The sequence below is a fragment of the Ruegeria sp. AM1 genome, from assembly GCF_056540745.1.
Genome location: NZ_JBQFXH010000013.1, coordinates 1 through 54,310 on the forward strand (window position 1 = coordinate 1; position 54,310 = coordinate 54,310).

The window sequence follows — 54,310 nt, forward strand, 5'->3', positions numbered from 1 at the left end:
ACGCGCCATCTGGGCGTCGGTCAGCCAAAACAGATCAGACATGTTCACCGCTCGTTTTTCGAACCGTGAATCACGCAACCTCGCAGAAATCAATGGGTCCTGACCCTAGCAACACTGTTGGAATAACCAACCGCCATCGAGAAACTGTGTGATCATGAAAGCCGGCAGCGTTTGCCAAGTGTCGTTTTTTTTGTTCAATTTGCGGGCATGGAGTTTCTCGAGGTTAGTCATAACACCCTTCTTGTTGCCATGTCTTGCTTGGTGGCATTGGTCGCGGGGTTCACTGGCTTGTCTTTGACACGCGAACTTGGTTCAAAACCTGACTTCGAGAAGAAGGCACTGATCACTCTGGCGGCAATCGCGCTTGGCGGTGGGATATGGGCGATGCACTTCGTTGCCATGCTTGGGCTGCAAATGCCGATCCTGTTTTACTACGATGCAGCGATTACGCTGATCTCAGCCCTTACGGCAATCCTCATCGTCGGTGCTGCGCTGATCATCCTGCATTTCACGCATCGCAACCGTTTCACGGTCTCCTTGGCGGGGGGCATTGTTGGTGTAGGCGTCCTTGCCATGCACTACATCGGGATGGCCGGGCTTCAGTTATGCCGCGCGGTCTACACGCCTATGGGTGTCGTTGGGTCTTCCCTGGTGGCAGTTTTGCTCTGCATTCTGGCCTTTGGCATCGCCTATGGACAAAGGACCAACCGGAACATTTTTCTCGGCACGTTGTGTTTTGCTGTCGCGGTGGCGAGCGTCCATTTTCTGGCCATGGCCGGGACCGAATTTGTAGCGATTTCGGATGGTGCCGAGTTTGGCCCATTGATGAGTAATGAAACGCTTGCCCTTGGGGTCATCTTTTTCAGTTTTGTTATGTTCGGGGCCTGCCTTTGGGTCGGTGTAACATATCTGCCCCGCCCGGCAGACGACCCTGTGCCGCCTCAGGACAATGATTTGCCCGAGACCGAAGCGCGGCTTTTGCAAGTCCCCTGCGAGCGTGATGGCGGCAAGGTCTTCGTGTCAGCCAAGGATGTTGTCTTTGTCCGGGCGGATGCACATTACACGCAGGTCTACACGCAGGACGAGCGGTTGTTTTGTGTGTGGTCTGTGACGGAAGCTACGAAACGGCTTGGCCCACTGGGTTTCCTGCAAACGCATCGTAGCTATTTGGTAAATCCCGGGCATGTCGTCCGGTTTGAGCGGACGAAAGACAGCGGCAAATGCGTGTTTGGGGGACCTGAGACTCCTCCCGCGCCAGTGAGCCGTTCTAAGTTAAAGACAATACAGGACGCTTTGGGTTCGCAGGTCGGCGCAATTCGTGCGACCTGAGGCGCATTTCGTGCAAAATGCCTGTTTTTCGTTGATTTTCTGAAGCCTCGGCATTCGGGTGTATGCACTCCTACCCTCCAGCAAGTTGCATCGCTTCAGGGAGGAGAGCCGATGATACCAGCGGCATTTGAGTATTACAGACCCAAAGATATGGCAGGCGTTCTGTCTATTCTGGAAGAACATGGCGACGATGCGCGCGTTATGGCGGGCGGTCATAGTCTGATCCCGATGATGAAGCTGCGGATGGCAAATGTGCCGCACCTGATCGACCTGCAGGATGTGGGCGGTATGTCTGACATTGCCATAACAGCCGAGAGCATCCGCATCGGCGCAATGGTTACGCAACACGACATTATCGATAGTGACGCGCTTGCCAACGCTGCACCCATCATGCGTGAAGCGGCGTTGCAGATCGCGGACCCGCAGGTGCGCTACATGGGCACGGTTGGCGGCAATGTGGCAAACGGTGATCCGGGCAATGATATGCCGGGTCTGATGCAGTGCCTCGATGCGACCTTTACGGTGATCGGCGCTGATGGCGAACGGGACATTCTTGCGCGTGAATTCTACGAAGCCGCGTACATGACCGCGCGTGAGGATGAAGAGGTTCTGACCGCTGTCACGATCCCAACTCCCAAGGGCGGTTATGCCTACGAAAAGCAAAAGCGCAAGATCGGGGATTACGCGACCGCCGCAGCTGCCGTGCAAATTATGAAAGATGGCGGCTCTTGCGTGTCGGCATCAATTGCGATGACCAACCTCAGCGATACGCCAATCTATTCCGACGCTGCTGGCGCGTCACTGGTCGGCACTTCCGTCGATGACGCCGCGATCAAAGCCGCCATAGCCGCAATGCTGGGCGATATCGACCCGACCGAGGACAACCGCGGCCCCGTCGCATTCAAAAACCATGTCGCCGGTGTGATCCTGCGCCGCGCGATCAAGCGCGCCTGGTCACGAGCGTAAGAGGTACCAACATGTCGAAAAAACAACACTGCACCATCACCGTGAACGGCAAAGAAGAGGAGTTCCTCGCCGAGCCGCGCGAATTGCTGATCTACACGCTGCGCGAGCGGCTGAATATCACAGGTCCTCACATTGGCTGCGAAACCTCGCATTGTGGGGCCTGCACCGTCACGATTGACGGGAAATCGGTGAAAGCCTGCACCATGTTCGTCGCACAAGCCGACGGCAAGGAGATCACCACCATCGAAGGCATTGGCGGGCCCGATGATCTGCACCCGCTGCAAAACGCGTTCAAGGAACATCACGGGCTTCAGTGCGGCTATTGCACACCGGGGATGATCACACGTGCGACCAAACTGCTGGAAGAGAACCCCAACCCGACCGAAGAAGAAATCCGCTTTGGCATGGCTGGCAATATCTGTCGCTGCACCGGGTACCAGAACATTGTGAAGTCTATCCAGGCCGCAGCCGCCGAGATGTCAGCCGCGAAGGAGGCCGCAGAATGAAAGACGAAGTAGCAAGCCGCGAAGATCGCGTCGCCAACCTCAAAGGCATGGGATGCTCGCGCAAGCGGGTTGAAGATGCACGCTTCACCCAAGGCAAAGGCAACTATGTCGATGACGTCAAGCTCGACGGGATGATTTTTGGTGACTTTGTGCGCTCGCCGTACGCACACGCGTGGATCAAAAACATCGATACGGCTGCAGCGCTTGAGGTGCCGGGCGTTTTGGCTGTCCTAACCGCCGCCGACCTAGAACCGCTGGGACTGCATTGGATGCCGACGCTTGCGGGCGACAAACAGATGGTTCTGGCTGACGGAAAAGTGCTTTTCCAGGGCCAGGAGGTCGCCTTCGTCGTGGCCGAAGATCGCTATGCTGCCGCTGATGGGATTGAGGCGGTCGAGGTCGAATACGAAGAACTTGAAGTGCTTGTAGACCCGTTCAAAGCGATGGAATCCGATGTGGTCCTGCGCGAAGACTTGGTTGCTGAAGACGGGTCTTTACCCGATGGTGCACATGGCCCGCGCAAGCATCACAATCACATTTTCACATGGGAAGCAGGCGACAAAGAGCCAACCGAAGAGGTGATCGCCAATGCCGAAGTGGTCGCCGAAGAAAGCATGTACTACCACCGCACCCACCCGTGCCCACTCGAAACCTGCGGCTGTGTGGCTTCGATGGACAAGGTCAACGGCAAGCTGACGCTTTGGGGCACGTTCCAAGCGCCGCACGCCATTCGGACAGTTGTGTCTCTGATTTCTGGAATTGAGGAACACAATATCCGGGTCATTTCGCCCGATATCGGTGGCGGTTTTGGTAATAAGGTCGGGGCCTACCCGGGCTATGTCTGCTCGGTCGTCGCCTCTATCGTGACAGGCAAACCGGTCAAGTGGATCGAGGACCGGATGGACAATCTGATGACGACTGCCTTTGCACGCGACTACTGGATGAAAGGCCGGATTTCCGCGACCAAAGAGGGCAAGATCACGGGCCTCCACTGCCACGTCACTGCAGACCATGGCGGGTTCGATGCCTGCGCAGACCCAACAAAGTTCCCGGCCGGTTTCATGAACATCTGCACGGGATCCTATGACATCCCCACCGCCTTCCTTGAGGTTGATGGCGTCTACACCAACAAGGCCCCCGGCGGCGTCAGCTATCGCTGTTCGTTCCGTGTGACGGAGGCCGTGTATTTCATCGAGCGGATGATCGAAGTCCTCGCGATTGAGTTGAACATGGACGCAGCAGAGCTGCGCCGTATCAACTTTATCAAGAAGGAACAGTTCCCGTACACGGCGGCGCTTGGTTGGGAATATGACAGCGGCGATTATCACACCGCCTGGGACAAGGCGCTGAAAGCCGTCGATTACGAAGGGCTGCGTAAAGAACAGGCCAAACGGGTAGAGGCGTTCAAACGCGGCGAAACGCGGTCGCTGATGGGCATCGGCCTCAGCTTTTTCACCGAAATCGTGGGCGCTGGCCCGGTTAAGAATTGCGATATCCTTGGCCTCGGCATGTTCGATAGCTGTGAAATCCGCATTCACCCCACAGGGTCTGCGATTGCGCGGCTCGGTACCATCTCTCAGGGGCAGGGTCACGCGACGACATTCGCGCAGATTCTCGCGTCCGAGATTGGTCTGCCTGCGGACAGCATCACCATCGAAGAAGGCGATACCGACACCGCACCCTACGGGCTGGGTACTTATGGTTCCCGTTCAACCCCGGTTGCGGGGGCGGCAACGGCGATGGCTGGCCGGAAAATCCGCGCCAAGGCGCAGATGATCGCGGCCTATCTGCTGGAGGTCCACGACGACGACGTCGAATTCGATGTGGACCGGTTCGTCGTCAAAGGCGCGCCCGAGCGGTTCAAGACGATGAAGGAAATCGCCTTTGCCGCCTACAACCAGGCCATCCCGGGGATCGAGCCGGGTCTGGAAGCGGTCAGCTACTACGACCCGCCCAACATGACCTATCCGTTTGGGGCCTATGTTTGTGTCATGGACATCGACGTTGACACGGGCGTGACCGACATCCGCCGCTTCTATGCGCTGGATGATTGCGGAACACGGATCAACCCGATGGTTATCGAAGGTCAGGTGCATGGCGGTTTGACCGAAGCGCTGGCCGTCGCACTGGGGCAAGAGATTGCCTATGACGACATGGGCAACGTGAAGACCGGCACGCTGATGGACTTCTTCCTGCCGACGGCATGGGAGGTTCCGAATTACGAGACGGACTTCACCGTGACACCTTCACCGCACCACCCAATCGGGGCGAAAGGTGTGGGCGAAAGCCCGCATGTGGGCGGTGTGCCCTGCTTCTCCAACGCGGTGCAGGACGCGTTCCGAGCCTTTGGGAACCGGCACACCAACATGCCCCATGATCACTGGCGGATCTGGAAAACCGCCAATGAACTTGGCTTGCACGGCTAGGGCATAACAGTGGGGCGCGCGGTTTCTCCCCCGCGCGCGCCAACCACGGAGACTTCGATGACTTGGAATACCCTTCAAACTGCGCTGGTGGCGCATAACTATGTCGCGTCTGACGATCTGTCGGTGGCGCTGCATCTGGCCTTGTCGCTGGAACGCCCGCTTTTGCTGGAAGGGGCGGCTGGCGTTGGCAAGACCGAAATCGCCCGTACCCTGAGTTTGACACAAAACACCAAGCTGATCCGATTGCAGTGCTATGAGGGGCTGGACGCGTCACAAGCCATTTACGAATGGAATTACCAGCGCCAATTGCTGACCATCCGGTCGGCGGCAGAGGATGGCGAGACCGGCAAAGTCGTGGAGGACCGGATATTTTCCCGCGATTTCCTGTTGGAACGCCCACTTTTGGCGGCGATCACTCAGGACGCGCCACCCGTCCTTTTGATCGATGAAATTGACCGCGCGGATGAGGAATTTGAGGCATATTTGCTTGAGGTTCTGTCGGATTATCAAGTGTCTGTGCCTGAGCTTGGAACGATCAAAGCCAGCTGCAAACCCATCGTCATCCTAACATCCAACGGCACCCGCGACCTGTCAGACGCGTTGCGACGCCGCTGCCTTTACGCCTATGTCGATTACCCCGACCGCACGACGGAGCTGACGATCCTCAAAGCACGCTGCCCTGAAGTTGAGGCGCATTTAGCCGCTCAGATCATTGGTTTCGTGCAAACGCTGCGTGAGGAAGAGTTGGAAAAGGCCCCCGGCATCGCCGAGATGCTGGATTTTGCCGCAGCCCTCATGGGGCTTGGCATTGCCGATCTGACCGATGATCCGGCTGTACTGCAATCGGCGCTTACCACACTACTCAAAACCCAAAGCGATCAGGCGCAGATCACCTCTGATGTCGCAGCACGTATCGCAGGGAGGGCTGCATGAGCCGTGTTACGCGCTTTGCGTCCCGCGACCCGGGGCCAGCCGCGCGGGTTGTGGGGTTCATCGCGCATCTGCGCGACAACGGGTTGCGTTTAGGCGTGGCGGAGGCGGACCTTGGCCTGACCGCGTTGACCCATGTGAACGCTGCCGCCCCCGACGAGTGTCGTCGCGTGTTGCGCGCCATTTGCACTGGCTGCAAGGAAGAGGCCGAGCGGTTCGACGCGCTCTTTGACAGCTATTGGATGGACGCAGGGCGGGTTAAGAACCGCATCATCCCCAAGCCGCAAGCGACCTTGACCGATGATGTCCACAGCTCTCGCGATGGTCAGGGCGAGGATGCGAGTGCCAGTGGGACATCGATGACGCCAGATACTGAGGATGGCGAGGCGGATAGCGACGGCACGGGCAAACTGATCGCGACGGAGCAACGCAACCTCAGCCGCCGTGACCTGCGTGATCTGGTCCGCGCAGAAGAGATAGCCGAGGCTGAGGCTGTTGCACGACGCATGGGGGCGGCGCTCCGCGACAAACGCTCCCGCCGCCGTATCGCGGCCCGCAAGGGCGACCGGCTGCATTTTCGCAAGACGATCCGACGTAGCCTGTCTACGGGCGGCGAACCCTTGCGCCTTCTCCGCAAACGTCGGCCAGACCGTACCCGCAAAATCGTGGCGCTGTGCGATGTGTCCGGATCCATGAGCGTTTATGCGCAGGTTTTTCTGGCGTTCGTTGCGGGGCTCATGCGCGTCGATAAAGACGCCGACGCCTACCTGTTTCACACCCGCCTTGTGCGGATCACCGAGGCATTGCGCGACAAAGACGCGATGCGCGCCATTGGACGGATGTCCTTGATGGCAGACGGGTTTGGGGGCGGGTCCAAAATCGGGCCATCGCTGCAACGCTTTGCGGACACGTATGCAAAACGGTTCGTGGACGGACGCTCCGTTGTGCTGATCCTGTCAGATGGGTGCGACACTGAACCGGCCGACCACCTCGCTGCCGCTTTGACCAAACTCAAGAAACGCGGTTGCAGGATTGTCTGGCTCAACCCGCTGAAAGGGTGGCGGGACTATGCACCTGTGGCGGGTAGTATGGCCGCCGCATTGCCCCACCTTGATCTGTTCCAAGCGGCCAACACACTGGACGATCTGACGGCTCTGGAACCTGAATTGGTGGCGCTATGAGCCCAGCAGAGATCCTTGATACCGATCTGGCAAATGCCGCACAGCACATGCGCACGCGACAAGTGCCTTTCGCCTTTGCTACAATCGTGCGCACGGCTGGTGCGACAGCCGCCAAACCGGGGGCCAAGGCGCTGCTGAGTGCCGACGGCACCATTGTGCACGGCTGGCTCGGCGGCGGATGTACGCGCGGCGCGGTGAAACGCGCGGCAATTGAGGCGCTGCAAAGTGGCGCGCCGCAACTTATCTCGGTCGCACCAGAAGACTTGCTTGCTGAAAAAGGTATTGCCCCCGGTGACACCGTTGATGGCACGCACTTTGCTCGCAATGGTTGCCCCTCGCGTGGCACCGTCGACATCTTTATCGAACCTTGCCTGCCCATGCCTGCGCTGGTGGTCATGGGCACATCACCGGTCGCGCATGCGCTCAGCACGCTTGCCCCGCAGTTTCACTGGTCGGTCTCATCTGCTGTTGCGCAGGATGAAGACGCAGCACAGAAATTCGTTGTGATTGCTACGCAGGGTCAGGGCGATCTTGATGCGTTGAAGTCCGCGCTATCAGCGGACGCTGCCTATGTGGCTTTCGTCGGCAGCGGTCGGAAATTTGCGACACTTGCCGAAAAACTTCACGACGCCGGGATCGGTCCAGACAAAACCCAGACCGTTCACGCACCCGCAGGGTTGGATCTGGGCGCTGTCACACCAGAAGAAATCGCGCTCTCGGTCCTTGCGCAGTTGCTACAGGTGCGTCGTGCAGAGGCGGCAATTGCAAATGGGTAGTGTCGCCGCAATTCTCTTGGCCGCTGGTCTGTCGCGTCGCATGGGTGTGCAAAACAAGCTGTTATTGCCAGTGGCAGGCAAACCCATGGTGCGTCATTTGGCAGAGACTTACCTACCTGTTCTGACAAAACCGCTAACAGTTGTCACCGGACATGACGCTGACGCGGTGTGCGGTGCACTTGCGGGATTATCGATTGAATTCGCCCATAATGAAGACTTTGCAGCAGGCCAGCCCGGTTCTGTGGCAGCCGGTCTTACTGCAGCGCCGGATGCAGATCTGTTGCTCATTGGCTTGACAGATCAACCGCGCCTCTCCTCAGAAAACCTGATGCAACTTGTGCAATGGCACGGCGCGAATGATCCCAAGAAGATCACCGTACCAAAACGCGGCATCAATCGTGGTAATCCTATCGCTATCCCGCGTGCCTTGCGCCCGCGTCTGACCGAAAACCCCGAACGCCAGGGCTGCATGCGTCTAACCCGTGACGAACCGAACCTTGTGCAATTCGCCCCGCTTGCTGCTGATGGCTTCTATGCGGATGTCGACACACCGGACGACTACGCAGCCCTCACTCAAATAGAAACGGAGACCGCAGAGTGATGCCTATGATCAAACGGCTGAAAGCCCTCTGCAAGAAGCTGAAGATGACGCGCGAGCAGGCCGACAATATCCGATTTCCCTGTTGCTAAGAAAAGGACACCAGAAACATGGAACTGAGTGACGAAATCACCATCAACGCCCCAAAAGACCAAGTTTATGCAGCCTTGAATGATCCGGAGGTGCTGAAACAATGCATTCCGGGCTGTGAAGAGCTGATCAAGCATTCTGACACGGAACTGGAAGCAAAGGTTGTGCTGAAAGTTGGCCCGGTTAAAGCAAAGTTTGGAGGTAACGTTATCTTGGACCAAAGCGGCGCACCGGATGCGTTTTCGCTGACCGGTCAGGGCAATGGCGGTGCGGCAGGTCACGCAAAAGGTGGCGCTGATGTCACCCTTACAGCGGATGGCGACACAACAATCCTGCGCTATAAGGCGAAAGCGGAAATCGGCGGGAAGCTGGCCCAATTGGGTAGCCGCCTGATCCAAAGTACTGCAAAGAAGCTGGCAGCCAAGTTCTTCAAATCCTTTGCAGATGTCGTCAATGAAGACGTCGCAGCCTGAGGCTGGCATCTATGCAGAGCGTGTGGCTGACATCGTTGACGTGGCCACACGCCTGCTTCAGGGCGATGGGCAGTTTGCTTTAGTCACGTCTCTTTCGATCGAGGGTGGGGCTGCGCGCGAAGTCGGCTCACTTGCCATTGTGGAACCCGATGGAACGATGACGGGATATCTGTCCAACGGGTGTATCGACCGGGACATTCAGCATCGCGCGCTGATGGCATTGCAGGCCAAGCACAGGGAAGTTGTCCGCTACGGCGAAGGTTCGCGTTATCTTGACCTGAAACTCCCCTGCGGCGGGGCGCTTGAACTTTTGATTGATCCTGCACCGGACCGCGACCAGCTGTTGAAAGCAAAGCAGGACTTTGATGCGCGCAGGCAAGCGACGCTCCGCTTTATCGGCGGCCAGTCTAACGAAAAGAACTACAGCTTTACCTATGAACCACGCGTGCGGCTTTGCTTGGCAGGACGCGGCGCGATTTTCCGGTCCATGGCACGGCTTGGCCATGCTACAGGATATGAGGTCGCCCTGATTTCACCGGATACCGATGACCTAGCCGCCACGCAGTATCTCTCAACGCAGACTCCAATCCATCTGACGTCTTTTGATCAAGCCTTGGACCTCAGCGGCCTCGACCAAAGAACTGCGTTCCTGACCCTTTTCCATGATCACGATTGGGAACCCCATCTGTTGCTGAAGGCGTTAGGGACAACTGCAGGCTTCATCGGGTCGCTCGGCAGTCGGCGCACCCACTTGATGCGGTGTGAAACGCTTATTGGTTTGGGTGCTAACGAGACTGAAATCTGCAAGTTGAAAGGCCCAATTGGGTTGGTCGGATCACTGAGGGATGCCTCGTTGATCGCCGTTTCTGCATTGGCCGAAATCGTTTCGACATTCCCTTCGCAGCTTGCAGCGGTTCAGACGGCAAGCTCAGGCGTTTCTGATGAGAGATTAGCTCAGAAGGTGTGAACGAGATCCTCACCACCCTCCTCAACGTAAGAAAATTGGCCGTCTAACCCCTCATCAAGTGTCAGCATTTTCATAATATCCAATAGCTAATTTAGCGGTTTGGGCTTCATCGCGGCGATGGGAATGCCACGCATGCAAGCAAATGCTGCGTCAGCAAAAGCTGCAGTTGCACAAGTCCGGTTTGTCCCGCTTTTCAGTCGCCTGAACCAGCTGCAGCGATGCGTTCGCAGCCAATGTCAGAAAAGCAGGCTGCGAATGCAGCATCGGCGGCCCACGTCCAAGGTCGGCTCAGGGCCGTGCTTCTGAGGGCCTGCAAACATCCGTAACATCCATTTCAACTGCAAAACTATTCGGGGTTTGGGGTGAGGGCTGATGCAAGCTTTCGTACTAACTCGTCCATTCGATCCGGAGAATAAGTGTTGGTCGCCGCAGCAATCACCAACTCATCCTCGGGCACTATGTAAAGAACCGCGTACCACAATGTGTTTGACCCATTGTGCCAAATTGCTGTGCGCTTAGAGCCGGTTGTTTGGATAACCCATCCGAGGCCGTAACCTGACGAAACCGGCGTTTGCATCGTCTGACAACTCGTGAGTTCTAGAAAGTCTTTCCGATGTCCAGCGCATGCCTGAAGGTGCAACTGTCCCCACTTTACGAGATCCTCCAAATTCAAATGCAGTGTTCCCGCCGGACCCATCCAACGAGGATTGTCTGACGATGGGTTTTGGGGTGGGACAGGCATTGGAAGCCCTAACATTGATTTATGCCCTCTAGCGGCACCTGGCCTTACCGGCGCACCAAAACCCAATGATCTTAGGCCGAAAGGTAAAGCAATTTCTGTCCGAATGAGCTCTTCCCAGGTACTTCGGGTAACCTCTTCGACAACGAAACCTGCAAGAACATACCCGACATTCGAGTAGGAGAATTCGCCGCTCTGCTTCAATGGTTCATTCCACATCGCAGATAGGGCCGCAAACCGACCGGCGGAAGGTTCGTCGTTGAATGTCTCTCGCATAACTTTGTTTGGTGGGTTTGCAGGTAGACCTGCAGTGTGGCTGAGTAGTTGCCGAAGATTCAGCGATCTCCAATCCGGATGCATACTATCCTTATGGGACGCCAGGTATTGGTCGACCGGGGTATCGAGGTCCACAGCACCCTTGTCGACCAATCGCATCACCAACGTGGATGTAAATGATTTGCTGATAGATCCGATATGCCATGGAGCGTCATCTGCGACGGCCGTTGACCCATGAATAGTGGTGGGTCCCGAAGTTTTCACACGCGGTTCGTTTTGCCCAACGGTATAAGCAACCCCAAGTCCAAATTGAGGATTTGCCTGAGCCGCATTTTTGAATATTTCGCTTGGGTCGCTTTGCTGTGCGCTCAAGGCTGCAGGCAAGACCACGCCAAGTGCGGCCAACAGCAGAATTTTGGACTTCCAAATCTTGGACATCCTGTAAAGGTGCGCATGGAACCTGCTAAATTCAATTGGTTTGTAGCGAACATTTTGACAGCGGGGACAGCTGCGGCACTTTGATGCAACCTCGAGTGGCGTTAAGGGGGACATTCACGGAGAGCTGCTGGTCAATATCGTCCGAGCAACGAAACGCGCTGACGCGCCAACGGGAACGGTCGGCTCCTGTATCTCGTGTTCTTGGACCGATCATGCTAAAGAACAACCCAGCGGCAGCGCGGCCGACAGCCATCAGTTTGGTCAGCACCGATTGAGATTTCGGGCGGTTCATTTGTTTTGGGGGATAAAATGGTCAGCTTACGACTTGTGGTAGGTCTGACATTAGGTGTTTTGAGCTACTGGAGTTCTGAGCTTAGGCTCATGACCCATTGATTTCCGTTTGGCTGCGTGCTTCATCGCGTTCAAAACGAGCGGTGAACATGTCTGATCTTTTCTGGTTGAGCGATGAGCAAATGGCGCGTCTGGCGCCATTCTTCCCAAAGTCCCACGGCAGACCTCGCGTTGATGACAGGCGTGTCTTGAGTGGGATTATCTTCAGCAATCGCAACGGGTTACGGTGGCGCGATGCACCGAGGAAATATGGACCACACAAGACGCTCTATAATCGTTGGAAGCGATGGAGTGACAAAGGTATCTTTGCCCAGATGTTGGTCGGCTTGGCTGCCAACCACGGCGAAGAAAAGACGATCATGATCCCCTCTCGGGACATTGCTCCGCAATGCCCTGCCGGGCAATGGATGCTACGCGTCTCAACGCCCATCGCACAGCGTCCAGTCTTGCGGTGAAAAAGGGGGGCGTGGACGTCTGATCCACTGCCCGGCAGGCGCATCCAAAGGATGCTGCCGAGAGGGGGCGCACTAAGGGTGGCATGAACACAAAGTTGCATGCGGTTTGTGACAGATGAGCCATGGTGCGCCATTGGTTCAAGCACAATGGCGAATGACGCCCTTTGAATCTGTTTGTCACTGCGGGTCAGGTCAGCGACTACATTGGTGCGAGGACATTGATTAGCAGTCTGCCAAATGTCGAATGGTTGCTGGGTGATCGCGGCTATGATGCAGATCGGATCAGAGAAGCGTTGAAAGACAAAGGGATACGCGCGTGCATCCCAGGCCGCAAACAGCGCAAAACAGTTGTCCGATACGACAAGCGCCGCTCCAACGCCGCAATCGTATCGAGATCATGTTTGGCAGATTGGAGGACTGGGGCTGTATGGCGACACGGTACGACAGGTGCCCCAAAGTCTTCCTCTCAGCAATCGCTCTCGCCGCTTTGGTCATCTATTGGCTATGCGTCCTGAGCCTAGAGAGCGGCGCCCCTTTGCAAAACCGCTGTGAGGATAGGTTTGGTGATCTCATTGATCTGAGATTTCTGTGGATAAACAACGCCCAAGTGATTTGGCCGTGCGATCATGTTAAATCCAGAAGAAGGGACCCCTTTTCCGGGGCCTCATCGTGGAGTCGCCATATTCAGAAAGGCTGTTTCATGGCCGTAAAAAGATCACAGCAACACTGGCGACCTGTCTTTGGGCGAGTACATCGCTTGCAGATGGTGGCGCTGCACCACAGCCGTCAACCACCGCCGACATTCTTGGCTTCCAGGTTGGCATGACCTCACAAGATGCACTGGCTCTGATGCAGCAGCTTTGTCCCAACAGCCGCGCAGGTGACGGAGCGACGACATCGGCAGAGCGGGCAGCGCTATACAGATACCATCGCGCTTCACAGTCAAAACAACGGACAGACTGAGAAGCTGGTCTTGTTTTTCACTGGGCATTTTTCGGCAAGCGAAAGATGCGACACAATCTGTTAGACGCCAGATTGTGGATACGAAAAAGCAGATCGAAAATCTGTTGGATCGCATCATGAGCGCCAGCAGTGACTCGGTGATCAGAGCCTACGAAAACAAGATATCTCAGCTAGAGCGGGATAAGCATCGCTTGACAGAAAACCTGATAAATCAGGTGCCACCGAAGGGTAGGTTTGGCGACATGCTAGAACTCTCCCTGCAATTCCTATCAAGCCCTTGGAAACTATGGGAAAGCGGTGATTTTATCCTGCGCAGAACACTGCTCAGATTGGCTTTTACAAGCGGGTTTTCATACCATCGAAATGAGGGAGCTAGAACTCCTGAAATTTCCTTGCCATTCAAGGTTTTAGGTGTTTTTCAGGGGGTGGAAATTTAAGTGGTGCTGCTGGAGAGAATTGAACTCTCGACCTCTCCCTTACCAAGGGAGTGCTCTACCTCTGAGCTACAGCAGCGCTGTGGGCGGGTGATTAGACTCAAACGAAACGCGGCGCAAGGGTGTCTGGACGGTTTTTTTCGCCTCCTGTAGAGAAAGACCATGGCAGAGAAAAATTCACCTAAAAAACACGGCAAAACCGGGGATACGCGCGAGGATCGGCTGAAGGCCGCATTGAAGGCCAATCTCGCACGGCGCAAGGCGCAGGCCAAGGCGCGCGCCACATCCGAGACCAAGCCGGAACACGACGAGGGATAAGAGCAGATGGATTCGATTCTTGTGACGGGCAATGGCCCGCTGAACGGGCAGATTCCCATTGCAGGGGCCAAGAACGCGTGTCTGACGCTGATGCCGGCCACCCTGCTGAGCGAAGAACCGCTGACGCTGACCAATGCGCCACGCCTGAGCGACATCAAGACCATGACCGCCCTGCTGCAATCGCTGGGGGCCGAGGTGTCTTCGTTGCAGGCTGGGCAGGTGCTGGCGATGTCCAGCCATGACCTGACCAGCCACACCGCGGACTATGACATCGTGCGCAAAATGCGCGCCTCAAACCTGGTGCTGGGGCCGATGCTGGCGCGGCTGGGGCAGGCGGTGGTGTCGCTGCCCGGTGGTTGCGCGATTGGCGCCCGCCCGATGGACCTGCATGTCGAAGGGCTTGAGGCGCTGGGCGCTGAGATCGAGCTGAAAGACGGCTATCTGCACGCCAAGGCGCCGGGCGGGCTGAAAGGGGCAGTGCATGAGATGCGCTTTGCCTCGGTGGGTGCGACCGAGAATATCGTGATGGCCGCGACGCTGGCCAAAGGCACCACCGTGCTGAAGAACGCGGCCCGCGAGCCCGAGATCGTCGATCTGGTGGACTGCCTCCGCAAGATGGGCGCGCAAATCTCGGGCGAGGGCACGTCTACCATCGAAATTCAGGGCGTCGACCGGCTGCATGGCGCAACTCATCAGGTTGTCACAGACCGGATCGAATTGGGCACCTATATGCTGGCCCCGGCCATTTGTGGAGGCGAGGTAGAGCTGCTGGGCGGACGCATGTCTCTGGTTGAATCCTTTGCCGCCAAGCTGGACGCCGCAGGGATCAATGTCGAAGAAACCGACAAAGGGCTGAAAGTCGCGCGCAAGAACGGGCGGGTGCAGGCCGTGGATGTGGTGACCGAGCCGTTCCCCGGCTTTCCGACCGACCTGCAGGCGCAGATGATGGCGCTGATGTGTACGGCCGAAGGGACCTCGGTGCTGGAAGAGCGTATCTTTGAAAACCGCTTTATGCATGCGCCTGAACTGGTGCGGATGGGCGCGAATATCGAGGTGCATGGCGGCACCGCGACCGTGACCGGCGTTGAAAACCTCAAAGGGGCACCAGTGATGGCGACGGACCTGCGCGCCTCGGTTTCGCTGATCTTGGCGGGTCTGGCTGCCGAGGGGGAAACCACCGTCAGCCGGGTCTATCATCTGGATCGCGGGTACGAGCATGTGGTACGCAAGCTCGAAGGTGTAGGTGCAAAGATTGAGCGGATAAAGGGCTGATGACAGACGCAAGTTTTGAAGACGGGCGCGAAGCCCCGCTGAATCTGGGTGCGGAAGATACCGATGATCTGCAGGTGATCTCAACCCTGACGCAGGATGCGGTCTTTCCCGTGACCGAGATGACGTGGCAGCCGTCCCAGCGCCGCTTTGGCCTGTTGCTCAACCGGTTTCGCTGGGAAGACAAGGATGCTGCTGCCCGCCGGGGCCGCGCCTTTGAGCGAGTGCAGTCACTGCTGGTGTTTGACTCGGTGCTATCCGTGGCCAGTCAGGGCATCGACCGAAGCGACAAGGATATGATCCTGTCGCTGTTATCGGTTGATTTTGAACCCGGTGAAGACGGCGCAGGGCAGATTCTGCTCACCCTCGCGGGCGACGGCGCTGTGCGCCTGATGGTCGAGGCCATCGATGCAACGCTCAAGGATGTGACGCGCCCCTATCAGGCCCCGTCCAAACACGCCCCGCATCACCCGGATTAAGATGCAGAACAAACGCGGCATATCGCAGGCATTCCACACGGTGCCTGACGGTTTGCTATTGCGCCGCGCCACCGTGTTTGACGTCTTTGACCTCAGCCGCGTTCTGACCCGCTCGATCCGTCTGCTGTGCCATGCGGATCACCGCGATGACGCGCAGGAGCTTGCGCGCTGGACTACCAACAAAGACCCGGCCTCGATCCGCAACTGGATCACCTCAGGTGCGGCGATCTGGATGGCCGAACGGGCAGGGCAGGCGGCAGCTGTCGGTGGATTGGACGCAACCGGCAAAGTGACCCTGCTTTATGTCGACCCCGATCACACGGGGCGGGGCGTGGGTGCGGCCCTGCTGACGCAGCTTGAACGCGAACTTGCCGGCGCAGGGTGTATCGAGGCTCGGCTAGAAGCCACCAAAACCGCCCACGGTTTTTATCTGTCACAAGGCTGGCAGGACGCGGGCGCGCCGCAGATGTGGCATGACATCGCTCAGTTTCCGATGCGCAAATCGCTGCACCTGCCGGACTGAGGCTTGAGGCCGCATCGCGCGGAGGATATGACCCGCACAAACGCCCGGAGATGCTGATCATGCCCGTTTTCCTCGACACCACGTCGCCTGACTTTGAAACCGCCTTTCAGGCGCTGCTGTCCGCCAAGCGCGAAGACAGTCCCGATGTGGATGCCGTGGTCGCCCAGATCATCGAAGATGTGCGGACCCGAGGTGATGCTTCGGTCATCGAGCTGACGTCCAAATTCGACCGGCTCGACCTGACGCCCGAGACCATGCGGTTCAGCGCCGATCAGATCGCGCAGGCTGTGGCAGAGGTGTCCGATCAGGACCGCGCCGCGCTGGAACTGGCCGCAGACCGCATCCGCGCCTATCACGAAAGGCAGATGCCTGAGGATCAGCAATGGACGGACGCCGCAGGCGCTACGCTGGGCTGGCGCTGGTCGGCGGTCTCGGCTGCCGGGCTTTATGTGCCGGGCGGGCTGGCCTCTTACCCGTCTTCGGTTCTGATGAACGCGATCCCGGCCAAGGTGGCGGGTGTTGGCCGGCTGGCCATTGCAGTGCCCACGCCGGACGGGCAGGTCAATCCGCTGGTGCTGCTGGCGACACAGCTTTCGGGCGTGGATGAAATCTATCGCATCGGCGGGGCGCAGGCGATTGCAGCGCTGGCTTATGGCACCGACACTATCGCTCCGGTCGACAAGATCACCGGCCCGGGCAACGCTTTTGTCGCTGCCGCCAAGCGCCGGGTCTTTGGCAAGGTGGGCATCGATATGATTGCGGGTCCTTCGGAAATTCTCGTGATCGCCGACAAGGACAATGACCCGGATTGGATCGCGCTCGACCTGCTCAGCCAGGCGGAACATGACGAAAGCGCCCAGTCGATTCTGATCACCGATGACGCAGGCTTTGGGCAGGCCGTTGCGCAAGCGGTCGAGAAACGCCTTGAAACGCTGCAACGCCGCGCCATCGCCGGTGCCAGCTGGCGTGATTTCGGCGCGGTGATCACCGTGCGCGATCTGGACGAGGCGGCGGAACTGTCGAACCGCATTGCCCCCGAACATCTGGAGCTTTGCGTGGCTGACCCGCAGGCGCTCAGCCTTAAAACCATCCACGCGGGTGCCATTTTTCTGGGCCAGTACACGCCCGAGGCCATTGGCGACTATGTCGGTGGCCCCAATCACGTGCTGCCCACCGCCCGATCGGCGCGCTTCTCGTCTGGCCTCAGCGTCATGGATTTCCTCAAACGCACCACGCTCAGCCAGATGACGCCCGAGGCCTTACGCGCCATCGGCCCGGCCGCTGAACAACTGGCCACATCCGAGAGCCTTGAGGCGCACGGCCTGTCAGTGACAGCGCGCCTGAACCGGTTGAACGGGTGATCTGACGCAAAGGCACATGGGCGCGCGCATTTCTGTGCGTTGCCCAACCAATTGCGTTGTTATAGGTCTGTCCTGACGTGAAAGACTGTGACCTTACCGATGACCCGCATTTCGCATATTGAACTGGACGACCGTAACCTGCCCCCGCCGACCCCCGAGATCGAGCAGGAGCGCAAGGTCGCCATCTATGATCTGCTCGAAGAGAACTCGTTCGCCTTGCCCGCGCGCGATGATCGGATGATCCCCGACGGCCCGTATCACGTGCAGCTGTCGATCCGCGACAAGCGGCTGGTTTTCGATATCGCCACCGAGGCGAGCGAAAAAGCGGCCGAGTTCCACCTGTCCCTCGGGCCCTTCCGGCAGGTGGTCAAAGACTATTTCCAGATTTGCGAAAGCTATTTTAACGCGGTGAAAACCCTGCCGCCCAGCCAGATCGAAACCATCGACATGGCGCGCCGGGGCATCCACAACGAAGGCAGCCGCGTGCTGCAGGAGCGTCTGGACGGCAAGGCCGAGATCGATACCGACACGGCCCGCCGCCTGTTCACGCTGATCTGCGTGCTGCATTTCGGAGGCTGACGCGTGACGCCCCTGCCACAGTCGATCCTGTTCTGCTGTGACCATAATTCGGTCCGTTCGCCCATGGCCGAAGGCATCATGAAGAAATTCTATGGCACCGGCACCTATGTGCAATCGGCGGGCGTCTACAATGATCTCGAAATCGACGGCTTTTGCATCGCAGCCTGTCAGGAGATCAACGTCGAACTGTCCCGCCACCGGTCCCGCTCGTTCGACGAGATGCAGGAATGGGGCGATGACCTCAGCTCGTTCGATCTGGTTGTGGCGCTGTCACCCGCCAGCCAGCGCAAAGCGCTGGAGCTGACCCGGTTCTTTCATCTCGATGTCGATTACTGGCCGATCATGGACCCGACCGGCATGGGGGAAACCCGCGAACAAAAGCTGCACCACTACCGTCAGACCCGCGATCAGATCATAAAGCATCTCAAAGACCGCTGGGGCGAACCAACGGAGATCGCATGAACCAGACCATCCAGACCTATTTCGACGCGTTCAATGCCGGGGATGTCGACGGCATGTTGGCCTGCCTGTCCGACGATGTGGCCCATCACGTCAATGAAGGCCAGATTCGCACCGGCAAAGAGAAATTCGCGGCCTTTTGCGCCCATATGAATCGCTGCTATCGCGAAAACCTGACCGATATCGTGGTGTTCGAGGCTCAGGGTGGCACCCGCGCCGCCGCCGAATTCATCGTCAACGGCACCTATCTGCAAACCGATGAGGGCCTGCCCGAGGCGCATGGTCAGACCTATCGCCTGTCGGCCGGGTCGTTCTTTGACCTCAAGGATGGCAAGATCACCCGCGTCACCACCTTCTACAACCTCGCCGACTGGACCAAACAGGTGTCCGGTGCCTGAAATCACCACCGTCCGCCCCCTGACTGGAGCGGCGCTTGAGGCCGCGTTGGACGATGTCGCCCGCCTGCGGATCGAAGTGTTCCACGCATGGCCCTATCTCTATGATGGCGACCTCGCCTATGAGCGCAAATACCTGCAATCCTACCGCGACAGCGACCGCGCTATCGTGGTTGGTGCATTCGATGGCGACAGGTTGGTCGGTGCCTCAACCGGCGCGCCCCTGACCGACCACGCCGACGATTTCGCCGCGGCGTTCGACGGCTCGGGCCTCGACCTGAGTGACATCTTCTACTGCGCGGAATCCGTCCTGCTGCCAGCCTATCGCGGCCAGGGGGTTGGTCACAAATTTTTTGACCAGCGCGAGGCCCATGCACGCAGCCTTGGCTTCTCCAAATGCGCCTTCTGCAGCGTCCGCCGCCCCGCCGACCACCCGCTGCGCCCCAAAAACTATCGCCCGCTGGACACCTTCTGGCGCGCCCGCGGATACGCGCCGCTGCCCAATGTGATTGCAGAGTTTTCGTGGAAAGACATCAATCAGGACAGTGAAACGCTCAAACCGCTGCAATTCTGGATTCGGGACTTGTAGCGCCTTGCTGCGTCCCAGGTGCGCTTCTGTTGCTGGCAATCCTGCCGCTTACGTCGCCACCACGCATCCCCAGCCGTCGTAAACACCACCCAGGTCCTGGGCCAGTTGCTCTAATTCAAAGGTAACTGGGTCAAGGCCCGATGGGCGATCGACTTTCTGGACCAGAAGGCTGAAGGTCTTTCTGAGAATACCACTTTTGGTGATCTCGACCGTAAATCCCTTTGCTCTCACAATCTTTTCGAACTCTTTCGCGCTTTTCTTGCTTTGAAAAATAACCATATGGTCGATCTCACGCGGCACGCTCAGGTCGTCACCAGACTCTTCAAGCGCCTCCAGAACCCGTCGGTTCTTGATCTCGTTCATCGCAATTGCGTTGGGATAGAGGTTCTCGAAATAGGTCTCCCACGCTGCATCCTCAAAGCTAAAGTTGTCTTTTTCATACTCTGGAAAGGACTGAGAGATTTTGTCGTAAAGCGCGGTAATACCTGCGTCGGCGCTGCCATAGAAATACAGTTTTCTTTTGCCGTCGCCCGTTTGCCGGGCGATATAGATCAGCTTTTTATCCCGATTCACGTCAATCAGATCTTCGATCTGGTTCAGAGGTTCAAATTCCTCATTCGTTGGCATGCCGGTATCGGGATTGGGATGCCTTAGTGACAGTTCAATACAATAGAAATGGTTCAGCCCGTGGATCGGGGCACTTTCATAAAGTGCGAGATTGACCATCGTGAGATGTGGCCTGTCATCGATTTCGCAGGAATAAAAATCCCAATGCTCGTCGGCGGATGGGGGTTGCATTCAAGGCTCCAAGACATCGCGTGTTTGTTCAGCTAAGCAGTCCGGGATCGACGGTCAACGTACATCCGCAGTACTGCAAAAGCACCTGATCAAAACGCGTGTTTTGCGCATCGGATTTGAGATCGGATGTTGTCGTCAATTTGTGGCCTCCGCAAAAGCATCCCCATGGCCTGAACCGGCCATGGGGCACAAAACAAAGCAATCTTTACCAACGAAACCTGTTAACCGGCCTTCAGCGTGGAAAGGTGACCAAGGCCAAGCGCATTGACCGTGTCCGCCTGCACCGGCGCTGTCGATGCGTTCACCGCGTCTGCGCCAAAGCTGTTGCCCACCACTACCCGTGCGGGGCGTTGACCGGCGGGCTTGGCCACCAAATCCGATACCGCGTCGGCGATGTCCTGTGGGTTCGGTGCGTCTGCGCCGGACAGCATGGTCATGAACTGCTCGAACATGGCCGTCGGGATCGTTCCGATTTCGCCATAAGCTTTCACTCGCTCTTGATCCTCAGGCAGATCAGCGCTGGCATACATCTGGGTCGGATAGGCGCTGGGCTGGATCAGGCTCACGTCGATCCCAAGCTGGGACAGCTCATAGCGATAGCTGTCGCTCAGCGCTTCGACGGCGAATTTGCTGGCCCCATAAATGCCAAAGAACGGAAACGTCACGCGGCCCAGGATCGACCCGATATTCACCACAAGGCCCGCGCCCTGTTCGCGCATTGATGGCAGCACCGCACGGGTGACACGGTGCAATCCGGTCACGTTTACATCAAACAGATTTGCCAGCTGCTGATCGGTGAAGGCCTCGGACACCCCGGCCGAGGCGATCCCGGCATTGTTGACCAGCACATCGATCTGACCGCTGGCTGAAAGCACGTCGGCGACTGCGGCCTCGACCGATGGGGTGCTGGTCACATCCAGATCAACCACCTTCAGGCCCCGATCCCGCAGCGCCTTGGCGTGTTCGCTGTTCTTACCCGCCGTGTCTCGCATCGAGGCAAAGACCCTATGGCCCGAGCCCGCAAGTGTATCGCAAATTAGCCGTCCGAACCCGCTCGAGGCTCCGGTCACCAGGATTGCCTTGGTCATGTCATACTCGCTTTTTTGTTCAATGCTTAGTCTGGGCGCCGCGACCGTCGCGTCGCCTCTGGTTCGAATATGATTTGTGCGCTAGATATAGGAAGTCACAGATATAGAACATCACCTATGCCAAAGCAGCACAAATGGAAAACCTGACCTTGTTACGCCTGTTTGTGCAGGTGGCCGAGCAGGGAAGTTTCTCTGTCGTGGCGCGCCGGACAGGGGCGACCCCTTCGGCGGTGTCGCGGCAAATCTCGCGCCTCGAAGAAGATCTGGGCGCGCGGCTGCTGCAACGTACTACCCGCCAGCAGGTTCTGACCGAGGCCGGAGAGGTTTATCTGCGTCATGCCCGGCAGATCATCGAAGACGTGGATGAGGCCCGGCGCGCCGTGTCGCAGCTCAGTCATGCCCCTTCGGGCGTGCTACGCGTCACCGCCGAGGCCGATCTGGCGCACACGCTTCTATCTCCGCTTTTGCCGGGGTTTCTGGTGAAATACCCGGATTTGCGGGTTCAGTTGGTCACCTCTGCCACGGTGGAGGATCTGGTCAGCCGGGGCATCGATGTCGCCATCCGCGTTGGCCAATTGGAGGATTCACAGCTGATCGCCCGACGGCTGACGGTCAGCCGGTCGCTGTTACTGGCCAGCCCCGGCTATCTCGCACAGAACGGCACGCCGCAGCACCCGGACGATCTGAGCGCCCTGTCCTGCCTGTCCTTCCGGGTGGGTCAGGATCGAAACATCTGGCGTTTTGCATCGGATAGCGGCGCGCTTGAGGTTCCGGTGTCCGGCCGCGTTCAGGCCAGCAGCCTAGTGTTCCTGCGCGAAGCCGCCAAAGCTGGCTTTGGCATCGCTATGCTGCCAACCTGGGCGGTGCGGGGCGATCTGGATGTGGGCACGCTGGTTCCGGTCCTGCCCGGCTTTCCCCTTGATCCACCTGCAACCCCCATCAGCGCGGTCTACCCAAGTGGGCGCAATCTGGCTGGCAAGGTGCGGGTGTTTGTCGATTATCTCAGCGCCCATACGGCCAAACAATTTGAATGAGTGCCCGCCCCAGCAGCGCCGCGTACAATCCCGATTGGCAGAGGCGGGGCGGGTGCTCTAAGGTGCGGTTGTGTAAGATCAGGGCAAACTGCGTGCGCCGTACAACATGGGGTCGGAATAGCAAATGAGCGGTTTGGAAGTCCTGTCTGCTCGGTCGACGAACATCTTCCTGAAAATCACAACGTTTTCCGCCCTCGTTGGTGCGGCCGTTGGGGGGATGCGGGCGCAGGGCGACACTCTGGCCGCAGATACGCTCCTTGGGGCGCTGATTGGCTTTGTGATTTCCGCAGGCTGCGTTGGTTCAGAGTTCCTGCTGTTCTCGAACCCTGAACGCCGGGTAACCCGTCGCCTTAGACCCGTTGCCCTGATGGCCCTGCGTGGTGCGGCTTATAGCCTGTTCATCGTCCTCGGCCTTGCGCTGCCCGGTTTGCTACCAGACACGCCTGCCTTTTGGAGAAACCCGGCCTTCTTCGAAATCTTCGCCATTTCAGCGGTGATTGCTTATGTGATTTCCATTGGTTTTGAAATCACAAGACTGCTGGGAACCGAGGCTACCAAGGCGCTGATCTGGGGTCGGTACCGCGAGGCGCGTCTTGAAAACCGGGTGATCCTCTTTGCTGACGTCATCGGCTCGACCGCTTTGGCGGAACAGATCGGCCAACTCAGGTTTCACAACTTTCTCCGCGACATCGCGCAGGATCTGGCCGGACCGGTTGAGCGGTCGCGGGGCGATATCCACAAATATGTGGGCGACTCGGTGATCGTCACCTGGCAGCTGGCACCGGGGCTTGCCAATGATGCCTGCCTGAGCTGTGCTCAGGACATGAACCGGGTTCTGCGCGCCCGCGACGCCTACTACGTTGAGACCTATGGAACCACAGCGCGGCTGCGGTCGGGTATCCATTGCGGCGAAGTTGCTGCGGGCGAAATCGGCGACTGGAAGAAAGAGATTGCCCTGCTGGGCGATCCCATGAACACAGCCGCCCGGATCGAAGGAGCTGCCAAATCCTTGAAGGTCGCAATTGCCCTTTCGGATGATGTGGCGCGCAAGCTGAGCGCACAGGCCCAAAGCACATTTGCCCGACTTCCTGACTTCGCGGCCTCGGGGAAAAGCGAGAACCTCATCCTGTGGTCCGCACCGGATGAGGGTTAACAAATCGCAACTGGACGGACAGGGCGCATGCTCTAAAGTCGCGCCAGGGTTTCTTCCGGAGACGTCACCATGAAGGTCGCAACCGCCGCCTATGATCTCGACTGGCTCGACAGCTGGGCGCAGTACGAAGACAAGCTGCACCGCTGGGTGTCCGATGCAGCCGGGCAGGGGGCTGAGTTGCTGGTCTTTCCCGAATACGGCGCGATGGAGCTTTCGACGCTGGATGGTGCCGCAATCGCCGGTGATCTGGAACGATCGATCCGGGCGGTCTCGGATCGGATGGAAGATGTACAAAACATACATTCCCGCCTCGCGAGTGAGTACAAATTGTACATTTTGGGTGCATCCGCCCCTGTTTTGGAGGGCGCCGCCCGCCCGGTCAACCGCGCCATGTTCTACGCCCTGGATGGGCAGAGCGATCATCAGGACAAGCAGATTATGACCCGGTTTGAGCGCGAGGATTGGGATGTCATCCCGGGCGGTCCGCTCAAGATTTTTGACACCGCGCTGGGCAAGATCGGTGTGTTGATTTGTTACGACAGCGAGTTCCCGTTGCTCGGCCGTGCGTTGCAAGAGGTTGATCTGATCCTTGTGCCCTCGTGTACCGAAGCACTGTCCGGCTATTGGCGTGTGCGCATTGGGGCGATGGCAAGAGCATTGGAAAATCAATGTGTTACCGTGATGTCATCGCTTGTGGGCAACTATGACTGGTCCGAAGCGGTGGACCGAAACACCGGTGCGGGGGGCGTGTTCGGCCCGCCCGACAAAGGATTCCCGCAGACCGGCGTATTGGCCGAAGGCCCCCTGAACGCGCCCGGCTGGACCTATGCAGAGATCGATTTATCCGCAATCGCAGAGGTCCGTACCGATGGTCATGTGCTGAACCGCGCCCATTGGACCGAGCAGAATGGTCGGACCAATTCGGTCACAATATCCCCGCTTTAGGCAATTCCGCCCTTGAAATAGCGTAAAAATAAGCTCATTTAGGCGCACATCCTCGTAGATTCTGCGAGTGCAACGTAAATGTGGAGACAACATGGCCAAGGAAGATACGCTCGAATTTCCCGGTGTCGTGAAGGAACTCCTGCCTAATGCGACGTTTCGGGTCGAGCTGGAAAACGGCCATGAGATCATCGCACATACGGCAGGCAAGATGCGCAAGAACCGCATCCGCGTTCTGGCCGGCGACAAGGTTCAGGTCGAGATGACCCCTTACGATCTGACCAAGGGTCGGATCAACTATCGCTTTAAATAACGCCCTATCCATGGCGTTTATCCTCGGATCGGGCAGCCCAAGACGGCTGGACCTGCTGGCCCAGCTTGGCGTGCAGCCCGATGCTATTCGCCCCCCCGACATTGACGAAACCCCGCTGAAGGGTGAGCTTCCGGTTCCTTATTGCAACCGCATCACTCGGGAAAAAGTGCAGGCTATTCAGTCGGATAGAGATGATATCACGCTCTGCGCTGATACCACCGTTGCGTTGGGCCGCCGAATTTTGGGTAAACCCGAAGATGCCGGACAGGCCGCCGAATTCCTGCATGCGTTGTCGGGGCGGCGGCACCGTGTCATCACCTCGGTCGCCATACGGCGCGGCGATCGTGTCCTTCAGCGCGATGTGGTATCTCAGGTCAAGGTCAAACGCCTGTCGGACGTGGAAGTAAACGCCTATCTGACCACCGGCGATTGGCAGGGTAAGGCCGGGGCCTATGCGATCCAGGGGCCGGCGGGGGCCTTTATTCCTTGGATTTCCGGCTCATTTACCGGCATCGTTGGGCTGCCATTGTCTGAAACGGCCGCCCTTTTGCAGGGCATCGGCTATCCTTTGTATCGCGAGGCACCATGAAGGGGCGCACCATCGTTCTGGACCATATCGACAACCGCGAAGCTGCGGCTTTGATGGTGGATGGCAAGCTGGACGACTTCCTGATCTCTGATGATGCCCCCACACCCGGAACGATCTACCGCGCCCGCGCGGACCGTCCGGTCAAAGGGCAGGGCGGCATGTTCCTGACAACCCCGGATGGCCCTGCTTTTCTCAGGCAAGTGAAGGGTTTGGCCCCCGGGGCCGCGCTTCTGGTGCAGGTCACTGGCTATGCCGAACCGGGCAAGGCCCTGCCGGTCACAGATCGTATCCTGTTCAAAAGCCGCTATGCGATTGTTACGCCCGACGCGCCGGGCCTGAATATCTCGCGCAGCATTCGCGATGAGGACGAGCGTGATCGTCTGCTCGAGATTGCTCATGAGGCGATGGAGGGCAGCGACTACGGTCTGATCCTGCGGTCTTGCTGCCAAGGGGCCGAGGCCGGTGACATTGCCGATGATATCGATGCGATGCTGGCTCATGCGGATCAGGTCATTCATGACCCGGGCACCGAGCCCGAGATGTTGCTTGAAGGCGATGGCCCTCATGTGCTGGCCTGGCGCGACTGGACCGATCCAGCCGAGGTGGTGACCAGCGCAGGAGGGTTCGAGATGCACGGCGTCCTTGATGCGCTGGACATCGCGCGCGGAATTGCCGAGCCGCTGCCGGGTGGAGGCTATCTCTATATCCAGCCAACGCGCGCGCTGGTTGCTGTGGATGTGAACACTGGCGCCGATACGTCGCTGGCCGCTGGAACCAAAGCAAATTTTGCCTGCGCCAAGGCGCTGGCCCGCGCGCTGCGTGTGCGGGGTCTGGGCGGGCAGATCACCGTGGATCTGGCCCCCATGCCCAAGAAAGACCGCCGCGGTTTCGAGGCCGCCCTGCGAGCCGCCTTCAAAGCGGACGGTATCGAGACAACACTGGCCGGTTGGACGCCGTTGGGCCACTATGAGCTGCAGCGCAAGCGTGGCCGTATTCCTTTGTCAGAGGTGCTAAAATGAGCTGTCCGATTTGCCATGAGCCGACGCTGGCCAAGTACCGCCCCTTCTGCTCGAAACGCTGTGCGGATGTCGATCTGGCCAAATGGCTGAACGGGTCTTACGCGGTGCCGTCGCAGCGCGAAGAAGAGGTTGAGGGCATTGAGGAACACACCGAAAGCCATCCGCCGCGCCCGCATTGAAAAAATGTCAAAAAGCCTCTGGACACTGCCTTTGGCAAGTCATAGAAGGCCTCCACCCAACGGCAAAAGCCGTTCCCGTGCCCGGGTAGCTCAGGGGTAGAGCAGTGGATTGAAAATCCTCGTGTCGGTGGTTCGATTCCGCCCCCGGGCACCACAACAAAAATTACCAATAAAAATCAATGACTTATGATTGTGCAAGAGTCGAAAAAAGACGTAAGAATGACGTAAAGCACAACTGGAATTAATTATTAAAATCAAGGCGTTACAAGGCGTCCTGTAATCTTCGAAAGAAAAAAGACGTAACACGGAAATTTAGTGTATTCAAATCAATGCCTTAAGGGTATTTGAGTTTTTGGCCCCTTACGCTGAACTAGTGATCTAGTTCAAACTAAAAAAACCGGAAATTGCTTTCTGTTTTTGATGAAACGCAATTTCGCCAAGTAAATGCTGGCAGGCCAGATTGTCGTAGCGGAAAAACTGAAAGCGAACAGCTTCGATCCCCAGGTTATGTGCGGTAACCGCCCAGGCAATCCCTGGGCGCTACCAGCTATACGAAAGTGGGATGCTTTAGGCGCACCGTGTTCTAGAGGTTTAGTTCCTTAGAAAAAGCATTAGCAACACTTTCGGATCGAATGTAGTCCCGAACTTTTTCCCGAGTATCAAGCTTAGCCTCGGCCACTAACTTATCCAGGACAACCGCCGCATTGGTAAATTTGCTGACCAAGGATTCCTCATCAGCGGCGATATCGATGATACTCTGTGCCACTTGGTCTTGCCGTTTTCTCGCAGATGAGAAGACTTTGTCAGTTTTTGCGTTCTCTTTTCCAAGCATGAACAGAACGTAGTATTTATAAATTCCCCACGATCGATCTACGCGGCGGTTACGAATCGCAAAATCGAGTTTATAGCTCGCAAAGGCCGCTGCGTGATATAGGCGGACGCTGTGATCTGGTTGGAACAACATGCTTGAGTATTCTTTTCTTATGCCACGGTAGTCACGTGCCGCTCGATGTGGCTGGAACATGAACATTGCCGCAACTGACTTGATCAGTTCGTTGGGCTTGAATACTCGCGTCCTCTCAACAGTCTCTGTTCTGTATTGGTTTTCTCGGCGCTCAATAAAAACTCGCTGATCATCCGGTTGTTCTCTGCAGAACTCCTCCAAGTCCTTCATGAACGGAGTCAAAGCCCAAAACTGATCTTCTTTGACTTCATTTTGGCGATTGGTACCGACGATCACAGTTGAAACGAATTCCGGGTCGTCACTCACTATCAGCCTAAAAGGTACGTGTACTCCGTCAGCATGGTTTCCAGCTTGGAACAAGATATTGCTGGTCTGGCAGCCATTTACAATTTGGTAGTCCTCAAGGTCAAAGCTGTCGCCTTGTCGACCCACGTTTTTTGCCACGACGGTGACACCATTATTCTTGAAGACGAACGAGTGTTTCTCTCCGTTCTGCAATTCTTCTAGGATGCCCTGGTTGATTTCTGACTTGTCATTGAAGTCTCGAACGTTGTCGAAGAAAACCGCCCTATTTATTCTTGGCTGCGAATCTTCGGAATGCTTCACAGTCGCTAACTTTACTAATTGATCCGCCGCGACGTATCCCAAAAAGGCCTGCTGAACGCTTGGGTGAGCTGGCAATGTAATAGGTTTGGTTATTTCTACTCGTTCAGAGTTTGAATTTGTAGCAGAGCGATAACCAGCTTGAAGATCTTTCGCGCCTACCAACTTGAACTCGACAGCATCAAAAATATTTAAGTCTCTAAAGCGAGCCAAATTTGCGTCTACTAACTTTTGTATTTGGTCGCTGACCAATCCCGTCCCGGTTGTGACGTAGAAGAGATTCAAAGTTGGGTTTCTCTTCAAAGCGGCTTCATAGATGACGTCCTTTGCTGCAATGAGATCCGACAATTGGTCCGAAGGTTCGAGAAAGCTTCCATCAAAAAATGAAAACACCCCATCGAAAAACTTGGACATATCTCCGTAATTTGCTTTTTCGCTTGTCTTTGCTTGAAAAAACCCAAACTCGACCGAGTGGTTCTTGCCGGAAGATAGTGCTTCAACCGCCTCATCCGAGTTAGTGCAGAGTTCACCCTGAACTAAGATTGTGACACCATCTAGACCAAACTCGTCGCCTTGTAGGTGTGCTTTGAACGGATCAACGTTGTCGGTTAAAAGCCCATTGGAAACTGAATAGATCGAAAAGACTTCAAATAACTCTGATTCAGGAAGGTTCACGCTAGTGTTGGATTGTGAGAAAGCTTTTAGTTGAGCTTGAACAACTGGGTTCATAGTGTGTGTCTCTGCAATTATGTGTAGAAAAACACTGATAGCGATCGCCTTGAGATGCAAGTGGTGAGGCGAGCAGAGTCATGCGACAAAAATGTGGGAAAGGGAAACGTAGAACAGTGACTGTTATTGGCTTTACGTCACCCAAAAGGTTGAGGATCACTGTTTGGCTAAAAAGACGTAAGATCGACGTAAAGCTTGAAAACTCGCCCTGTAAGTGGTTAAAATTTAAAGAGCTAGAATCCGCCCCCGGGCACCATTTAATCAGTAAAACTAGCGGTTTGTAGATTTGGCGTGCGCAAGATGATGTAAAGCACGATTCCTTGAATTAGAAACGAACCGCCGATCTTCTGTCAGGCAATCCACGCTTGAACATATTAAGACTTTTGGTGCTAGGTCTGCTTTTTAACCCGCCAGCACCGCCTCTTGTGCCGGAGAATGATGGTGGGATCTTAAGAGGAAACAGAAATCCACTTATGAACCATCTAACTATGTGGGGATCGTGGTAGCGGAGGAGGGACTTGAACCCCCGACACGCGGATTATGATTCCGCTGCTCTAACCAACTGAGCTACTCCGCCACGGTGAGAGGCGATTTAAGCGAGACGAGTGAGAGGGTCAAGAGGGAAATCGGCGGAGCGTCGAGGATTCTTCCAGCTTTCAGTTATTCAGCAAATCTGCATTTTCTGCCCCTTTGCTCAGGCCATTTTTCGGATGAATGCGGCGCATTCATCCGGTGCAGTGATCAGGATCATATGGCCTCGGTTTGCAAGCTGTTCGAAGCTTAGGTCAAAATCCTGCATCGAGGCTCCCTGTTCGGATGGGGACAGAATTGGATCACGGTTACCAAAGAGTACACCGCCGGTCACCTGCAGGTCATCATATCGACTGCACAGGCCATCAATGCTCAGCTCAATGCCCATCACATCCTGCGACCCGGTGATGAAGGCCGAGGGGCGCAGGCCAAGTGCGCCCCCAGCCCGGTCGAGGAAATCGCTGGGCGCTGCCTCGGGAGCAAAGGCTTCGTGGATGACTTTGGGGGCAGTGTACTGCGCCAGTGGTACAGCCAGCGTATTCCCGATGAGGCTGCGCAGCCACCCGGTGCGTATTGCGAGCGGTTTGAAAATCGGGGGCGTGGCGGGCATCCTGTGCGTCAGCGGGGACAACAGCGCCAGTGCTCTTACGTCGTCAGGATAGTCCAGCGCCAGGGTCAGCGATACCGCGCCCCCAAGTGAATGGCCCACAAGCACTATATCTCTGACGTCTTTCTTGGTCAGAAAGTCATGGATCATACGCGCTTGCTGCGGCAGGGTGGCAAGGTCGGCAGTGTCGCGCGTTGAATACCCACAGCCGGGGCGATCCAGCGCAATAACGTGAAAATCATCTACCAATTTCTCTGTCAGCGCATAGGTGAAGTGTTGCAGCTGTCCGGTAAGTCCGTGGATCATCACGATGGTTTGCCGGGCCGGGTCGCCCTGTTCGACATAATGGATGCTGCCGCCTTCTACGGTCAGCACATGACCCGTCATTGGCACGGCTCGGCGGCCCTTTTGGGTCAGCCGACGGGTCCAGAGATGTGCCCCGAACAGGAGCATCCCAAGTAGCAGAACGATCGTGAGAACTATGGCCATCCGGGTCATCTCCGGTCTGAGCTAACGGTGTAGAGAATAACTGGATCAGTCTGATTGTGAACCAGCTTCGCATATCATGTCGAGTGGTTGAGCGCGTCTAGCGCTGGGCGGGGGAGGGTGTCGAGCAGGCGAAACACTTGGGTCCGGCAAGCCGGGCCCTGCCAGTCGGTCGGATAGAAGCTTGGCGGCAGGTCGGGCTGGCGCAGGACGATGCGGCGCCATCTGTGTACGATCAGCGTCCGCAGCGTGGCTATCTGGGCAGGGGACCCGGTCCAGTTTAAAGGGCGGTCCTGCAGCACGCGTCGCAACGCATCATGCAGCGTGCTGCAGGCCTCGCGCATTTCGGAGGGGCACAGGCGGTCCTGCACCCATTTGGGTGTCTCCCGGGCCGAGATTTCGAGGGCCAGCAGATCTTGGTGGTCGGTCGGCGCGGCACCGACCCCCAGGGCCAAATTGCGGCCAATGGGGGTATAGTCGTGGCTCAGCATCGCGTCTTCCAACATGCGCGTTCCTGCACCTTCTTCGGCGATCAGCAGGTGCCACTGCTCAGGAGCGATGGGATCACGTGCGTAGATGCGCGGCGTCACCCGTGCGGATTGGGTGCGGCCAAAGTCGGTCAGGTAGTGCTTCGAGACCCGGCCCGTGCGCTCACTTTCGATCCAGCTATCCTTTCGCAATCGATAGGTGGCCACTCTGATAGCTTCGGGCTTGATGCCCATCGGTTCGATGATCCGGGTCAGGGCTCCGCCCGATATCTGTGCGGTGGGGTCCTGTGCCAGATCACCAAACAACGAGATGATGATCGACCAGACCCGCTGGTTTTGCGGGTCTGCCAATTCGGATACAGCAGTTTCAAACCACTTTTGGTCACGGGTCATGCGACCAGCTTAAACCGTTCGGCCAGATAAGAAAATCTCATTCAGCCTACCGGGATCAGTAGGCGTTCATGGTCAGTAGCTCGTATTCGGCCACCATCTCGTTGTCCTGATTGGTCAGCGTCACGTGCCAGCGTATTTCGCCATAGTCATCGGTGCGTCCGGTCTTTTGCTTGACCGTCAGCCGAACCTTGATGCTGTCGCCAGCTTCGACCGGTTTCATAAAGCGCAGTTTGTCGAGACCGGTATTCGCCAGAACCGGGCCTTCGTCAGGTTCCACGAACAGACCGGCTGCAAAGCTGAGCAGTAAGTACCCATGTGCGACGCGCCCCGGGAAGAAGGGGTTTCGCGCGGCCGCCTCGTGATCCATATGGGCGTAGAACGTATCGCCGGTGAATTGTGCAAAATGTTCGATGTCGTCCAGCGTGATCGTGCGGGACGCAGTGTGCAGTGTCTCACCAATGCTCAGATCGCCGAATTTGCGGGTGAACGGATGGGCGGGGCCTTCGACCTCGGGGGCGCCGGGAACCCATTTGCGGCCAAGCGAGGCCAGCATACGGGGCGAACCCTGCAGGGCGGTGCGCTGCATATAGTGTTGCACACCGCGCACGCCGCCCATTTCTTCGCCTCCTCCGGCGCGACCGGGACCGCCATGCACCATATGTGGCAGGGGCGCCCCATGGCCGGTTGCTTCCTTCATCGAGTCGCGGTCGTTGACATAGATGCGTCCGTTATAGGCGGCTGTGCCCAGTACAACCTCCTGCATCACGTGGGTGTCATGGGTGATCAGGGAGGTGACCAGAGACCCTTGCCCGCGATTGGCAAGCGCAACCGCGTGGTTCAGGTCGCGATACCCCATGATCGTTGAAACCGGACCAAAGGCCTCGGTGTCATGGACGCGCCGGGCTTGATCGGGGTTGGCGCAGTGGAACAGCATGGGCGGAACGAAGGCACCCTTGTCCGCGTCCGCCCCCTCGACCTCAAAGACTGCGGGATCGCCAAAAACCCGTTCGGCTTCTTGCGCGATGATATCCACCTTGGCTAGAACATCTGCTTTTTGCGCGTTTGAGACCAGCGCCCCCATGCGCGAGTTTTCCAGCCGGGGATCACCGATTGTGGTCTTGGCCAGCCGCGCCGACAGCGCGTCGATCACGGCTTCTACCTGCGCGTCGGGGGCGATGATGCGGCGGATGGCGGTACATTTCTGCCCGGCCTTGGTGGTCATCTCGCGTGAGACCTCTTTGACGAATAGGTCGAATTCCGGTGTTCCCGGTGCCGCATCGGGACCAAGGATCGAAGCATTCAGGCTGTCCTGTTCCGCCACAAACCGTACCGAGTTGTTCAGGATGACCGGGTTGCGGCGCAGTTTCATCGCTGTGTCGGCAGAGCCGGTGAAGCTGACGACATCCTGACAGGTCAGGTGATCCAGCATGTCGCCCAGCCCGCCCGAGACCAGTTGCAGCGCCCCTGCAGGCAGCAGGCCGCTGTCGATCATGATCCGCACCGCCAGTTCGGTGACATAGCAGCTGTTGGTCGCCGGTTTCACAATGGCCGGTACGCCGGCAAGCAGCGTGGGGGCGAGCTTTTCCAGCATTCCCCAGACCGGAAAGTTGAAGGCGTTGATATGTACCCCGACGCCATGCAGCGGCGTGCAGATATGTTGACCTAGGAACGTCCCGTTCCTCGACAGCTGCTCGACATCGCCATCCAGATAGACATAGCTGTCCGGCATCTCGCGCCGCCCTTTTGAGGCAAAAACGAACATGGTGCCGATGCCCCCATCGATGTCGATCAGGTGGTCACTTTGTGTGGCTCCGGTGTTGAAGCTGAGATCATAGAGCGCCTGTTTATGCCCCGACAGATGTTGCGCCAGGGCCTTGAGCATCTTGGCGCGCTGGTGAAATGTCATTTTCCGCAGGGCAGGCCCACCGGTATTGCGCGCGAAATCCAGCATGGCCTGCACATCAAGCGCGGCGTTTCCCGCAGTTGCAAACGGCTCGCCGGTGATCGCGGATGCGATGGTGCGCGCGCCAGTTCCGGGGGCGATCCACTCACCGGCGGCAAAACTGGAAATCTGTTGGAGAGACATTGGATGCTCCTTTTCTGTCACGCAGCCGCGGGCCGCATGTGTGGATCGGTCTGGTGTGCGTTCACACGGACGGACCGGTTTGGTGTTAGTGACCCAGTGCGCCCATCTGCTGAGGCAGGTACAGCACGACGATTGGGACCAACACGATCAGCGCAAGCCGGAAGATGTCGGCAACCCAGAACGGTGTGACGCCGCGAAAGATCGTGCCGGTAGAGACATCTCCGACGACACCCTTCAGGATGAACACGTTCAGGCCAACAGGCGGTGTGATCAGCGAGATTTCGGTCACCACCACGACCACGATGCCAAACCAGATCGGGTCGTATCCAAGCGATGTGACCAGCGGGAAAAATATGGGCACCGTCAGCAGCAACATGGATAGCGATTCAAACACGCAGCCAAGGATGATGTAGATGCCGAGGATCATCAGGATCACGACGAAGGGCGAAACATCATAGGCCGTAACAAGCGCGATCAAAGCTTCGGGCAGGCCCGCGAGGTTGATGAAATTCGAGAAAATCTGCGCGCCGATCAACACGGCAAACAGCGCCGCTGCGGTAAAGCAGGTTTCTTTGAGCACCTCGAATGTCGATCCAAAGGTCAGGCCACCGCGGAAGAGCGCGATCAGGAATGCGCCCGCCGCGCCCATGCCCGCAGCTTCGGTTGGTGAGAAGGTCAGGTTCAGCGGCTCGAAATCGAACACGCCATAGAGCCCCCCGATCACCAGGAAAAACAGCAGCAGCACGGCCCAGACCGACCCAAGGGCGCGCAAGCGCTCTGTCCATGTTGCGCGCTCGCCAGCAGGGCCTGCATCCGGGTTGCGCCAGACGGTCCAGCGCACGGCGAACAGATAGAACAGGATGCCCAGAATGCCCGGAATGATCCCGGCCATGAACAATTTGCCGATCGAGGTTTCGGTCAGCAGACCATAGATTACCAGAATGACGGATGGCGGGATCAGAATGCCCAGCGTGCCACCGGCCGCGATCGATGCCGTCGACAGTTCATCTGTATAACCATAGCGGCGCATTTCGGGCATCGCGACTTTCGACATGGTTGCCGCCGTTGCCAGTGACGAGCCGCAGATGGCAGAGAACCCTCCGCAAGCTGCAACCGTGGCCATGGCGATACCGCCCCGGAAATGACCGAGAAAGGCGTTTGAGACCGCGTAAAGCTCGCGCGCCATGCCGCCTTTGTTGACAAACAGGCCCATCAGGATGAACAGGGGAACAACGGACAGGCCGTAATCCTGCGCGGTATCAGTGATTTGACGGCCGACCATCGACATCGCGGCCTTTAGGCCGCGCTCATCCAGGATCGATCCGCCGCGCTCATAAGCAAAGCCCAGTGTCCCCACCAGCCCCATCGCAAAAACGATAGGCAGGCGCAGCAGCACCAAAAGTAGAACAAGCGCAAATCCAATAAGTGCTGCAGTCATTGAGTGGGTTCCGTCAAAGCGTTAGGGGCAAACAGGTGCAAAAGCCCGGTCACGATCATGACCACAGCGGTCACGGCGACCGATGCGGCAATGAACCATCCGATCAGATATGTCGGGATTGACAGGTATTCGGTGACATCGCCATAGTCGCGGGCGCGCTCTGCCAGTATCCAGACACGCTGAACCGGCCAATACAGCATCAGACCGCTTGCAAGATAGATCACGGCGTCCCGAACGCGGTTCAGACGCAAACGGTTGAAGATGCCATCCGTCAGGTCAACCGCGATATGTCCATTGGTCGCCGAGATGACCGGCAGGACCGAAAAGACCAATATTGCCATCAGGATACGCGTCAGCTCGGTCGCGGCTTCGATCGGGCTGTTGAAGACTGACCGCAATATGACATCGCAGAACGTCATCACCATCAGGATGAACAGGGCAACGCTTGCGACGATAACCGGCAGAATGCTGGCGCGCCGTACAAGCTGGATGAGAGGGGTCATCTAGCAACTCCGAAGAGAATGGCTGGGGGCGGCAAGAAACGGCCGCCCCGCGCGTTGCGATCAGTTCGAAGACATTTCCGACTTGATCATGTCATAGGCAGATTGCGCATCCACGCCTGCCTCGTCCACTTCGGCAAGCACCTTTGCGCGCACCTCTGCGGCGATGGCTGAGAACTTTTCCAGGTCAGAGTCGGTCGCGGCGTTGATCGCGTTGCCGTCCGTACCTTCTGTGGCTTCACGACCGGTGGCGTCGATTTCGTCCCAAATCTTGCCGATTTCGCGGCTCAGGGGTTCGCCAAACACCTCTTCGTCCAGCTTTTTCTGCAGGTCCGCGGGCAAATCGGCGAATGTATCTTCGTTCATGATGAAGGCAAACGATCCGCGGTACAGGCCCCCCGGCATCTCATAGACGTTGGGGGCAACTTCGGTCAGCTTGAAACCCTTGCGCGATTCAAACGGCATGACAACACCGTCCGCAGCCTTTGAGGCCAGTGTTTCATAAACCTTGGGCGCCGGAACTTGAATGCCGGTTGCACCCAGCGCCGATCCCACATCGCCGCCAACACCGCCCGGGATACGGACCTTCAGGCCCGAGACCTCGTCCAGATTGGTGACAGGGCTGCTGGAATGCAGCTGTGCAGGGCCATGGGTATGCAGCGCGATCAGTTTGACGCCGCGATGCTCGTCCGCCGCTTTCAGGTGCTTGTCATAGGCGCGCCAGTAGGCGACCGATGCCTCTTCGGCCGAGCCTTCGTAGCCAGGCAACTCAATCAGTTTCGTGGTCACAAAGCGCCCCGGCTGATAGCCATGGAAGATGATCGACGCGTCTGCTGCCCCATCCATGATCAGATCCATCTGGGCCGGGGGCGGGGCGATGCCCAGCTTCAGTTCCGCAGTGACCTGCCCATCGGTGGCCTCTTCAACCATTTCGACGAATTTGGGCCACATCTTTGCGTTGATGCCATGTGTGGGCGGTGCCCAGCTGGAAATAGTAAGTGTGTAATCCGCTGCAAATGCAACGCTGCCCGTCACGGCGATTGCGGCTGACGCCAATAGCGATTTGATCCCGATGAGCTTCATGACTTGTTCTCCTCCTCCAAAACATGAGTCTTGATTGCGGTAATGGTCCTTTTTGTAACCATCAACAGGCCGTCACCTGGATTCGGTGACAGGGTTGAGAAATTTATTGACCAACCGTTCGGTTAATGCAAGAAGTTTGTTGAAACAATTGCAAAGCGAGCTGGCCATGAGTGACACGATTCTTGCGCAAAGCCATGGGGATTGGGTGGAGATTACGCTCAACCGGCCAGATCGGCTGAACAGTTTTACGGATGAGATGCACCACGCTTTGCGCACATCGTTGCAGGATGCATGCGATGCCGGGGCCCGAGCCATCCTGCTGACCGGAGCAGGGCGCGGGTTTTGTGCAGGTCAAGATCTGGGCGATCGGGACCCGTTGAAAATGGATACACCCCCCGATCTCGGACACACGGTTCGTACGTTTTATGCACCGCTGGTGCGGCTTATCCGATCTCTTGAGTTCCCGGTTATTTGCGCGGTGAACGGGGTTGCCGCCGGAGCGGGCGCGAATCTGGCGCTCGCTTGTGACATTGTGCTGGCCGCGAATTCGGCCAAGTTCATTCAGTCCTTTGCCAAAGTCGGCCTGATCCCCGACACTGGCGGTAGCTGGCACCTGCCACGCCTGTTGGGCGAGGCGCGCGCAAAGGGGCTTGCGCTGACGGCGCAGCCTTTGCCAGCCAGACAGGCGGAAGAATGGGGGCTGATCTGGAAGGCAATTCCGGATGACCAATTGATGGATGAGGCGCGTACGCTGGCGGCACAATTGGCCAGCGGCCCGACTCTGGGGCTTGGGTTGAGCAAACACACGATTCAAGCTGCGGCCGTCACGACGCTGAGTGACCAGCTTGAAATTGAAGCGGACGCGATGAAAACCTGCGGCGAAAGCTCGGACTATGCTGAGGGCGTCTCGGCATTTCTGGAAAAACGTGCGCCACAGTTTCAGGGCAAATGAGATGACGCCGAAGGACCGCGCACAGAAAGCCGCTGCTGCCATGTGGGAGCAGGATAATGCGTCGAAATGGGCGGGCATGGAGCTGCTCGACGTCGACGAAGGGGCCGCGACCCTGGCGCTGACGGTTGCGTCACATCACTGCAACGGGCACGGCATTTGCCATGGCGGGGTGACCTTCATGCTGGCGGACAGCGCCTTCGCCTTTGCTTGCAACAGCCGCAATCAGTCGACCGTGGCCCAGCACAATGTGATCAGCTTTATCGCGCCCGGTCAGTTGGGCGACCGCCTGACTGCCCGCGCGACCGAGCAGAGCCTGACAGGACGTAGCGGCATATACGATGTGACCGTGACCAATCAGGATGGCCTGAAGATCGCCGAGTTCCGGGGATTTTCCCGCGCGATCAAGGGCACCCTGTTCCAAGAGACATAAGGCGAGGAGGACGCCATGAAGGACCTGACCCCGAACAAAGCAGAGCTTGATCCGATCGAAATCGCCTCGATCGACGAAATCCGCGCGCTGCAACTGGACCGTCTGAAATGGTCGCTGCGCCATGCATATGACAATGTGGCGATGTACCGGGAGCGGTTCGATGAGGCCGGCGTGCATCCCGACGATCTGCAGAGCCTCAGCGATCTGTCCAAATTCCCGTTCACCTACAAGAATGATCTGCGCGATAACTACCCCTTTGGCCTGTTTGCGGTGCCGCGCGAACAGATTGCCCGCCTGCACGCGTCCTCGGGCACGACGGGCAAGCCGACGGTTGTGGGCTATACTCAGACGGATATCGACAACTGGGCTGATCTTGTCGCCCGATCACTGCGCGCCAGCGGATTGCGCAGGGGCGACATTGTGCACAACGCCTATGGCTATGGCCTGTTCACCGGCGGTCTGGGGGCGCACTATGGCATCGAACGCCTTGGCGCCACGGTGGTTCCGATGAGCGGCGGGCAGACCGAGAAGCAGGTCAACCTGATCACCGATTTCAAACCTGACGGGATCATGGTCACGCCGTCTTATATGCTTAACATCCTTGAGCAGTACCACAAGGTCGGAATGGACCCGCGCGAAAGCTCTCTGTCGGTGGGAGTATTCGGTGCCGAACCCTGGACCGATGCGATGCGCAAAGAGGTGGAGCAGGCCTTCGATATGCATGCGGTAGACATCTATGGCCTGTCAGAGATTATGGGGCCGGGTGTGGCCAACGAATGCGTTGAAACTAAAGACGGCCCGGTGATCTGGGAGGACCATTTCCTGCCCGAAATCATTGACCCGCAGACGGGTGAGGTGTTGCCCGACGGCGAAATGGGAGAGCTGGTCTTTACCACTCTGACCAAAGAAGGGCTGCCGATGATCCGCTATCGCACCCGCGATCTGACGCGGTTGCTGCCGGGCACCGCCCGCTCCATGCGGCGCATGGAGAAGATCACCGGACGGTCGGATGACATGATCATCCTGCGCGGTGTCAATGTCTTTCCCAGCCAGATCGAAGAGCAGGTCATGGCAACCGGCGGCGTTGCCCCGCATTATCAGATCGAGCTGTATAAGGCAGGCCGGATGGACGCCATGCGGGTGTTTGTCGAGGCGTTGCCCGACGCCGCCGATGAGCTGAGCAAAACGGCGGCGGCGCGGATGCTGACCAAGCGGATCAAGGATGTGGTTGGCGTTTCGACCGAGATTGTTGTAGGCGAACCCGGCGATGTCGAGCGCAGCCAGGGCAAGGCAAAACGCGTAGTCGACAACCGAAGCGAGGAGTGAGGTTTGGCCCGTACGATAGCAAAGGACCACGCAGAGAAACGCACGCAGATCCTCAAATCTGCGGCACGGGTTTTTGCGCGTGAAGGGTTTGACCGGGCATCGATGACGCAGCTTGCGCGTGAATGCGGTATCTCGAAGGCCAACATCTATCACTACTACGACAGTAAAGATGCGATCCTGTTCGATATTCTCGAGACCTATCTGCGCGAGCTCAGGGATCTGATCTGTGGTCTCGAAATCGAGAAGCTGACGGCACCTGAGCGGCTGCACAAGGTCGTCACCGAGATATTGCTGGCCTATCAGGGCGTGGATGATGAACACAGGGTTCAGACCAGCGGTATGTCTGCGCTGCCGGCCGAGCAGCAGACTCTGTTGCGCGGATATCAACGCGACATGGTGGATTTTCTAAGCGATATCATCGCGGATATCGCGCCGGACGTTTTTCAAGACGACCGTGCAAAACTGCGCTCGGCGACGATGTCTGTCTTCGGCATGCTGAACTGGTATTATATGTGGAACACCGGCGCAGACGCCGAGGCGCGTCGGCACTATGCGGCACAAGTCAGCAATCTGACACTGGCTGGCGTAAAAGGGCTCTGACGCTTTTGTGCAGAACGCAGGCCATCTTTGCCTCGGTTCGGAGATTTCTCTGAAACGTCATAGTGGTGCGCGCCATATAATGCAGATCCAAACGTCCCAAGTTGCTGCCTCAGACCTGCCGTTCAGAGTGTCCTGAGGATCGACACAGTAGCGGACAAACCTGTCGTTTGAGCCGTGCTTGCCAAGATACGCTTCATGCGTTTTGAACGAATCTCTAACTTGCGGACAAAAGCTGACTTCAATAAGCTTTCGCCTTAATAAAATGAGTTCTGGTTTGGAGCATTTGTGCCGCAAGAAAGCACCGACATAGATGGGGGGAAATCAACCTGCCAGTCCAATGACCTTCAGACCCCACATTTCTTTCACTTTGTTTTGCTAGAAGGATTTTCGTCTCTCTCACTCAACTCTGCGCTAGAGACACTCCAGAATGCGAACCTCGTTGCAGGGCGTTCCTTATATGGCTGGCAGTTTTGTGGCCTCACAAGTGGACCGGTTGTTTCAAGCATAGGTGTTGCAACTGAGGTCAGTGCAAAGTTGAGTGACGTGAGCGTGGCGGAAGATATCGTAATTGTATCCGGCGAGAACGTCTTTGATCTTGATCTTGGGAGCCTGAAGATTTGGGCTGGTCGCATGGCACGCGGCAGGACCCGTGTGACCGGACTAGGTACGGGTGCCATCGCGATGGCGAAAGCCGGGTTGTTGGGAAACGCTCCAGCAGCTCTTCACGCGTGGTATCGCAAAGGATTTTCAGAGCAGTTTCCAGACGTTGAGCTGAGCAATCGAACGCATGTTTGTGAAGGCTTGCGGTGCTCCAGTTCCGGTGGTGTATCCGGGATAGATTTGTTTCTCGACTTTGTAGCACTAGAACACGGAGAAAAGTTTGCTGATCAGGTCTCCGAGGCGATGTGTTACACGCCCTTGCGGCAAATTCAAAAATCAATTGATATCGCGACACCCAATAGCCTGACCATTCTTCATCCAATTGTTTCTAAAGTCATTGCCGAGATGGAACGCACAGTTGAGGAACCCCCATCTCCTGCGCAGCTCGCGCAGAATGTCAACATTTCTACGCGTCAACTTGAGCGGCTTTTCAAGCGCTACCTTGGTGCATCGCCCAAGCGGCATTTCATGCGACTGAGACTGCGCGAGGCCTACCGACTTCTGGTGCAATCTCGTGTTCCGATTACCGAGGTCGCTCTCGCAACTGGATTTTCCTCGACCAGTCATTTTTCAAAGTGTTTTCGTGCAGAGTTTCAGCGCACTCCGTACGAGTTGAGGGGAAAACAGTCTACCTGAGCTTTAGCGTTCGGAACAGATAGCTTAGTCTCGAAGCCACCTCCACATCATCAAAACGGACATCGGCGCGAAGCGTAGTATCCGAAACTTTGGGTCATACCGGACGTTCTCCGTGGTGCATCATTCGCGGAGTTCTACAATCGAAGTTGGAGCGTTCGATTAAAGTCTATAGGACCAGTTCTTGACGGAAAGCTTGAAGTTTCTGACGTTCTGCAACTAGGCCGCAGAGATTTGATTTGGCATCCATGGCCCGCTCTGTTTCACTGAAGCTGGAGGAACGCCATGCAGAAACCGGAAAGTTTCGAGAAGTTCTATTTTGCCAAAGTAGGTATGGGCGAGGCTTGTGGCTGTGCCGAGCGCATAATCGATGTCTATGAATTCAACCGTCAGTCCGGGGCACAGGGGTCATCCGAACCCATTTTGGCCAAGCCAAAGCGCAGGTCGTGGAAATCGCTGGCTCGTAAATACGGTCTGATTGGGCGCCCGCTTCGGCCCTGATCTGTTAGGGCGCGCGCAGGTTCAATTGCTGCAACAGGCCGCTCGCCTCCGCCTCCCAGCGCGTTTTCATTTCGGTCCCCGTCACACGGCGCAGTCCCATCTTGCGCAGCGTCTCAGTCTTTGCCGAGCTACCCGTTCCAAAGCTGGCCGCCACACGAGGCCACCAATAGTTGGCCGAGGCCTGCATCTGCGCGGCTTGGCCCTGCTCTGAAAGCTTTTGCGCCCCTTCAAGCGCCAGTTCCCCGTGATGCGTTTCAATCGGAGTGATCGTGCGGAAGGCTTCGGCCAGAGGTTGATAGGAGATCATCGAGAACTCAGCCAGCTGGATCACCACCGCGCGGCTCATCAGCAGGTTCATCATCACCGCATCGACCCAGCCCTGGATCGGATAGTTGAAGACCGCAAGGCGCATGTCGTGCTCGGTCCGGGTGGCACCGATATCGGCATCGCGCTCCAGCCGTTCGGTCCACGGGTGGTGGTTGGCATAGCGCTCGGTATCCGCGCCGAACTCGCCCATGATGTTCAGAACGCGATCCGCGCTGTCGGTTTTCTCAAGCACGATCTTCGCGGCGGCGATGCGTTCCTTGATGCCCGGTCCCTGATTGATGATGTCGGCAAACCCGGCAGCACCGGCAAGCTCGCTGTCCACAAACGTCGCCATCAGTTTCAACAGCTCGGCCCGATAGCGCGGAGGGACATTTGCCGGGCTGGTCAGCACGCCGCCCGCCTCCAGATAGCTTTCGATCGTCATGTCTTCGGCCATCGCGGATCTCCTTTTACTGGTCGTAGTCGACGACAATTTTGTCGGTCAGCGGATAGGCCTGACAGCTGAGGACATAGCCTTTTTCGACCTCGTAATCCTCAAGCGCATGGTTGGCCACCATTTCAACCTCGCCCTCGATCACGCGGCAGCGGCAGGTCGAGCAGACGCCAGCCTTGCAGGCATAAGGCGCGTCCATTGCATTCTCAAGCGCGCCGTCGAGGATGGATTGATCCTTGGGCATGGTGACAGTTTGCGTCGCACCATCCAGCGTGATGGACGCAGTGGTCTGGTTGGCCTGCGAGGCCCCATCCGCCGCCGCTGTTGTTCGCTTGGCGCGGCCCGGCTGAGCGCTGGCAAACAGTTCAAACTTGATCTGGCTATCCTCCAGCCCATGCGCGCGCAGCGCAGCAGCGATGCCCAGCATCATAGGTTCGGGCCCACAGATAAACGCGGTGTCGGTGTTTTCGACATCTATCCAGTGTTGGAACAGTTCGGCGCATTTTTCCTGCGTCACCAACCCGGTAAACAGATCAATATCCTGTGCATCCGCTTCCAGAATATGGATGACATTCAAACGCCCCATATAGAGGTTCTTGAGGTCCTCAAGCTCTTCACGGAACATAATCGTGTTCACGCCTTTATTTGCGTAAACCAGCGTAAATCGGGACTGCGGTTCGCGCGCCAGCGTTGTTTTCAGGATCGACAACACTGGTGTGATGCCCGAGCCACCCGCAAAGCCCAGATACTGCTTCTCTGCTGCGGCATCCAACGGGGTAAAGAACCCTCCCATCGGCGGCATGGCCTGTATGACATCGCCGACTTTCAAGTCAGTGTTGGCCCATGTCGAAAACGCCCCGCCATCGACCCGCTTGATGCCAACCTGAAGGGCCGCATCATCTTTACCTGCGCAGATCGAATACGAACGGCGCAGTTCCTCACCATCGAAATCACGGCGGAACGTCAGGTATTGGCCTTGCGTGAAGTCGAATTCATCTACAGCGCCATTTGTCGGCTTCAGCGTTACCACGACCGCGTCGCGGATGGTCTTGTGAATGTTGGTGACTTCCAGATCGTGAAAGCGCGCCATCAGGTCCTCCCTAGATGCACTTGAAATAGTCAAAGGGTTCCAGGCAATCGGTGCAGCGCCAATGCGCCTTGCACGGGGTCGAGCCGAACTGGCTGACCTTTTCGACGGCCTTGCTGCCGCAATGCGGGCAGCGGTCGGGTCCGCCCGCCGGTTGCGGCGGGGCAATCCCATATTCTTCCAGCCTCTCGCGCCCCTTGTCGCTCAGCCAATCGGTTGTCCAGGCCGGAGCGATGCTGGTTTCAATGCGGATGTCGTCAATCCCGCGATCCCGCAGCGCGGTTTCGATATCCATACTGATGACCGAGGTCGCAGGGCAGCCGGAATAGGTGGGTGTGACGGTCACTCTGAGGGTGTCCGCTTCCCACCGAACATCGCGTACAATGCCCAGATCCACCACCGAGATCACGGGGATCTCGGGGTCGGGAACGGCGTCGAGCCAGCCCCATATCTGATCTGTCGGGACGCGCGTCATCGTCTTACCAGCTTGCTCCGGGGTAGGCGCGCTGCAGCCACTGCATCTGGGTCAGAAGATGCCCCAAATGTTCCGTATGCATCCGCCCATCACGCCCGCCCTTATGGGCAAAGCGGCTGTCGGGGATGCTCAGGGTTGCGTCAGACAGGATGCGTGAGACCAGCTCATCATACTCCCCACGCCAACCTGCCGGATCGGGCGCAATTCCTGCGGCCACCATCTGGGCGTCAACGTCATCGCTTGCGAACATCTCGCCCACATAGGGCCAGAGATAATCCAGCGCGGCCTGCATCCTTGCATGGCTTTCTTCGGTGCCATCGCCCAGTCCCACAACAGTGTCGCTTGAGCGTTCCAGATGATACGTCACTTCTTTGCTGGCCTTGGCGGCAATTGCCGCGACCCGTTCATCCGACGACGTCATCAGGCGGCCCAACATGATCGAATGCCAGGCATCGAACAGGAACTGGCGCATCATGGTCTGGCCAAAATCACCATTTGGCAATTCGACCAGCAGGGCATTGCGGAAATCCCACGCATCGCGCAGAAAGGCCAGATTATCGGCGCTTTTGCCGCCGTCGATTTCGCCTGCAAGCCCCAGCCACATTTGCGTCTGACCGATCAGGTCCAGCGCCGTGTTGGCCAGTGCAATGTCTTCCTCCAGAACCGGCGCATGGCCGCACCATTCGCTGACGCGATGGCCGAGGATCAGGGTGTTGTCACCCATCCGCAGCAGGAATTGCAGGAACGCCTCATCGCGGGTCATCACATCGCCCCCACTTCTTCGGGGATGTCAAAAAAGGTCGGGTGCCGGTAGACCTTGCTTTCGCTCGGCTCATACAGGGGACCTTTGTCGCTGGGTGAGCTTGCGGTGATATTGTTGGCCTCGACCACCCAGATCGACACGCCTTCGTTCCGGCGGGTATAAACGTCACGGGCATTCTTGACAGCCATTTCCGCGTCTGGCGCGTGCAGCGAGCCGACGTGGCGATGGCTCATGCCATGCTGGCCGCGGATAAAGATTTCCCAGAGGGGCCATTCGTTTTTCATTTCTCAAATCCTTCTGTCTGAAGGCGCGATACGCCTGCGAGCGTTAAATCGGCAGATGGTTACTCGGCGGCCACGGTCTGGCACTGCGCGCTGCGCCAGCGAGTGGCCGCGGGTAAATGGCTCCAGCCGAAAGCATGATCTGAATTGCCGTGTACGTTGAGATGCTCAAGGCGTTGCATGGCTTCGCTCACCGTAGGCTGACTGCCGGGTGCAACATGCCACATGGCAAAGTGCATGCTGTCGAGCACATTGAACCATTCCTCACGACGCTGATAGAATTGGCGGTGAATGGTGCCCCAGACAAACTGTTCCAACGCCTTGACGCCGTTCCAAACCGAGACATTCACAATCACACGCGGGTCATTCATCACCCGAGTGTCCGTTGCATTGCCGCTTTCATCGACATAGCGCCACTGAAACCCCGCCGAACGCTCTGCAATGCCGTTGACCCGGTCCAAAGCGTTCATGAAATCGGCGACCCGGTGATCTTCTGCATCGTATTTGAGACGAGCGATGTTGATCTCTGCGAGGTGTTTCATTCGGCGGCCACCTTGTGTTGAGACTCCTTGCGCGCATGGGCCAGCAGGCCGTCACGCACCCATGCGCCATCGTCCCAGGCCTTGTTGCGTGCAGCCAGACGGTCGACATTGCAGGGGCCGTTGCCTTTGATGACGTCGAAAAACTCGGACCAGTCGGGTTCGGAGAAATCATAATGCCCGCGCTCTTCGTTCCATTTCAGGTCCGGATCGGGGACCGTCAGGCCCAGATATTCGGCCTGCGGCACGGTTTGGTCGACGAATTTCTGGCGCAGCTCGTTATTGGTGTTGATCTTGATCTTCCACGCCATTGATTGCGCGGAATGGACAGAGTCCTTGTCAGAAGGCCCGAACATCATCAGCGACGGGAACCAGAACCGGTTCAACGAATCCTGCGCCATTTTTTTCTGTTCCGGCGTGCCTTCGGCCATCTTGCGGATCGCGTCATAGCCCTGGCGCTGATGAAAGCTCTCTTCTTTGCAGATACGGATCATGGCGCGGGAATAGGGGCCATAAGATGTCCGCTGCAACGGCACCTGATTCATGATCGCGGCCCCATCCACCAGCCATCCGACCGCGCCGATATCGGCCCAGTTCAGCGTCGGATAGTTGAAGATTGACGAGTATTTCATGCGGCCGTCCAGCAGCATTTCGGTGATCTCGTCCCGGCTGACGCCCAGCGTCTCGGCGGCGCAGTACAGATAGAGCCCGTGCCCGGCCTCGTCCTGTACCTTGGCCAGCAGAATCGCCTTGCGCTCCAAAGTGGGCGCACGGGTGATCCAGTTACCCTCGGGGAGCTGGCCGACGATTTCGGAATGTGCGTGCTGGCCGATCTGGCGGATCAGGGTGGCGCGATAGTCGTCGGGCATCCAGTCTTTGGGCTCGATCTTGATATCGGCGTCAATCTTGTCCTGAAAGGCGCGTTCCTGCTCGGACATATCTTCTCGGGATTTCACACCCGATCCGGCGGTTTTGATCATTTGAGCATACATGTGGGGTCTCCTCCCTTACACGCGTTCAAGAATAAGCGCTGCACCCTGTCCGACGCCGACGCACATGGTACACAAAGCATAGCGGCCACCGGTGCGTTGCAGTTGATAGGCTGCGGTCATCACCAGCCGTGCGCCGCTCATACCCAGCGGGTGGCCAATTGCGATGGCTCCACCGTTAGGGTTTACGTAGGGTGCGTCATCAGCAACGCCAAGTTCACGCAAGGTGGCCAGACCTTGCGATGCAAAGGCCTCGTTCAATTCTATCACATCCATCTGCTCGATGCTGAGCCCAGCGCGGGCTAATACCTTGAGGCTGGCCGGAACCGGACCGATCCCCATGATCCTAGGTTCTACGCCTGCAACAGACATGCCCACGACGCGTGCAATGGGCGTCAAGCCGTTGCTGGATGCGGCGGCCTCATTGGCCAGCAGAATGGCCGCCGCCCCGTCATTCACACCCGAAGCATTCCCGGCTGTCACGGTCTTATCGGAGCCGTTTACCCCCTTGAGACCAGACAGTTTTTCCGCACTTGTTCCAGGGCGAGGATGCTCGTCTGTGTCAACCACAATCGGATCACCTTTGCGCTGTTGGATGGTGACCGGCGTGATCTCATTGGCGAAAACACCTGCGGCTTGCGCTGTGGCCCAGCGGGCCTGGCTGCGCGCGGCAAACGCATCCTGATCGGCGCGGTTGATACCATAGTCTTCGGCCACGTTATCAGCGGTTTGCGGCATCGAGTCGGTGCCGTACATGTTGTGCATCTTCTTGTTCACGAAACGCCAGCCGATGGTGGTGTCGTAGACCGCGTTTGATCGGGCGAAGGCACTGGTTGCCTTGGGCATCACAAAAGGCGCGCGTGACATGCTTTCGACGCCACCCGCAATCGCCATATCGTAGTCGCCCGCCTTGATGGCGCGCGCCGCCATGCCAACCGCATCCATGCCGGATGCGCACAGGCGGTTGATCGTTGTACCGGGTACGTCGGCGGGCAAGCCGGCCAGAAGGGCCGCCATCCGCGCCACGTTCCGGTTGCTTTCACCGGCCTGGTTGGCATCGCCATAGATCACATCGTCCAGCTTGGCCCAATCCACCTGCGGGTTGCGTTCTTTCAGTGCAGCGATCGGGAGCGCGGCCAGATCATCGGTTCGGATCTGGCTTAGTGCGCCGCCATAGCGGCCGATCGGCGTGCGCTGAGCGTCGCAGATAAAAGCGTCCATGCGTCAGATCCTCCGGTCCTGGGTCGAGCGTCATTAGGTGACCGCTTGGTCGGGTAATATTCCAATTGGCGATTCGCGGCAAGAAAAATGTAACATAATTTGGGAATCTTTTGGATTTCGGTAACATATAATTGCGCCGCAGATGTCACCCTTACTGACTCTCGGATGCTACGCGCCGATCCCTAAAGCGTTCATTTTGTACACGTTGCGCTTGGGCTTTTGAGTGTTTTGTACAAAATGGATCCGGGCGCGATAGGGACTGCGTTTGGTCGAGTTGAATACGAAAAGTGATCGTAGACCGCCGGGGGCAGTATCACTCGTCTGCTGCTGTGGCGTTGGGGTCGGCCTGAAAGCTGGCGTGTTTGGGGATGTCGTCGGCAAGCCGAAGCCAGGGCACAGCGCTGCGTGTCACCACATGTGCATCCGGGGCATAGTCAGATGTCTCGGCTAACGTGGCGGCGTGGATGTGGACCTCGCCTGGCCATTTGTCGGATCTGAAATACAGTCTCGTGCCGCATTTGGGACAGAACCCGCGATACGTTCCGGGCGTACTTTCATAGTGATTGATTTCACCACCCCATCTGACTGTTTCAGGGGGCAGGCCCACGAATGCAGTGAAAGGAGATGAGGTCGCCTTTTGACAATCCGCGCAATGGCAGGACAAGCGGCGCGTGACCGTTCCGGTCGAAGACCACGTCACCGAACCGCACATGCATTGACCTTGCAAGCTTGTCATCCTGTGCCTCTTTCATCCATTTTTGCAACCGTTTTGGTGAGGCTTCGAACTATACTCGCATCCTGCGCCCCACGCCAGAAAACCATTGTTTGTAGGATCGAAAACCGCTTCACTCGGGCATGCGCTTGCCGCGTGCGCGAACGGTGAGTTCATTTCTGTAGAAGACACACGTCATGAGCGTGCGTCGTGAGAGCCTGAGCACGACCCGCTAAAACTATTGCTGCGCGACGATATCGCAATGGAGGCCGCCAGATGAATATTCCTGCAACAATGAAAGCCATGGTTCTGACCGGCCATGGTGATATGGATAAATACGAATGGCATGAGGACTGGCCAACACCGCAGGCGGGGCCCATGGAGGTGCTGATCCGGGTCGGGGCCTGCGGGCTCAACAACACGGATGTGAACTCACGGACCGGCTGGTATTCCAAAGCGGTCGACGAGGCGACGACCGGCGGAGCCTATTCGGATGTTGACGAAGACAGCAGCTGGGGCGGGGCCGCGTTTTCATTTCCTCGGATTCAGGGCGCAGATGCGGTTGGTACGGTTATTGCGGTTGGCGCGGGGGCTGATGCGGGGCTGATCGGCAAACGGGTTATCGTTTCCGGCTGGATGCGGGACTGGGACGACCCCATGGACCGCAACAAGGCCGGCTATTTCGGATCGGAACGTGATGGCGGGTTTGCCGAATATACCAAAGCGGATGTGCGCGACGTGGCTGTTGTCTCTTCTGATCTGAGCGATGCCGAACTGGCGACCTTCAGCTGTTCGTATGTCACGGCGCAAGGCATGGTGGATCGTGCGCAGGTCGGTGCCGGAGATACCGTGCTGATCCCTGGAGCGTCAGGCGGCGTCGGCGGAGCCCTGATCCAGCTTTGCAAACTGCGCGGGGCGCGCGTGATCGCCATGGCCAGCGCGGCCAAGCATGGTGAGGTGGCCAAGTTCAATCCCGATCGCATTCTGCCGCGCAGCCCGGATGATCTGAGCGCTGCATTGCTGGGCGAAAAGATCACCGTGGTGGCCGATGTCGTGGGCGGTGCCCTGTGGCCCAGGTTGATCGGGCATCTGGAGCGCGGCGGACGCTATACCTGCTCAGGTGCCATTGCAGGGCCCATCGTAGAGCTTGATCTGCGGACGTTGTACCTGAACGATCTGACGTTTACCGGGTCGACCGTGACGACGCCCGAGAACTTTCGGGATGTGGTGAAGTATATCGAAAACGGACAGATCAGGCCGGCGCTGGCCGCGACCTATCCGCTGTCTGAACTGCGCGAGGCGCAGCAGGCTTTCATCGACAAGGTGCATACCGGGAATATCGTGGTGATCCCATGATCTTCGGTGACATATCGGTGAGGGTGCTTGACTGAAATTTGACTCTTTGGTCAAAATCATCCGAGCAGATGGCAGGAGCGTATCACATATGGACAAAATCCTCTCAGAGGCGGATTGGCGCGCGCGCGCCCAGGCGGTCCTGCCCGGCGGCGGGCTGGGCAATTTCGATCCTTCGGTGTTCCTGCGCGAAGGGCGGGGCAGCCGGGTCTGGGATGAAGATGGCCGGGAATATGTCGACCTTCTGATCGGATCGGGGCCGATGCTGCTGGGCCATGGTCACCCCGAGGTGCTGGACGCCATTGCGGATCAATTGCCCAAAGGTATGACGTTTTTTGCTAATAACTCACGTGCCGTCGAGCTGGCCGAGGCGCTTTGCTCGGCGGTTCCGTGCGCCCGGCAGGTCCGTTATGTCGCGTCGGGGGGTGAGGCGAATATGTATGCGATCCGACTGGCGCGCGCGTTCACCGGGCGTGACAAGATCGTGAAATTCGAAGGCGGCTATCACGGCATGTGCGCCGAGGCGCAGATGAGCCTTGCCCCCGACCGCGAAGTCGATTTTCCGCAGCCGGTACCGGACAGCGCAGGCATTCCGCAAAGCGTTGAGGCCGAGACGCTGATTGCGCCGTTCAACGACCCGAACTATCTGCGCGCGTTGCTGGCCGAGCATGGGGCGCAAGTGGCAGGCATCCTTGTCGAGCCATTGCAGCGGATTATCCCACCCGCACCCGGTTTTCTGCAGATGCTGCGGGACGAGGCAGATAAATACGGCATCGTATTGATCTTTGACGAGGTGGTCACCGGGTTCCGCTTTGCCTATGGCGGGGCGCAGGAATTGTACGGGGTCATCCCCGATCTGACGGCGTTGGGCAAGACCATCGGCGGCGGGTTCCCTTTGGGCGCGGTGGTCGGGCGGTCCGAGATCATGGCGCATTTCGACAAGGCGGCTGTGGGCACTGATGGATGGCTGATGCAGATCGGGACATTGGCGGGCAATCCGGTTGCTGCCGTGGCCGGGATGAAGACGCTGGAGATTTTGCGGCGTGAGGGGCAGTTTGATCGTCTGCGTGAAAATGGCCAGCGGCTGATGGACATGGCCACTGCGGCGCTGAACGCCCATGGCATCGCGCACCGGATCGTCGGTGACAGAACCCTGTTCGAGATCGTCTTTACCACCGATGAGATCCGGACCTATCGGGATATGTCCCGCGCCGATGCAGCCAAGGCGACAAGGTTCAACGCAGTGCTGATGCAGAACGGGATATTCAAGGCGGCGGGCAAAACCTATCCGTCGCTGGCCCTGACCGACGCGGATTTCGCGCTATGCGAGGTGGCTTATGCCAAAGCGGCCGAAACGATCGCCGGGATGTAGAGGTCCGCGTGTCAGATGGCGCGGGCGAGCACCAGACGAATGATGTCTTCGCGGCCCATGCCGCGCGCGGCGAGGTCCTGATCGCTCAGGGCTGCCAGGGCTTTGATGTGACTGACTTGTGCATGTGCCTCGCCCATCTGGCCGAGCGCTTCCAACAATCCGTGAGCTATGTCGCCCAGCACCGAGAGCAGGTGCGGGATCGTCGGGCGGTGTGGTGTGGATCGGGCCATGGGGTGCCTCTTGCGTATGAATGCGCCGGTTTTCTACGCCGGGGCAGCGCCGGCAACCAGCGCTGTTTGCGAATAGCCCTTGTGCGTTTCATGCAAGTCTGAGGCTGTAGAGTCGGGCATGCGGTGCGGCATCTTGTTTGCGCACATTCATTGGGGGTTGCACATATGTGCCGATACATTCAGTTTGTTGCGGAATTTTGTTCTGCATAGCGGAATTGTTCGAGGCAGGGGAGATAAGATCGATGTCCGAGGCTGTAGAATATGAGCGGGTTGGCGATATTGCGGTGCTTGCGGCCAACGCTCCGCCGGTCAATGCCCTGGGCGTCGACATGCGCCGCGGACTGCTGGCGGGCGTTGAGCGCGCCGAGGCCGACGGGGCCAGGGCGGTTCTGATCTACGGCAAGGGACGGACGTATTTCGCCGGTGCAGATATTCGCGAGTTCGGAAAACCGCCGCAGGAGCCGTGGCTGCCTGCCTTATGCGCGCGGATTGAGGCGTCACCGTTGTTGATCGTTTCGGCCTTGTACGGCACCGCGCTGGGCGGCGGGCTTGAGGTGGCGCTGGCCAGTCATTACCGCATAGCCGTTCCCGCAGCCAAGGTTGGTTTGCCAGAGGTCAATCTGGGCATTCTGCCCGGTGCAGGCGGCACCCAGCGCCTGCCCCGGCTTGCGGGGGTTACGGCGGCGCTGGACCTGATCACGACAGGGCGGCACGTGCGCGCCGATGAGGCCTTACAGTTGGGCGTTCTCGACCGGGTTCAGGAGGGCGATCCGCGTGAGATCGGCCTTGCCTATGTGCGCGAATTGCTGGCAGAGAACGCCCCGCGCCGCGCGGTGGGTGAGATGCCCGCGCCCGAGCCTGTGGATTTCGACACCGTCTATGACGAGGTGCTGCGGAAGGGGCGCGGGCAGCTGTCCCCGGCGGTTGCCGTGCGAGCCGTGCAGGCCGCCTGCGAGGCCGAGAGCTTTGCGGCCGGAATGGCGCGCGAGCGGGAATTGTTCACGGAACTGATGGCCTCAGATCAGCGCGAGGGCTTGATCCACGCGTTCTTTGCAGAACGCGCCGTTGGGAAATTGCCCGAACTGAAGGATGTTGCCCCCCGCGCGGTTGAGCAGATCGGCGTGATCGGAGGGGGGACGATGGGCGCTGGCATTGCAACAGCGGCTTTGCTGGCCGGGTTGCAGGTGGTTCTGCTGGAAATGTCGACCGAGGCTGCAACCGCCGCCAAGGCGCGGATCGCAGGAAATCTTGCGGGCGCTGTGAAGCGTGGCAAGCTGAGCCAGCCTGATCACGATGACATCCTGGGACACCGGCTGACGCTTGCCACCGACTATGGCGCAATGGGCGATGTTGATCTGGTGATAGAGGCTGTGTTCGAAGACATAAGCGTTAAGAAACAGGTGTTCACGCAACTGGCTGAGGTCTGCAAGCCCGGTGCGGTTCTGGCGACCAATACCTCTTACCTGGATGTCAACGAAATCGCAGCGATGACCAGACGGCCCGAGGATGTGATCGGGTTGCATTTCTTCTCTCCGGCCCATGTGATGAAGCTGCTCGAGATCGTGGTGGCCGATCAGACGGCGCCGGATGTGGTGGCGACCGGGTTTGCGCTGGGCAAGCGTCTGGGGAAAGTGTCGGTACGATCCGGCGTGTGTGACGGGTTCATCGGGAACCGCATTCTGAATACCTATCGCATCTGCGCCGAACATATGGTTCTGGACGGGGCCAGCCCCTATCAGATCGACAAGGCGCTGACAGATTTCGGTTTTGCGATGGGGCCTTTTGCGGTCTACGATCTGGCGGGACTGGATATCGGCTGGAGCAAACGCAAGCGTCAGCGCGCCGAAGGAATGCATCCGCAGGCCCGCGACAGCACCTATGCGGATAAGCTGTGCGAGGCGGGGCAGCTTGGGCAAAAAACCAGGCGGGGATATTATGTCTATGAGGCAGGCAAGCGCGGTGGCGCACCCAACCCCGAGGTAATGCCGCTGATTGAGGCGGATCGCATCGCGCAGGGCATTTCGCCGCGTGTCTTCACGGATGAAGAGATCGTTCGCCGCTATATGACGGCGATGGTGAATGAATCGGCGCGGGTGGTCGGCGAAGGCATCGCGCGCCGTCCGTTGGATGTGGATGTGACGCTGCTCTATGGGTACGGGTTCCCGCGCTATCGCGGTGGGCCGTTGAAGTGGGCCGATCTGCAGGGGCTGCCTCAGGTGCTTGCCGATATCCGCAGCTGGGCCAAAGAGGACGCGCATTTCTGGCAACCTGCACCATTGCTCGAAAAGCTGGTAGCCGAGGGGCGCAGGTTCGAGGATCTGAACCGGGACACCTGATGTGACATATGGGTTGTGCTTCCGTTTGGGCGGCGTGGAGGTGTCCCTCTGCAGAACCGTTCAAGTACATCAGGCGCTTTTGCAATTGCCAGCGTGAACTGTGTCGCGTGGTGACAGGGTGCTCCCGCGCCCGCGCGACATTGGCTGCGCCAATCCCGCTAGCGGCCTTGGGCCCGGCATCGCGCGCAGCGCGATGC

Annotated in this window: 57 protein-coding genes, 3 tRNA genes and 2 pseudogenes; 40 read left to right on the forward strand and 22 right to left on the reverse strand. The window is 57.9% G+C overall.

Features of this window, described 5'->3' with window-relative positions:
- Window positions 1-207: 207 nt before the first annotated feature.
- The 10 genes from ACR0I7_RS17730 (at window position 208) to ACR0I7_RS17775 (ending at window position 10,242) form a co-directional block, all read left to right on the forward strand.
- A complete protein-coding gene (locus ACR0I7_RS17730) occupies window positions 208-1,329 on the forward strand; it encodes an MHYT domain-containing protein (protein WP_480513385.1) in 1,122 nt (373 codons plus the stop codon).
- 111 nt (window positions 1,330-1,440) lie between these two features.
- Window positions 1,441-2,295: an FAD binding domain-containing protein gene (locus ACR0I7_RS17735; RefSeq protein ID WP_480513387.1), complete on the forward strand. Its 855-nt coding sequence runs from the start codon at window positions 1,441-1,443 to the stop codon at window positions 2,293-2,295.
- An 11-nt stretch (window positions 2,296-2,306) separates the two neighbouring features.
- Window positions 2,307-2,801, forward strand: coding sequence for a (2Fe-2S)-binding protein (locus tag ACR0I7_RS17740; RefSeq protein WP_480513389.1), 495 nt, complete (start codon window positions 2,307-2,309; stop codon window positions 2,799-2,801).
- Window positions 2,798-5,227 (forward strand): aerobic carbon-monoxide dehydrogenase large subunit, encoded by a 2,430-nt coding sequence (locus ACR0I7_RS17745; protein ID WP_480513391.1) that lies wholly within the window; start codon window positions 2,798-2,800, stop codon window positions 5,225-5,227. Before ACR0I7_RS17740 ends, ACR0I7_RS17745 begins: the two co-directional genes overlap by 4 nt.
- Window positions 5,228-5,284: 57 nt before the next feature.
- On the forward strand, window positions 5,285-6,160 hold the full coding sequence (locus tag ACR0I7_RS17750) for an AAA family ATPase (protein ID WP_480513393.1): 876 nt from the start codon (window positions 5,285-5,287) through the stop codon (window positions 6,158-6,160).
- The gene (locus ACR0I7_RS17755) at window positions 6,157-7,338 is read left to right on the forward strand and encodes a vWA domain-containing protein (RefSeq protein ID WP_480513395.1); all 1,182 of its coding nucleotides are present in this window, start codon (window positions 6,157-6,159) and stop codon (window positions 7,336-7,338) included. The genes ACR0I7_RS17750 and ACR0I7_RS17755 overlap by 4 nt, the downstream gene beginning before the upstream one ends.
- A complete protein-coding gene (locus tag ACR0I7_RS17760; RefSeq protein WP_480513397.1) occupies window positions 7,335-8,114 on the forward strand; it encodes an XdhC family protein in 780 nt (259 codons plus the stop codon). The genes ACR0I7_RS17755 and ACR0I7_RS17760 overlap by 4 nt, the downstream gene beginning before the upstream one ends.
- 16 nt (window positions 8,115-8,130) lie before the next feature.
- Window positions 8,131-8,715, forward strand: a complete 585-nt coding sequence (locus tag ACR0I7_RS17765; protein WP_480513399.1) for a nucleotidyltransferase family protein — start codon at window positions 8,131-8,133, stop codon at window positions 8,713-8,715.
- A gap of 107 nt (window positions 8,716-8,822) precedes the next feature.
- Window positions 8,823-9,275, forward strand: coding sequence for an SRPBCC family protein (locus ACR0I7_RS17770; protein ID WP_480513401.1), 453 nt, complete (start codon window positions 8,823-8,825; stop codon window positions 9,273-9,275).
- Window positions 9,256-10,242 carry an XdhC family protein gene (locus ACR0I7_RS17775; RefSeq protein WP_480513403.1) on the forward strand — a complete coding sequence of 329 codons (987 nt, stop codon included), beginning with the start codon at window positions 9,256-9,258 and terminating at the stop codon, window positions 10,240-10,242. The genes ACR0I7_RS17770 and ACR0I7_RS17775 overlap by 20 nt, the downstream gene beginning before the upstream one ends.
- A 346-nt stretch (window positions 10,243-10,588) precedes the next feature.
- Here the strand turns inward: ACR0I7_RS17775 and ACR0I7_RS17780 are convergent, their stop codons facing one another.
- Complete coding sequence (locus tag ACR0I7_RS17780; protein ID WP_480513405.1) at window positions 10,589-11,695, reverse strand: serine hydrolase domain-containing protein; 1,107 nt, start codon at window positions 11,693-11,695, stop codon at window positions 10,589-10,591.
- A gap of 440 nt (window positions 11,696-12,135) precedes the next feature.
- Between ACR0I7_RS17780 and ACR0I7_RS17785 the strand changes: the two are divergent.
- The 4 genes and pseudogenes from ACR0I7_RS17785 to ACR0I7_RS17800 all read left to right on the forward strand — a co-directional run.
- Window positions 12,136-12,614, forward strand: a pseudogene (locus ACR0I7_RS17785) (transposase); the annotation flags it as partial.
- Between the two features lie 105 nt (window positions 12,615-12,719).
- A pseudogene (locus tag ACR0I7_RS17790) lies at window positions 12,720-12,812 on the forward strand (IS5/IS1182 family transposase); the annotation flags it as partial.
- A gap of 5 nt (window positions 12,813-12,817) precedes the next feature.
- A complete protein-coding gene (locus tag ACR0I7_RS17795) occupies window positions 12,818-13,327 on the forward strand; it encodes a hypothetical protein (RefSeq protein WP_480513407.1) in 510 nt (169 codons plus the stop codon).
- 253 nt (window positions 13,328-13,580) lie between these two features.
- Entirely contained in the window at window positions 13,581-13,901 is a 321-nt protein-coding gene (locus tag ACR0I7_RS17800; RefSeq protein ID WP_480513409.1) for a hypothetical protein, read from the forward strand.
- 1 nt (window position 13,902) lies between these two features.
- On the opposite strand, the gene ACR0I7_RS17805 is transcribed toward ACR0I7_RS17800, so the two are convergent.
- Window positions 13,903-13,977 (reverse strand) — tRNA-Thr (locus ACR0I7_RS17805).
- A gap of 83 nt (window positions 13,978-14,060) precedes the next feature.
- Between ACR0I7_RS17805 and ACR0I7_RS17810 the strand changes: the two genes are divergently transcribed.
- The 9 genes from ACR0I7_RS17810 (at window position 14,061) to ACR0I7_RS17850 (ending at window position 19,870) form a co-directional block, all read left to right on the forward strand.
- On the forward strand, window positions 14,061-14,216 hold the full coding sequence (locus tag ACR0I7_RS17810; protein ID WP_480513411.1) for a hypothetical protein: 156 nt from the start codon (window positions 14,061-14,063) through the stop codon (window positions 14,214-14,216).
- A 6-nt stretch (window positions 14,217-14,222) separates the two neighbouring features.
- On the forward strand, window positions 14,223-15,488 hold the full coding sequence (gene murA, locus ACR0I7_RS17815; RefSeq protein WP_480513412.1) for a UDP-N-acetylglucosamine 1-carboxyvinyltransferase: 1,266 nt from the start codon (window positions 14,223-14,225) through the stop codon (window positions 15,486-15,488).
- Window positions 15,488-15,964 carry a DUF2948 family protein gene (locus tag ACR0I7_RS17820; RefSeq protein WP_480513414.1) on the forward strand — a complete coding sequence of 159 codons (477 nt, stop codon included), beginning with the start codon at window positions 15,488-15,490 and terminating at the stop codon, window positions 15,962-15,964. Before murA ends, ACR0I7_RS17820 begins: the two co-directional genes overlap by 1 nt.
- 1 nt (window position 15,965) lies before the next feature.
- Window positions 15,966-16,487 carry a GNAT family N-acetyltransferase gene (locus tag ACR0I7_RS17825; protein ID WP_480513416.1) on the forward strand — a complete coding sequence of 174 codons (522 nt, stop codon included), beginning with the start codon at window positions 15,966-15,968 and terminating at the stop codon, window positions 16,485-16,487.
- 59 nt (window positions 16,488-16,546) lie between these two features.
- A complete protein-coding gene (gene hisD, locus ACR0I7_RS17830) occupies window positions 16,547-17,848 on the forward strand; it encodes a histidinol dehydrogenase (RefSeq protein ID WP_480513418.1) in 1,302 nt (433 codons plus the stop codon).
- 99 nt (window positions 17,849-17,947) lie between these two features.
- Complete coding sequence (locus ACR0I7_RS17835; RefSeq protein WP_480513420.1) at window positions 17,948-18,427, forward strand: UPF0262 family protein; 480 nt, start codon at window positions 17,948-17,950, stop codon at window positions 18,425-18,427.
- Between the two features lie 3 nt (window positions 18,428-18,430).
- Window positions 18,431-18,889 carry an arsenate-mycothiol transferase ArsC gene (locus ACR0I7_RS17840; RefSeq protein WP_480513422.1) on the forward strand — a complete coding sequence of 153 codons (459 nt, stop codon included), beginning with the start codon at window positions 18,431-18,433 and terminating at the stop codon, window positions 18,887-18,889.
- Window positions 18,886-19,284 carry a ketosteroid isomerase-related protein gene (locus ACR0I7_RS17845; RefSeq protein WP_480513424.1) on the forward strand — a complete coding sequence of 133 codons (399 nt, stop codon included), beginning with the start codon at window positions 18,886-18,888 and terminating at the stop codon, window positions 19,282-19,284. Before ACR0I7_RS17840 ends, ACR0I7_RS17845 begins: the two co-directional genes overlap by 4 nt.
- Window positions 19,277-19,870, forward strand: a complete 594-nt coding sequence (locus ACR0I7_RS17850; protein ID WP_480513426.1) for a GNAT family N-acetyltransferase — start codon at window positions 19,277-19,279, stop codon at window positions 19,868-19,870. The genes ACR0I7_RS17845 and ACR0I7_RS17850 overlap by 8 nt, the downstream gene beginning before the upstream one ends.
- Before the next feature lie 48 nt (window positions 19,871-19,918).
- On the opposite strand, the gene ACR0I7_RS17855 is transcribed toward ACR0I7_RS17850, so the two are convergent.
- Window positions 19,919-20,668, reverse strand: coding sequence for a DUF695 domain-containing protein (locus ACR0I7_RS17855; RefSeq protein ID WP_480513428.1), 750 nt, complete (start codon window positions 20,666-20,668; stop codon window positions 19,919-19,921).
- A gap of 221 nt (window positions 20,669-20,889) precedes the next feature.
- Entirely contained in the window at window positions 20,890-21,756 is an 867-nt protein-coding gene (locus tag ACR0I7_RS17860) for an SDR family oxidoreductase (RefSeq protein ID WP_480513430.1), read from the reverse strand.
- 134 nt (window positions 21,757-21,890) lie between these two features.
- On the opposite strand from ACR0I7_RS17860, the gene ACR0I7_RS17865 reads away from it, so the two are divergent.
- From ACR0I7_RS17865 to ACR0I7_RS17900, 8 genes are all read left to right on the forward strand, one after another.
- On the forward strand, window positions 21,891-22,790 hold the full coding sequence (locus ACR0I7_RS17865) for a LysR family transcriptional regulator (protein WP_480513432.1): 900 nt from the start codon (window positions 21,891-21,893) through the stop codon (window positions 22,788-22,790).
- A gap of 124 nt (window positions 22,791-22,914) precedes the next feature.
- Complete coding sequence (locus tag ACR0I7_RS17870) at window positions 22,915-23,943, forward strand: adenylate/guanylate cyclase domain-containing protein (RefSeq protein WP_480513433.1); 1,029 nt, start codon at window positions 22,915-22,917, stop codon at window positions 23,941-23,943.
- 69 nt (window positions 23,944-24,012) lie between these two features.
- A complete protein-coding gene (locus ACR0I7_RS17875) occupies window positions 24,013-24,888 on the forward strand; it encodes a carbon-nitrogen hydrolase family protein (RefSeq protein WP_480513435.1) in 876 nt (291 codons plus the stop codon).
- 91 nt (window positions 24,889-24,979) lie between these two features.
- Window positions 24,980-25,198 (forward strand): translation initiation factor IF-1, encoded by a 219-nt coding sequence (gene infA, locus ACR0I7_RS17880; RefSeq protein ID WP_005978431.1) that lies wholly within the window; start codon window positions 24,980-24,982, stop codon window positions 25,196-25,198.
- A 10-nt stretch (window positions 25,199-25,208) separates the two neighbouring features.
- Window positions 25,209-25,787 (forward strand): Maf family protein, encoded by a 579-nt coding sequence (locus tag ACR0I7_RS17885; RefSeq protein ID WP_480513437.1) that lies wholly within the window; start codon window positions 25,209-25,211, stop codon window positions 25,785-25,787.
- A complete protein-coding gene (locus tag ACR0I7_RS17890; protein ID WP_480513439.1) occupies window positions 25,784-26,806 on the forward strand; it encodes a ribonuclease E/G in 1,023 nt (340 codons plus the stop codon). The genes ACR0I7_RS17885 and ACR0I7_RS17890 overlap by 4 nt, the downstream gene beginning before the upstream one ends.
- Window positions 26,803-26,985 (forward strand): DNA gyrase inhibitor YacG, encoded by a 183-nt coding sequence (locus tag ACR0I7_RS17895; protein ID WP_480513441.1) that lies wholly within the window; start codon window positions 26,803-26,805, stop codon window positions 26,983-26,985. The genes ACR0I7_RS17890 and ACR0I7_RS17895 overlap by 4 nt, the downstream gene beginning before the upstream one ends.
- A 79-nt stretch (window positions 26,986-27,064) precedes the next feature.
- Window positions 27,065-27,139, forward strand: a tRNA-Phe gene (locus ACR0I7_RS17900).
- Window positions 27,140-27,568: 429 nt separating this feature from the next.
- Here the strand turns inward: ACR0I7_RS17900 and ACR0I7_RS17905 are convergent.
- From ACR0I7_RS17905 to ACR0I7_RS17940, 8 genes are all read right to left on the reverse strand, one after another.
- Window positions 27,569-29,281 (reverse strand): AIPR family protein, encoded by a 1,713-nt coding sequence (locus tag ACR0I7_RS17905; protein ID WP_480513443.1) that lies wholly within the window; start codon window positions 29,279-29,281, stop codon window positions 27,569-27,571.
- Between the two features lie 500 nt (window positions 29,282-29,781).
- A tRNA-Met gene (locus ACR0I7_RS17910) sits at window positions 29,782-29,858 on the reverse strand.
- A gap of 117 nt (window positions 29,859-29,975) precedes the next feature.
- The gene (locus ACR0I7_RS17915; RefSeq protein ID WP_480513445.1) at window positions 29,976-30,908 is read right to left on the reverse strand and encodes an alpha/beta fold hydrolase; all 933 of its coding nucleotides are present in this window, start codon (window positions 30,906-30,908) and stop codon (window positions 29,976-29,978) included.
- A 74-nt stretch (window positions 30,909-30,982) separates the two neighbouring features.
- On the reverse strand, window positions 30,983-31,786 hold the full coding sequence (locus ACR0I7_RS17920; RefSeq protein ID WP_480513447.1) for a PaaX family transcriptional regulator C-terminal domain-containing protein: 804 nt from the start codon (window positions 31,784-31,786) through the stop codon (window positions 30,983-30,985).
- Between the two features lie 55 nt (window positions 31,787-31,841).
- Window positions 31,842-33,872, reverse strand: coding sequence for a phenylacetic acid degradation bifunctional protein PaaZ (paaZ, locus tag ACR0I7_RS17925; protein ID WP_480513449.1), 2,031 nt, complete (start codon window positions 33,870-33,872; stop codon window positions 31,842-31,844).
- 85 nt (window positions 33,873-33,957) lie between these two features.
- Complete coding sequence (locus ACR0I7_RS17930) at window positions 33,958-35,310, reverse strand: TRAP transporter large permease (RefSeq protein ID WP_480513451.1); 1,353 nt, start codon at window positions 35,308-35,310, stop codon at window positions 33,958-33,960.
- Window positions 35,307-35,813, reverse strand: a complete 507-nt coding sequence (locus ACR0I7_RS17935; protein ID WP_480513453.1) for a TRAP transporter small permease — start codon at window positions 35,811-35,813, stop codon at window positions 35,307-35,309. Before ACR0I7_RS17935 ends, ACR0I7_RS17930 begins: the two co-directional genes overlap by 4 nt.
- Before the next feature lie 60 nt (window positions 35,814-35,873).
- Entirely contained in the window at window positions 35,874-36,893 is a 1,020-nt protein-coding gene (locus ACR0I7_RS17940; RefSeq protein WP_480513454.1) for a TRAP transporter substrate-binding protein, read from the reverse strand.
- 166 nt (window positions 36,894-37,059) lie between these two features.
- Here ACR0I7_RS17940 and paaG point away from each other — a divergent pair, with 166 nt between their 5' ends.
- From paaG to ACR0I7_RS17970, 6 genes are all read left to right on the forward strand, one after another.
- The gene (paaG, locus tag ACR0I7_RS17945) at window positions 37,060-37,845 is read left to right on the forward strand and encodes a 2-(1,2-epoxy-1,2-dihydrophenyl)acetyl-CoA isomerase PaaG (RefSeq protein WP_480513456.1); all 786 of its coding nucleotides are present in this window, start codon (window positions 37,060-37,062) and stop codon (window positions 37,843-37,845) included.
- A gap of 1 nt (window position 37,846) precedes the next feature.
- The gene (gene paaI / locus ACR0I7_RS17950; RefSeq protein ID WP_480513458.1) at window positions 37,847-38,275 is read left to right on the forward strand and encodes a hydroxyphenylacetyl-CoA thioesterase PaaI; all 429 of its coding nucleotides are present in this window, start codon (window positions 37,847-37,849) and stop codon (window positions 38,273-38,275) included.
- A 15-nt stretch (window positions 38,276-38,290) separates the two neighbouring features.
- Window positions 38,291-39,601 (forward strand): phenylacetate--CoA ligase PaaK, encoded by a 1,311-nt coding sequence (gene paaK, locus ACR0I7_RS17955; RefSeq protein WP_480513460.1) that lies wholly within the window; start codon window positions 38,291-38,293, stop codon window positions 39,599-39,601.
- Window positions 39,602-39,604: 3 nt separating this feature from the next.
- Window positions 39,605-40,201 carry a TetR/AcrR family transcriptional regulator gene (locus ACR0I7_RS17960; protein WP_480513462.1) on the forward strand — a complete coding sequence of 199 codons (597 nt, stop codon included), beginning with the start codon at window positions 39,605-39,607 and terminating at the stop codon, window positions 40,199-40,201.
- A 543-nt stretch (window positions 40,202-40,744) separates the two neighbouring features.
- Window positions 40,745-41,497: a GlxA family transcriptional regulator gene (locus ACR0I7_RS17965; protein ID WP_480513492.1), complete on the forward strand. Its 753-nt coding sequence runs from the start codon at window positions 40,745-40,747 to the stop codon at window positions 41,495-41,497.
- 282 nt (window positions 41,498-41,779) lie between these two features.
- Entirely contained in the window at window positions 41,780-41,995 is a 216-nt protein-coding gene (locus tag ACR0I7_RS17970; RefSeq protein ID WP_480513464.1) for a hypothetical protein, read from the forward strand.
- 4 nt (window positions 41,996-41,999) lie between these two features.
- Here ACR0I7_RS17970 and ACR0I7_RS17975 read toward each other — a convergent pair whose 3' ends face one another.
- The 9 genes from ACR0I7_RS17975 to ACR0I7_RS18015 form a co-directional block, all read right to left on the reverse strand.
- Window positions 42,000-42,758 (reverse strand): Phenylacetic acid catabolic protein, encoded by a 759-nt coding sequence (locus ACR0I7_RS17975; RefSeq protein WP_480513466.1) that lies wholly within the window; start codon window positions 42,756-42,758, stop codon window positions 42,000-42,002.
- Between the two features lie 13 nt (window positions 42,759-42,771).
- Window positions 42,772-43,845: a 2Fe-2S iron-sulfur cluster-binding protein gene (locus ACR0I7_RS17980; protein WP_480513468.1), complete on the reverse strand. Its 1,074-nt coding sequence runs from the start codon at window positions 43,843-43,845 to the stop codon at window positions 42,772-42,774.
- Between the two features lie 10 nt (window positions 43,846-43,855).
- Window positions 43,856-44,317, reverse strand: coding sequence for a 1,2-phenylacetyl-CoA epoxidase subunit PaaD (gene paaD, locus ACR0I7_RS17985; protein ID WP_480513470.1), 462 nt, complete (start codon window positions 44,315-44,317; stop codon window positions 43,856-43,858).
- A 4-nt stretch (window positions 44,318-44,321) separates the two neighbouring features.
- Window positions 44,322-45,080 carry a 1,2-phenylacetyl-CoA epoxidase subunit PaaC gene (gene paaC, locus ACR0I7_RS17990; protein WP_480513472.1) on the reverse strand — a complete coding sequence of 253 codons (759 nt, stop codon included), beginning with the start codon at window positions 45,078-45,080 and terminating at the stop codon, window positions 44,322-44,324.
- Window positions 45,080-45,364, reverse strand: coding sequence for a 1,2-phenylacetyl-CoA epoxidase subunit PaaB (paaB, locus tag ACR0I7_RS17995; RefSeq protein WP_480513474.1), 285 nt, complete (start codon window positions 45,362-45,364; stop codon window positions 45,080-45,082). Before paaB ends, paaC begins: the two co-directional genes overlap by 1 nt.
- A gap of 59 nt (window positions 45,365-45,423) precedes the next feature.
- Window positions 45,424-45,903, reverse strand: coding sequence for a DUF3291 domain-containing protein (locus ACR0I7_RS18000; protein WP_480513476.1), 480 nt, complete (start codon window positions 45,901-45,903; stop codon window positions 45,424-45,426).
- Complete coding sequence (gene paaA / locus ACR0I7_RS18005; RefSeq protein ID WP_480513478.1) at window positions 45,900-46,892, reverse strand: 1,2-phenylacetyl-CoA epoxidase subunit PaaA; 993 nt, start codon at window positions 46,890-46,892, stop codon at window positions 45,900-45,902. Before paaA ends, ACR0I7_RS18000 begins: the two co-directional genes overlap by 4 nt.
- Before the next feature lie 15 nt (window positions 46,893-46,907).
- Window positions 46,908-48,110, reverse strand: a complete 1,203-nt coding sequence (gene pcaF / locus ACR0I7_RS18010; protein ID WP_480513480.1) for a 3-oxoadipyl-CoA thiolase — start codon at window positions 48,108-48,110, stop codon at window positions 46,908-46,910.
- Window positions 48,111-48,423: 313 nt separating this feature from the next.
- Window positions 48,424-48,846, reverse strand: coding sequence for a GFA family protein (locus ACR0I7_RS18015; protein ID WP_480513482.1), 423 nt, complete (start codon window positions 48,844-48,846; stop codon window positions 48,424-48,426).
- A 252-nt stretch (window positions 48,847-49,098) separates the two neighbouring features.
- Here ACR0I7_RS18015 and ACR0I7_RS18020 point away from each other — a divergent pair, with 252 nt between their 5' ends.
- Together ACR0I7_RS18020 and ACR0I7_RS18025 are read left to right on the forward strand one after the other, a co-directional pair.
- A complete protein-coding gene (locus ACR0I7_RS18020; RefSeq protein ID WP_480513484.1) occupies window positions 49,099-50,178 on the forward strand; it encodes an alcohol dehydrogenase family protein in 1,080 nt (359 codons plus the stop codon).
- A gap of 88 nt (window positions 50,179-50,266) precedes the next feature.
- Window positions 50,267-51,547, forward strand: a complete 1,281-nt coding sequence (locus ACR0I7_RS18025) for an aspartate aminotransferase family protein (RefSeq protein WP_480513486.1) — start codon at window positions 50,267-50,269, stop codon at window positions 51,545-51,547.
- An 11-nt stretch (window positions 51,548-51,558) separates the two neighbouring features.
- Here ACR0I7_RS18025 and ACR0I7_RS18030 read toward each other — a convergent pair whose 3' ends face one another.
- The gene (locus ACR0I7_RS18030; RefSeq protein ID WP_480513488.1) at window positions 51,559-51,777 is read right to left on the reverse strand and encodes a DUF1127 domain-containing protein; all 219 of its coding nucleotides are present in this window, start codon (window positions 51,775-51,777) and stop codon (window positions 51,559-51,561) included.
- 242 nt (window positions 51,778-52,019) lie between these two features.
- Here ACR0I7_RS18030 and ACR0I7_RS18035 point away from each other — a divergent pair, with 242 nt between their 5' ends.
- Complete coding sequence (locus tag ACR0I7_RS18035) at window positions 52,020-54,113, forward strand: 3-hydroxyacyl-CoA dehydrogenase NAD-binding domain-containing protein (protein WP_480513490.1); 2,094 nt, start codon at window positions 52,020-52,022, stop codon at window positions 54,111-54,113.
- Window positions 54,114-54,310 lie beyond the last annotated feature (197 nt).

What these genes read in the sequence shown, in the direction of transcription:
- ACR0I7_RS18030 (WP_480513488.1), bottom strand. Translation starts at nt 51,777, where the DNA reads ATGGCCCGATCCACACCACACCGCCCGACGATCCCGCACCTGCTCTCG.
- ACR0I7_RS17970 (WP_480513464.1), top strand. Translation starts at nt 41,780, where the DNA reads ATGCAGAAACCGGAAAGTTTCGAGAAGTTCTATTTTGCCAAAGTAGGT.
- ACR0I7_RS17870 (WP_480513433.1), top strand. Translation starts at nt 22,915, where the DNA reads ATGAGCGGTTTGGAAGTCCTGTCTGCTCGGTCGACGAACATCTTCCTG.
- ACR0I7_RS17820 (WP_480513414.1), top strand. Translation starts at nt 15,488, where the DNA reads ATGACAGACGCAAGTTTTGAAGACGGGCGCGAAGCCCCGCTGAATCTG.
- ACR0I7_RS17810 (WP_480513411.1), top strand. Translation starts at nt 14,061, where the DNA reads ATGGCAGAGAAAAATTCACCTAAAAAACACGGCAAAACCGGGGATACG.
- ACR0I7_RS18035 (WP_480513490.1), top strand. Translation starts at nt 52,020, where the DNA reads ATGTCCGAGGCTGTAGAATATGAGCGGGTTGGCGATATTGCGGTGCTT.
- paaK (WP_480513460.1), top strand. Translation starts at nt 38,291, where the DNA reads ATGAAGGACCTGACCCCGAACAAAGCAGAGCTTGATCCGATCGAAATC.
- paaA (WP_480513478.1), bottom strand. Translation starts at nt 46,892, where the DNA reads ATGTATGCTCAAATGATCAAAACCGCCGGATCGGGTGTGAAATCCCGA.
- ACR0I7_RS18020 (WP_480513484.1), top strand. Translation starts at nt 49,099, where the DNA reads ATGAATATTCCTGCAACAATGAAAGCCATGGTTCTGACCGGCCATGGT.
- ACR0I7_RS17905 (WP_480513443.1), bottom strand. Translation starts at nt 29,281, where the DNA reads ATGAACCCAGTTGTTCAAGCTCAACTAAAAGCTTTCTCACAATCCAAC.
- ACR0I7_RS17875 (WP_480513435.1), top strand. Translation starts at nt 24,013, where the DNA reads ATGAAGGTCGCAACCGCCGCCTATGATCTCGACTGGCTCGACAGCTGG.
- pcaF (WP_480513480.1), bottom strand. Translation starts at nt 48,110, where the DNA reads ATGGACGCTTTTATCTGCGACGCTCAGCGCACGCCGATCGGCCGCTAT.
- ACR0I7_RS17825 (WP_480513416.1), top strand. Translation starts at nt 15,966, where the DNA reads ATGCAGAACAAACGCGGCATATCGCAGGCATTCCACACGGTGCCTGAC.
- ACR0I7_RS17760 (WP_480513397.1), top strand. Translation starts at nt 7,335, where the DNA reads ATGAGCCCAGCAGAGATCCTTGATACCGATCTGGCAAATGCCGCACAG.
- ACR0I7_RS17800 (WP_480513409.1), top strand. Translation starts at nt 13,581, where the DNA reads ATGAGCGCCAGCAGTGACTCGGTGATCAGAGCCTACGAAAACAAGATA.
- paaZ (WP_480513449.1), bottom strand. Translation starts at nt 33,872, where the DNA reads ATGTCTCTCCAACAGATTTCCAGTTTTGCCGCCGGTGAGTGGATCGCC.
- paaG (WP_480513456.1), top strand. Translation starts at nt 37,060, where the DNA reads ATGAGTGACACGATTCTTGCGCAAAGCCATGGGGATTGGGTGGAGATT.
- ACR0I7_RS17755 (WP_480513395.1), top strand. Translation starts at nt 6,157, where the DNA reads ATGAGCCGTGTTACGCGCTTTGCGTCCCGCGACCCGGGGCCAGCCGCG.
- ACR0I7_RS18015 (WP_480513482.1), bottom strand. Translation starts at nt 48,846, where the DNA reads ATGACAAGCTTGCAAGGTCAATGCATGTGCGGTTCGGTGACGTGGTCT.
- ACR0I7_RS17885 (WP_480513437.1), top strand. Translation starts at nt 25,209, where the DNA reads ATGGCGTTTATCCTCGGATCGGGCAGCCCAAGACGGCTGGACCTGCTG.
- ACR0I7_RS17780 (WP_480513405.1), bottom strand. Translation starts at nt 11,695, where the DNA reads ATGTCCAAGATTTGGAAGTCCAAAATTCTGCTGTTGGCCGCACTTGGC.
- ACR0I7_RS17975 (WP_480513466.1), bottom strand. Translation starts at nt 42,758, where the DNA reads ATGGCCGAAGACATGACGATCGAAAGCTATCTGGAGGCGGGCGGCGTG.
- ACR0I7_RS17895 (WP_480513441.1), top strand. Translation starts at nt 26,803, where the DNA reads ATGAGCTGTCCGATTTGCCATGAGCCGACGCTGGCCAAGTACCGCCCC.
- ACR0I7_RS17770 (WP_480513401.1), top strand. Translation starts at nt 8,823, where the DNA reads ATGGAACTGAGTGACGAAATCACCATCAACGCCCCAAAAGACCAAGTT.
- paaB (WP_480513474.1), bottom strand. Translation starts at nt 45,364, where the DNA reads ATGAAAAACGAATGGCCCCTCTGGGAAATCTTTATCCGCGGCCAGCAT.
- ACR0I7_RS17865 (WP_480513432.1), top strand. Translation starts at nt 21,891, where the DNA reads ATGGAAAACCTGACCTTGTTACGCCTGTTTGTGCAGGTGGCCGAGCAG.
- infA (WP_005978431.1), top strand. Translation starts at nt 24,980, where the DNA reads ATGGCCAAGGAAGATACGCTCGAATTTCCCGGTGTCGTGAAGGAACTC.
- ACR0I7_RS17940 (WP_480513454.1), bottom strand. Translation starts at nt 36,893, where the DNA reads ATGAAGCTCATCGGGATCAAATCGCTATTGGCGTCAGCCGCAATCGCC.
- hisD (WP_480513418.1), top strand. Translation starts at nt 16,547, where the DNA reads ATGCCCGTTTTCCTCGACACCACGTCGCCTGACTTTGAAACCGCCTTT.
- ACR0I7_RS17890 (WP_480513439.1), top strand. Translation starts at nt 25,784, where the DNA reads ATGAAGGGGCGCACCATCGTTCTGGACCATATCGACAACCGCGAAGCT.
- ACR0I7_RS18025 (WP_480513486.1), top strand. Translation starts at nt 50,267, where the DNA reads ATGGACAAAATCCTCTCAGAGGCGGATTGGCGCGCGCGCGCCCAGGCG.
- ACR0I7_RS18000 (WP_480513476.1), bottom strand. Translation starts at nt 45,903, where the DNA reads ATGAAACACCTCGCAGAGATCAACATCGCTCGTCTCAAATACGATGCA.
- ACR0I7_RS17745 (WP_480513391.1), top strand. Translation starts at nt 2,798, where the DNA reads ATGAAAGACGAAGTAGCAAGCCGCGAAGATCGCGTCGCCAACCTCAAA.
- paaC (WP_480513472.1), bottom strand. Translation starts at nt 45,080, where the DNA reads ATGACCCGCGATGAGGCGTTCCTGCAATTCCTGCTGCGGATGGGTGAC.
- ACR0I7_RS17845 (WP_480513424.1), top strand. Translation starts at nt 18,886, where the DNA reads ATGAACCAGACCATCCAGACCTATTTCGACGCGTTCAATGCCGGGGAT.
- ACR0I7_RS17730 (WP_480513385.1), top strand. Translation starts at nt 208, where the DNA reads ATGGAGTTTCTCGAGGTTAGTCATAACACCCTTCTTGTTGCCATGTCT.
- ACR0I7_RS17935 (WP_480513453.1), bottom strand. Translation starts at nt 35,813, where the DNA reads ATGACCCCTCTCATCCAGCTTGTACGGCGCGCCAGCATTCTGCCGGTT.
- ACR0I7_RS17860 (WP_480513430.1), bottom strand. Translation starts at nt 21,756, where the DNA reads ATGACCAAGGCAATCCTGGTGACCGGAGCCTCGAGCGGGTTCGGACGG.
- paaD (WP_480513470.1), bottom strand. Translation starts at nt 44,317, where the DNA reads ATGACGCGCGTCCCGACAGATCAGATATGGGGCTGGCTCGACGCCGTT.
- paaI (WP_480513458.1), top strand. Translation starts at nt 37,847, where the DNA reads ATGACGCCGAAGGACCGCGCACAGAAAGCCGCTGCTGCCATGTGGGAG.
- ACR0I7_RS17775 (WP_480513403.1), top strand. Translation starts at nt 9,256, where the DNA reads ATGAAGACGTCGCAGCCTGAGGCTGGCATCTATGCAGAGCGTGTGGCT.
- ACR0I7_RS17735 (WP_480513387.1), top strand. Translation starts at nt 1,441, where the DNA reads ATGATACCAGCGGCATTTGAGTATTACAGACCCAAAGATATGGCAGGC.
- ACR0I7_RS17740 (WP_480513389.1), top strand. Translation starts at nt 2,307, where the DNA reads ATGTCGAAAAAACAACACTGCACCATCACCGTGAACGGCAAAGAAGAG.
- ACR0I7_RS17915 (WP_480513445.1), bottom strand. Translation starts at nt 30,908, where the DNA reads ATGGCCATAGTTCTCACGATCGTTCTGCTACTTGGGATGCTCCTGTTC.
- ACR0I7_RS17920 (WP_480513447.1), bottom strand. Translation starts at nt 31,786, where the DNA reads ATGACCCGTGACCAAAAGTGGTTTGAAACTGCTGTATCCGAATTGGCA.
- murA (WP_480513412.1), top strand. Translation starts at nt 14,223, where the DNA reads ATGGATTCGATTCTTGTGACGGGCAATGGCCCGCTGAACGGGCAGATT.
- ACR0I7_RS17930 (WP_480513451.1), bottom strand. Translation starts at nt 35,310, where the DNA reads ATGACTGCAGCACTTATTGGATTTGCGCTTGTTCTACTTTTGGTGCTG.
- ACR0I7_RS17750 (WP_480513393.1), top strand. Translation starts at nt 5,285, where the DNA reads ATGACTTGGAATACCCTTCAAACTGCGCTGGTGGCGCATAACTATGTC.
- ACR0I7_RS17980 (WP_480513468.1), bottom strand. Translation starts at nt 43,845, where the DNA reads ATGGCGCGCTTTCACGATCTGGAAGTCACCAACATTCACAAGACCATC.
- ACR0I7_RS17835 (WP_480513420.1), top strand. Translation starts at nt 17,948, where the DNA reads ATGACCCGCATTTCGCATATTGAACTGGACGACCGTAACCTGCCCCCG.
- ACR0I7_RS17855 (WP_480513428.1), bottom strand. Translation starts at nt 20,668, where the DNA reads ATGCAACCCCCATCCGCCGACGAGCATTGGGATTTTTATTCCTGCGAA.